Here is a 56,061-nt window from a genome sequence, read left to right as displayed (position 1 = left end):
CGTGCACCGCGGCCTCCGTCATCACTCCTGTGCGCCCCCGTAACCCTCGGTCACTGTGGGTAGTTGACGCAGCATGCAGCGTGTACGCACCGTAAGAACCCCTTCCATGCCGCGCCTCGCGGCCGCCTCGCTCGCCGGGACCGCGATCGAGTTCTACGACTTCTTCGTCTACGGCACGGCGGCCGCCCTCGTCCTGGGGCCGCTGTTCTTCCCGACGTTCTCGCCGGTCGCGGGGACACTGGCGGCGTTCGGGACGTTCGGGGTGGGGTTCGTGGCCCGGCCGCTGGGCTCGGTGCTGTTCGGGCATCTCGGCGACCGGCGCGGGCGGCGGCCGGTACTCGTCGCCTCGCTCCTGCTGACCGGTGCCTCCACGGTCGCCGTGGGGTGCGTGCCGACGTACGGCGCGATCGGCGTCGCCGCGCCCGTACTGCTGCTGGTGCTGCGCTTCCTGCAGGGGCTGGGGCTCGGCGGGGAATGGGGCGGGGCGGTGTTGCTGACCGCCGAGCACGCGCCCCCGGGGCGGCGGGCTCTGTGGTCGAGCTTCCCCCAAGTGGGGCCCGCGCTGGGCTTCCTGCTCGCCAACGGAGTGATGCTCGCGCTGTCGGCGTCCCTGTCCGACGCGCAGTTCGCACAGTGGGGCTGGCGGGTGCCCTTCTGGGCCGCCGGTGCGCTGGCGCTGGCCGGGCTGTGGCTGCGCTCGTCACTCGCCGAGAGCCCCCGGTTCCTGGAGATCGACGACCACGCGCGCGTGCCGCTCCTGGAGGTCGTACGGCACCACGGGCGGCTGGTGCTGCTGACGGCCGGAGCGCTGGCCGTCGGGTACGCGGTGTTCTACGCCGTGACGACGTGGTCGCTGGCGTATGCGACGGAGCGGCTCGGGGTGAGCCGCACCGTCATGTTGGCCTGCATCATGGCCGCTGTGGTGGTGAAGGGAGCGCTCACGCCGCTCATGGCGCTGCTCGGCGACCGGTACGGGCGCCGGCCCCTGTGTCTGGTCGGGTGCACGGCGTGCGCGCTGTGGATGCTGCCTATGGTCGCGCTGCTGGCGACCGGTGAGCCGCTGCTGATGTTCCTCGGCATCCTGGGCGCGCTGGTCGCCTTCATCACCATGTTCGCGGTGATCGCCGCATATCTGCCGGAGCTGTACGAGGCAAGGGTGCGCTGCACGGGGGCCGCCGTGGGCTACAACCTCGGCGGGGTGCTCGGCGGCGCCCTCACCCCGATCGTCGCGACGGCGCTGGCCGAGCACGGCGGGCGCGTTCCGTGGGGCGTGGGCGTATATCTGACGGGCATCGCGCTGCTGAGCCTGGCCTGCTTCGCGCTGCTGCCGGAGACCCGGCCGGTGCCCGCGCCGGCGGTGGAGCCGGTCGCGAGCTGACCGGGCGGGCCGTCCTACGGGTTGATCGCCAGCTCCAGATAGGCGGCGAACAGCACCAGGTGGACCCCGCCCTGGAGGAGTGTCGCCCGGCCCGGCACCACAGTCAGGGAGCTGACCACCACGGTGAGCGCGAGCAGCAGCATGTGCGTCGCGCCGAGGCCGAGGATGAGCGGCCCGGACAGCCAGACCGAGGCCAGGGCGACGGCCGGGATGGTCAGGCCGATGCTGGCCATCGCCGAGCCGAGCGCGAGGTTGAGGCTGGTCTGCACGCGGTCACGGCGGGCAGCCCGCACGGCGGCGATCGTCTCGGGCAGCAGCACGAGCAGCGCGATGATCACACCGACGACCGCCTGGTTCAGGCCCGCCGCGGCCACGCCGGACTCGATGGTGGGCGACACGCCCTTGGCCAGCCCGACCACGCCGATCAGCGCGAGGCCGAGCAGCCCGAGGCTGGTCCAGGCGGTACGCGCGGACGGGGGCTTGGCATGGGCCTCGGCGGTGATGACCTCGCCCTGCCGGGTGATCGGCAGGAAGTAGTCGCGGTGCCTCACCGTCTGGGTGGCCACGAACAGGCCGTACAGCAGCAGTGAGGACAGCGCCGCGAACGTCAGTTGGACGGCGGAGAACTGGGGGCCGGGCTTGCTGGTGGTGAACGTCGGCAGCACCAGGCTGAGCGTGGCCAGGGTCGCCACGGTCGCCAGCGCGGCTCCGGTGCCCTCCGGGTTGAACACCGCGATGCCGTGGCGCAGGGACGCGACAAGCAGGCAGAGCCCGACGACGCCGTTGCAGGTGATCATCACGGCGGCGAAGACGGTGTCGCGGGCCAGGGTGGCGCTCTTGTCGCCTCCGTCTGCCATGAGGGTGACGATCAGGGCCACCTCGATGACCGTGACGGCGACGGCCAGCACCAGGGAGCCGAAGGGCTCGCCGACGCGATGGGCGATCACTTCGGCGTGGTGCACCGCCGCGAGGACGGACCCCGCGAGGACCAGGGTCACGAGCGTGACGACCGCGCCGGGCAGGTCACGGCCCCAGGTGAAGGCGAGGAGGACGACCGCGAGCACTGGCACGAGGAGCGTCCACTGCCTGGTGAGCGACCTGAGCCGAGTGATCATGGGGCGATGGTTGCAGACGCGTACATGGTTCGCATTCCGTGCTTCACGGACTGTCTGGATCGCTCTCTGTTCCTTCTGCTCTTTCTGGATCCCTTCTCATCCTTTCCGGTGCGCGGTGGGGCGTGGAGGTCCGGTGCGGGGCCCTGCCGCCGGCGGCGACGGGGCCCCTGGTCCGGGACTCCGGAGCGCGGCTAGCCGATGTCGCTCACTTCGATGACGTCGCAGTCGGTGAAGACCGGCGGCCGGGTACACAGGCCCGCCATCTGCTCGGCGAACTTGGTCGTCTCGGGGTCGGCGCTGTTCTGCATGGCCTCCTCGTAGGAGTTGAACTCGATCACCGCGAGGTAGCGGCCCGGTTGGTTGCGGTCCTTGAGGATCATGCGGCGGGTGGGGCCGTTCTCGCGGCCCCCGAAGCGCTTCTCCATGTCCTCGGAGAGCGCGCGCATGTCGTCGATGCGGTCGGTCTCGAAGTCGATGATCTGGGTGAACTTCATCGTTGCCTCCACCGGGCCGGGTGGTGTCCCCGGCCGGGGACACGCACAGCACCCACCGAAGCATCGGGAGGGGTGGTGGGCAATGAGCACCGCCCCGCTCCCTGGGGTGGTTCTTTCTACGTCCGGCGCGGTCAGGCGTCGACGCTGTCCTTCGGAGCGCCTTCGCCGGGCGAGTGCGCCTCCTCTACGGCGCGCTCGCGGACCGCCTGCTTCCGGGATGCGATCAGGCTGGTGACGGTGGTGACGGCCAGGACCGCGCAGATCACTCCGAGGGAGACCGGAATGCTGATCTCGGGTACGTGGACGCCGGACTCGTGCAGCGCGTGCAGCACCAGCTTGACGCCGATGAAGCCGAGGATGACCGACAGGCCGTACGACAGGTGGACCAGCTTCTTCAGCAGGCCGCCGATGAGAAAGTACAGCTGGCGCAGCCCCATCAGCGCGAAGGCGTTGGCCGTGAAGACGATGTACGGGTCCTGGGTCAGGCCGAAGATCGCGGGGATGGAGTCCAGGGCGAAGAGTATGTCGGTCGTACCGATGGCGAGCATCACGACCAGCATCGGGGTCATGACCCGCTTGCCGTTCCGCTGGATCCACAGCTTGGTGCCGTGATACCGGTCGGCGACGCCGAACCTGCGCTCCACGGCCTTCAGCAGCTTGCTCTCCTCGTACTCCTCGTCCTGCTCTTCGGCGCGGGCCTCCTGGATGAGCTTCCAGGCGGTCCAGATCAGGAAGGCGCCGAAGAGGTAGAACACCCAGGAGAAACTGGCGAGGATCGCGGCCCCCGCGGCGATGAACACGGCCCGCAGGACCAGGGCTATGAGGACACCGACGAGCAGAACCCGCTGCTGATACTGCGTGGGCACCGCGAACTTCGCCATGATCAGCACGAAGACGAAGAGGTTGTCGACGCTCAGCGACTTCTCGGTGATGAAGCCCACGAAGAACTCTCCGGCCGGCTGACCACCGCCGAAGACGAGCAGACCGAGACCGAAGAGCCCGGCCAGGCCGATCCAGACGACGGTCCAGATGCCCGCTTCCTTGACGGACACGTCATGGGGCTTGCGACCGATGAAGAAGTCCACGGCGATCAGGGCGGCGAGACCCGCGATCGTCAGCACCCACAGGGTCGGGGAGACGTCCACTGCACCTCCGGCATGTCGAAACGGCAAACACATCAGCGTTGTCACTGCCGGAGGTCTCTTCCACCCGGTACGGGCCGGCGCCCCGGGATCCACATCGATCCGTATTGACGGGTGCGCCGCAGCGAGGAGTACTCCCCTCCGTACGGAAGACAATACCCCGATCACCAAGGAAAGGTAAAGTCAAAAGTAAAGAAGGATCCAAACTCCCAGTTCAGAGCATCTTTACCTGTACTTGGTCCGGGCTCTCGACACCTCGGTGAGCACCTGCTGGAGGATCGCGCTGCCCGTCGGCACGAGCGAGGGCTCGTATGTCCAGGCGTGGCCGACCCACGGGTCGGCGAGGTGGTCGTCGGGTACGGGGGTGAGTCGCATGAGCGAACGCCACAAGGGGTCGAGCAACGGGCCGTACGCGGCGGCGTCCTCGCGGTCGGCGACCATGAGCAGGTGGACGCCGACGGCCGGACCCTCGTCCGCGAGATAGCGCAGCTGGGTCACGGCCCGGTCGTCGAAGCCGTGCGGGAAGTCGTTGACGATCAGCAGCTGCCGGGCGGTGTCGAGATCGGCCGGCAGCGACTCGGCCGCGCCGCCGCGGACCGCCATCTGCACCAGGTCGACCCGCCGGGTGAGCCGCCCCAGCACGTCCGCCACGCCGGCCGCGCCGGTTCCGGGCGGTGCGGCCAGGACCCCCGCCAGGGTCAGCGGCTGAAGCGCCCGGGCCCCGGCACCGGCCGGGTCGATCACCTGCACCGCGAAGTCGCCCACCGGGTGGATGGCGAGCAGCCGGGCAGCGAGCGCGACCGCCGTCTCCAGCGCGAGCCTGCGCGGCTCGGCGGAGTCCGCGAGGATGCCGTCGGATCCTGCCACAGGGCCGCTGTCGATCCACAGGCCCCGTTCCAACGGCAGTCGGACCAGCATCGGAATCCGCAGCGAGGTGCTCTCCGGGAGATGCAGGTCGCCGAGCCGGACGGCCATGGGCGGCTCGGCCGGCACCTGATAGCCGTGCCAGACCGGGTTGTCCCAGCGGGCGTACGCCGGCGGGAGTGCGGGCTCGACCACCTCGGACTCGGCGGTGAGCTGGGCGAGGTCGCGGTCGAAGGCCGCCCGCGCCTGGTCGACCAGCTGGGTGTGCCGGGCGTGGGCCGCCTCGCGCCCGGCGTCGCCCGCGCCGCCGAGTCTGCTGCGGGGGTCGGCGAGGAGCTGGTCGAGTTCCTTGTCCAGGCGCGAGTCGGCGAAGTCGACGGCGCTGCGGAACGCGGCCGTGGTGCGGGCCAGGTCCTCGAACATGCCCCAGACCTGGTTGTACAGCCGCTCCTCCATGGACCAGCCCACCGCGTCGCCGGCGACGGGCGGCTCGGGCTGCCCGCCCGGGTCCGCGGAGGCCGTGGGCGCGGGCGTGGGTGGGGCGACGGGCGTACGTCGCCGTCCGGGGTGCGTGTAGTCGATCGGGCCGCCCGGTGTCCCCGTCCCGTGCGCGTCCTGGGTCGGCGGCACCGGGATCGCGCGGGCGAGGCTTCGGGCCACCGCTTCCTGGATCTCGGCCGCGAGTTCGGCGGGTCCGGGCACCCCCTGGTCGGCGAGGAGCGCGGCGAGGCCGCCCGCGTAGCCCTGGCCGATCGCGCGTACCTTCCAGGCGTCCTGCCTGCGGTACAGCTCCAGGGCGACGACGGCCGACTCGGCGTCCAGGCCGGCGAGGGTGAAGCGGACGATCTCGGTGCCGTCGAGGGCGGTGACCGCCGTCCGTGGAGCGGCGACCACGCCGAAGCGGAGCGCCGCTCCCGGCTGTGCGGGCAGGGCCAGCAGCACGGTGACGCGGTGGACGGCCTCGGGCACGGCGGCCAGATCGACGGCCAGCCGATGGTCGGCGGCCGCCTGCGCGGAGACCTCGATCCCGGGCAGTGTGGGAGCGCCGGGGTGGGCCACCCACTGGGCGCCGTGCACGCGGCCGTGCTCGTCGCCGAGGGTGACCCCCGCCAGGACCGGTACCCCGGCCGAGATCCGGATCTCCAACCGGGCCTGGGACAGCGGGTGGTTCTGCCCCCGCACCAGCTCGGCCGTCATCGCCGTCGCCCCCCTGTGTCGTGATGTCGTGCGCGCCGGGCCGCGTCCGTGGGCCGTCCTACAGGTGCGGGAGGATCGCCGGCATCAGGTCCTGGAAGGTGCGGCCGTTGGCCGGAGTGCCGAGGGCCGTCATCGTCCAACCGGAGCCCACGCGGTGCACCTTGGCCATGATCTGGGCGGTGTACTCGCCGCCGCCGGCCAGCGTGTAGCGGGCCAGCTCCTGGCCGTTGGTCTCGTCCACCAGGCGGCAGAACGCGTTCTGCACCTCCTGGAAGGTCTGTCCCGTGAAGGAGTTGACCGTGAAGACGATCTGGTCGATGTGCACCGGGATGCGCTGCAGGTCCACGAGGATGGCCTCGTCGTCACCGCCCTGGCCGACGCCACCGACCAGGTTGTCGCCGGTGTGACGCACGGAGCCGTCGTCGCTCACCAGGTGCCGGAAGAAGACGACGTCGACCGGCTGCTTGTCGGCGAACAGCACGGCCGAGGCGTCCAGGTCGATCTCGCGCGTGCGTGAGCCGAACAGGCCGCGCCGCTTGGCCGCCTGCCAGCCGAGACCCATGCGGACCGCGGTCAGGCTGGCGCCGTCCTTCTTCTCCAGGCTGATGGCCTGACCCTTGGTCAAGTTGACGGTCACGGCTGCTTCCCCTCTCGGTGTTCCCCTGTTGCCGCACAAGGTGCGGTTGTCGAGAACCCTACGCAGGGACACTGACAGTGCCGAACCCCGGCCCGCGCTTTGTGTCGGTGTTGCAACACTGCGCGCATATGCCGAGGTCCGGCACGGCGGTGCGGGCTCAGGCGAGGCCCGCCTCCCGCATCTGGCGCAGTTCCTTCTTCATCTCGGAGACCTCGTCACGCAGCCGGGCCGCGATCTCGAACTGCAGCTCGGCGGCCGCGGCACGCATGCGTTCCGTCATCTCCTCGATCTGCTCGGCGAGTTCGGCCGCCGGACGATCTGTGGGCACCGCGGCCGCCGCCTTGCCCTTGGCGGACTTGGCGGCCTTCCCTGCCTTGGCTCCCTTGGCCGCCTTGTCGCCGAGCGACGGAACGGGCGCCTTGGCACCCTTGCCGTCCTTCAGCTTGCGATAGCCGGAACCGAGGAGCTGTTCGGTGTCGACCTCCTCGCGGGCGATCTGCGCGACGATGTCGTTGATCTTCTTGCGCAGAGGCTGCGGGTCGATGCCGTTGGCCTTGTTGTAGGCGACCTGCTTCTCCCGGCGCCGGTTGGTCTCCTCGATGGCTTTCTCCATCGCCGGGGTGATCTTGTCGGCGTACATGTGGACCTGGCCGGAGACGTTGCGCGCCGCGCGGCCGATGGTCTGGATCAGCGAGGTCCCGGAGCGCAGGAAGCCCTCCTTGTCGGCGTCGAGGATCGCGACCAGGGACACCTCGGGCAGGTCGAGGCCCTCACGGAGCAGGTTGATGCCGACCAGGACATCGAACTCGCCGGAGCGCAGCTCGCGCAGCAGTTCCACGCGGCGCAGGGTGTCGACGTCGCTGTGCAGATAGCGCACCTGGATGCCGAGTTCCAGGAAGTAGTCGGTGAGGTCCTCGGCCATCTTCTTGGTCAGCGTGGTGACCAGGACGCGCTCGTCCTTCTCGGTGCGCTTGCGGATCTCGTGCACCAGGTCGTCGATCTGCCCCTCGGTGGGCTTGACCACGACCTCCGGGTCGATCAGGCCGGTCGGGCGGATGATCTGCTCGACGACGCCGTCCCCGCGCGACAGCTCGTAGGTGCCCGGGGTCGCCGACAGGTAGACCGTCTGACCGATGCGCTCCTGGAACTCCTCCCACTTCAGGGGGCGGTTGTCGAGCGCGGAGGGCAGCCGGAAGCCGTGTTCGACGAGGGTGCGCTTGCGGGAGGCGTCGCCCTCGTACATGGCGCCGATCTGCGGGACGGTGACGTGCGACTCGTCGATGACGAGCAGGAAGTCGTCCGGGAAGTAGTCCAGCAGCGTGTTGGGCGGGGAGCCGGGCGAGCGGCCGTCGAAGTGCATCGAGTAGTTCTCCACGCCGGAGCAGGTGCCGATCTGGCGGAGCATCTCGATGTCGTACGTGGTGCGCATCCGCAGGCGCTGGGCCTCCAGGAGCTTGCCCTGCTTCTCCAGCTCGGCCAGGCGCTCCCCCAGCTCCTTCTCGATGTCGTTGACCGCCCGCTCCATGCGCTCGGGGCCGGCGACGTAGTGGGAGGCGGGGAAGACGTACAGCTGCTGGTCGTCGCTGATGATCTCGCCGGTGAGCGGGTGGAGCGTGGACAGCGCCTCGATCTCGTCGCCGAACATCTCGATGCGGACGGCCAGCTCCTCGTAGACCGGGAAGATCTCGATGGTGTCGCCGCGCACGCGGAAGGTGCCGCGGCTGAAGGCCATGTCGTTGCGCGTGTACTGGATGTCGACGAAGCGGCGCAGCAGCTCGTCGCGGTCGATCTCGTCGCCCACTCTGAGGGGGACCATGCGGTCCACGTACTCCTGCGGGGTACCGAGGCCGTAGATGCAGGACACCGAGGCGACCACGACGACGTCACGGCGGGTGAGCAGTGAGTTCGTCGCCGAGTGGCGCAGGCGCTCGACCTCCTCGTTGATCGAGGAGTCCTTCTCGATGTAGGTGTCCGACTGCGGGACGTAGGCCTCGGGCTGGTAGTAGTCGTAGTAGGAGACGAAGTACTCGACCGCGTTGTTCGGCAGGAGCTCGCGGAACTCGTTGGCCAGCTGGGCGGCCAGCGTCTTGTTCGGCGCCATCACCAGGGTGGGGCGCTGGAGCTGCTCGATCATCCACGCGGTGGTGGCGGACTTGCCGGTGCCGGTCGCGCCGAGCAGGACGACGTCCTTCTCACCGGCCTGGATGCGCTTGGCCAGGTCGGCGATGGCCGTCGGCTGGTCGCCGCTGGGCTGGTAGGAGCTGACGACCTCGAAGGGCGCCACCGTGCGTTCGATGTGGGAAACGGGCCGCATGGAATCAACCGTACGACGACGCACTGACAACGGGTTCCGGTCAGCGGTTCTGCGGGGTGCGGGAGCCGTGGGACCCGACGTGGCGGAGCGGCGGGTGCCGGTCCTGGTGGGAGGCGACGGTGGCGGCCGGGACACCCGGTTTGACCTCGACCGGGGGCTGGGCCGGCCTGCCGAGGACCATCATCGGGTCGAAGATCACGACGACGCCGGCGAGGAGCAGGAAGGCGAGCGGGCCGATCAGCATCAGCGCGAGCACCGAGGTCGGCGACGGGCCGGTGGCGGCGCCGGAGGCGGCGTGGAGGTGGACGCTGAGGGCGGCCATGCCGGTGTAGTGCATCCCGCTGACGGCCAGGCCCATGACGAGGCTGGCTCCCACGCTCCACAGGAAGCCCTGGACGCGTCCGGCGGCCCACAGGGCGGCGGTGGCGGCCACGACCGCTATGACGACGGACGCGGACACGGTGAGGGTGTTGTACGTGAACCGCCCGTTGAAATGCATTCCGGCCATGCCGAGGTAGTGCATCGAGGCGACGCCCAGACCGGTGATCGTGCCGCCGGTGAACAGGGGGGTGCCGGTGGCGCCCCGGTAACCGACGATGAAGATCCCGACCCCCACCATGACGACGGCGAGGCCGAGACTCGCGTAGGTCATCGACTTGTCGTAGTGGATCGGTGTGTCCTTGATGGTGAAGCCCATCATGGCGACGAAGTGCATGGTCCATATGCCGGAGCCGATCGCGGCCGCGCCCAGGGCCAGCCAGGCGGGCCGCCAGGAGTGGCTGACCAGCAGGGACCGGGTCGTGCAGCGCAGGCCGAGGGCGCCGCCGAGGCACGCCATCAGATAGGCGACCAGCGGGGTGACGACCCCGTAACTGAATCCGTCGACCGTGCCTTGCATGCGCGGCTGCCCTTCCGCCTTCTTGCGTCCCGGAATACCTGAAATGTGCCCCCGTCCCAGGACCGCGGCGGCGGTCAGGGTGACGCAGAGAGTATGACTCCCACCGGAATGGTCGAACGATTTTCCGGCAAAGAAACACGCCCCTGCCCCAGTTGTGCGGCACTCGTGAGCGGACTCGAACGGCTGTATTCATCGTGTGGCCGTCCTGCGCGCGTGTGCCGTCGGTGCTCTGCTGGGAATCTTGTGGTGTCGGTGTTCGCTCGACGCGAGGAGTGCGTATGCACGTGCACGCGTGCGCTGTTGCCGCCACGGCGGCGTTCGTGGGAACGGCGGCCCTGCCGAGCCCCTCCTCGGACGCACGGGCGGGCGAGTCCGGCCGGGCCACGGTGGTCGCCCACCGCGGCGCCTCCGCCTACGCTCCCGAGAACACCCTCGCCTCCATCGACAAGGCGGCGAAGCTCGGCTTCACCTGGGTGGAGAACGACGTCCAGCGCACCAGGGACGGCCGGCTGGTCGTCATCCACGACGACAGCCTGGCGCGCACCACGAACGTCGAGCAGGTCTTCCCCGGCCGGGCGCCCTGGAAGGTGAAGGACTTCACCGCGGCCGAGATCGCCCGGCTGGACGCGGGCAGCTGGTACTCCCCCGCCTACGCGGGCGCGCGCGTGCCGACGCTGGAGCAGTACATGCGCCGGGTCGAGCACAACCACGAGAAGCTCCTCCTGGAGATCAAGAACCCCGAGCTGTATCCCGGCATCGAGCAGGAGACGGTGAAGCTCCTCGCGAACGAGGGCTGGCTGGACCGGCAGCACCTCGGCCGGCTGATCGTGCAGAGCTTCAGCGCGGACAGCGTGCGGACCGTGCACGCGCTGAAGCCGGCTCTCACCACCGCCTTCCTGGGCAAGCCGCCGGTGACGCGGCTGAACGAGTACGCGCGCTTCACCGATCTGATCAATCCCTCGTACGGGTCGATCTCCGCCGACTACGTCTCCGCCGTGCACACCCACACCGGACCGCACGGCGGGCGGCTCGGGGTGTTCGCCTGGACGGTGGACGACGCGGTCACCGCCTGGAAGGTCGCGGGCTACCGCGTCGACGGGATCATCACGAACAAGCCCGACGTGGTGCGGGCGGCGCTGCACGCGGACTGAGCCGTCGTCCCTGGTCGGGGGCGTTGTCAGTGGCGGGTCGTACGGTGGGCGCATGGACAGCCACGGGCAGGACGAACAGCGGGTCGTGTGGGCCGTCGTGGGCACCGGCATCGGCCCGCTGCTGCTGGCGGCGACGCACGCCGGTCTGGTCAACGTCGTCTTCCACGCCACGGACGCCGTGCGCGAGCGGGCAGTGGAGCGGCTCGCCGCACGGCTGGGGACCGAGCCCGTCGAGGATCCGGCCTCGCCGCTGCTGGCCGAGGCGATACGCCAGGTCGAGGCGTACTTCGCGGGCGAGCGCCACGACTTCGACCTGCCCCTGGACTGGTCGCTGATCTCGGGCTTCAACCGGCAGGTGCTGCGCGAGCTGGCCCGCGGCGTCCCGTACGGCACGGTGGTGGGCTACGGCGATCTGGCCGGGCGGGTCGGACAACCGGGCGGGGCGCAGGCGGTGGGGGCGGCGATGGGCGCCAATCCGCTGCCGGTCGTCGTGCCGTGCCACCGCGTGGTGGAGAGCGACGGCGGCATCGGGGGCTTCGGGGGCGGTCTGGAGACCAAGCGGAAGCTGCTCGCCCTGGAGGGTGTGCTGCCCGAGCCGCTGTTCTGACGGCGGCGCGGCCGCACGTGCCGGGTGCGGTCACGCGTAGTGCCGGGCCTCGACGATGTTGCCGTCGGGGTCGCGGAAGTAGAAGTTGCGCGTGGCCGGTCCCCGGGCGCCGTAGGAGTCGTGCCCGATGTCGCTCGTGGGGGCGCCGTGCTCGTCCAGGCGTCGGCGCAGCGCGTCGAAGCCGTCGGCCGTCAGGGACAGGCAGACGTGGTTGACGGGGTGGCCCGCGCTGTCGGCGGAGCCGGGAAGCATGTTCATGCGCTCGGCCAGCGTCCGCGGGGCGAGGTCGAGGATGGTCTCGTCGTTGACGCGGACGGAGGGGAAGGACACCTTTCCTTCGGTGAACTCGGCGACCCTCAGGGGTTCCAGGCCGACGGTGTTCTCGTAGAAGCGTGCCGCTGCGACCGGGTCGGACACCCACAGGACGACGTGGTCGAGACGCGTGGTGTGGTTCGTCATAGGGCCCAGGCTGATGTCGGCCGCCACGGCCCGCAAGTGTTTAGGCGGGCGTACGGGCCGCCAGAGATGAGGAAGGACCGACGGACAGGAGGCGGGCACGTGGTGCTGGTGATGTCGGAAGAAGTCCGGGAGGCGATCGGCGCACGGCGGCCCGTGGTGGCCCTGGAGTCCACGATCATCGCGCACGGGCTGCCGCGTCCGCGCAATCTGCAGGTGGCGCTGGAGCTGGAGGACGTGGTGCGGCGGGAGGGTGCGGTCCCCGCGACCATCGCCGTGCTGGACGGGCGCCCGCACGTCGGCCTGGACAAGGAACAGCTGGAGCGGGTCGCCAACGAGGACGGCATCCGCAAGCTGGGCCACCGCGATCTGCCGCTGGCGGTGGCCGCGGGCGCGAGCGGGGCGACCACGGTGTCGGCGACGGCCCGGCTGGCGGCGCTGGCGGGCGTCCGGGTGTTCGCCACGGGCGGGCTGGGCGGTGTGCACCGGCAGTGGACGGTGACGCAGGACGAGTCCGCCGACCTGGGGCTGCTGGCGCGGACCCGGATCACCGTGGTGTGCGCGGGCGTGAAGTCGATCCTGGACGTGCCGGCGACCCTGCAGCGCCTGGAGACGCTGGGCGTGGCCGTCGCCGGGTATCGCACCGAGCGGTTCCCCGGCTTCTACCTGTCCGACTCGGGTCATCCGGTGGACTGGACGCTGCACAGCCCGGAGCAGGTCGCGGAGGTCATGCGGGCGCAGGACGCGCTCGGCGCACACGAGTCGGCGCTGATCGTCGCCAATCCCGTCCCGCAGGAGGAGCAGCTCGATCCCGCCCTCCACGCGCGCGTGCTGGCCGACGCGCTGCGTGCCTGCGACGAGGAGGGGATCACCGGGCAGGCCGTCACACCGTTCCTGCTCGACTACCTGGTCCGGCACACGGACGGGGCCTCACTGAGCGCCAATCTGGCGGCGGTGCGCGGCAACGTACGGCTGGCGGCGCGGATCGCCACGGCGTGGGCCGGGAGGTGACCACAGGCCGGGCCGGGGCGCTGCTGGTCGTCGGGGACGTCGTCACCGACGTCGTCGCCCGGCACCGGGGTCCGCTGGCCGGGGGCACGGACACGGCGGCCGTGGTCCGGACGCTGCCGGGCGGCGCGGGCGCCAATGTGGCCTGCTGGGCCGCCGACGCGGGCTGCGCCGACGTACGGCTGCTGGGGCGGGTCGGTGCGGATGGGGCACTGTGGCACGAGCGGGAGCTGGTCGCGGCCGGGGTGCGGCCCCGGCTGGTTGTCGATCCGGAGGCGACGACCGGAACGGTGATCTGCCTCGTCGACACGGGCGCGTCGGCCGAGCGCACGTTCCTCACGGACAGTGGCGCCTCGCTGCGGCTCGAGCCCGCCGACTGGTCGGACGCGCTGCTCGACGGGGTCGCCCGGCTCCATCTGTCGGGCTACCTGCTGTTCTCGGAGCCCAGCCGGGCGCTCGCGGAGGTGGCGCTCACGGCGGCACGCGCGCGTGGGGTGCCGGTGAGTCTGGATCCGGCGTCGGCCGGCTTCCTCGTGGAGCTGGGGCTGGACCGTTTCCTGGCGTTCGCGGAGGGGCTGGACGTACTGCTGCCCAGCCGCGACGAGGCGTGTCTGCTGACGGGGCTGTCCGACTGGGCGGACGCGGCGGCCAAGCTGAGCCGTCTCGTCCCGCTGGTGGTGGCGAAGTCGGGTGCGGACGGGGCGCTGGTGGCCCGGTCCGGGAGCGTGCTCGCCCGCGTTCCGGCCGCGCCGGCTACGCCCCGGGACACGACGGGCGCCGGTGACGCCTTCACCGGCGCGTTCCTCGCCGCCCTGGTCGCGGGCGCGGATCCCGAGGAAGCGGCGGTGGACGGATGCAGGGCGGGCGCGCAGGCGGTGGAGCGAGTGGGCGGCAGACCGGCGCACCCGGGCACCGGCGGCCAGGCGTCACGCCCGTAGCGCGCCCTGCCGGCCCTGGCGGCGCCCTGCCTCGTGATCACCTAGCCCTTGCGGCCCCACGCAGAGATCATCGGAGCCGTCGCCAGGTCCATGTCTCCCGCTTCCACGTTGGCCAGGTGGCGGTCGATCTCCTCGTCGGTGGCCAGGCCCGCGGCGACGAGCCGGTCGCGGATCTGGCGGACCGTGGCGGATTCCAGGGCGGCGCAGGCGGGTGAGGTCATGGGGAAGTACGCGTCTGCCTGCACGCCGCGCAGCCCGGCCTCGCGGAGCAGGCGCGGGAGCTTGCGGCCGTACGCCAGGTCTGCGCCCCGGCCGGCGAGGAGCTTGCGGAAGCCGTGTCGCAGCCGGTTGGCGAGTTGCTGCTCGGGGCCGTACTCGTCGGGGCAGATGAAGGGCTGCAGGGCGGGGTCGGCGTCCTCGATCAGCAGGCGTCCACCCGGCCGCAGCGCCTTGATCATGGACCGCAACGCCCTTTCCCGGTCCGGGACATGAACGAGCACCAGCCGGGCGTGCACCAGGTCGAAGCCCTCGCCCGGGGGCTCCTCCGCGCCCACGTCGTGGACCCGTACCTCCACCGGGTGCCGGGCCACGGCGGCCAGCCGCGTGGTGTCGATGTCGGTGGCGACGACCTTGCCGGTGGGGCCGACCTGCTTGGCGAGCCAGGACACCACGGAAGTGCCGCCGGCCCCCACCTCCCAGCAGCGCCAGCCAGGGCCGAGTCCGAAGCCCGCGAGGTGCCGGAACGTCGTGGGATCGAAGAGGGATGCGAAGGCGTCGAAGCGCTGTCCCGCCTCCGTCTGCTGGTTGTCCAGGAGGTACCCGTTGGATCGCGTCATGCCGCGATCATCCCAGTCGCCCGCATTGTCCGCAGGAGCCGACGCTCCGTCCACAGGCGGGAACAAAGCGGAACGGCCTGTTCCCACAGGCTTACCCGCCCCTTGCTCCGGGCTGGCAGACTTGCCGGGCAAGGCGCGAAAGCGTTGAGCGAGGAGATCCAGGCGAGGAGATCCAGATGTCCATGGCAGGGAATCTGCGGAAGGTCACGGGGCTGGGCAGGGTCGGCGGCCTGCGCAAGGTGGCGCGGCTGACCCGGCGGCGGCCGCGCGTGGACCTGAGCCATCCCGCCAGGTCACCGCTGGGTTCCTCGGTGGTGAACTGCGTGACGTATCAGGACGGCGTCCGGGTGCCGGCGTGCGCGGACCTGGTGGACGCCGTGAAGATGGTGCGCAAGAGCGGTGAGGGGTTCGTCTGGCTGGGGCTGCACGAGCCGACGGACCGTGAGTTCGCGGGTATCGCCGAGCTGTTCGACCTGCACCCCCTGGCGGTGGAGGACGCCGTCGAGGCCCATCAGCGCCCGAAGCTGGAGCGGTACGGGGAGACGCTCTTCGCGGTGTTCAAGACCGTCTGCTACGTGGAGCACGAACAGCTGACGGCGACGAGCGAGGTGGTCAACACCGGCGAGATCATGGTGTTCGTCGGCGAGGACTTCGTCATCACGGTGCGGCACGGGCGGCATGGCTCACTGGGCCCGCTGCGCGAGGAGCTGGAGGCGGATCCACAACAGCTCGCGAAGGGGCCGGCGGCGGTGCTGCACGCGATCGCCGACCATGTCGTCGACGAGTATCTGAACGTCACGGACGCGGTCCAGGCCGACATCGACCAGGTCGAGGCGGACGTGTTCTCGGACACCGGCGGGCGGGCCGACCCGGGACGCATCTACCAGATGAAGCGTGAACTCCTGGAGCTGAAGCGGGCCGTGGTGCCGCTCGGGCGACCCGTGGAGGATCTGGCCACCCGGCCGATACGGGTGGTCGACCCGGAGATACAGGCCTACTTCCGGGACGTGCTGGACCATCTGATGCGGGCCAAGGAACAGATCGCCGCGTTCGACGAACTGCTCAACTCCATCCTGCAGGCGCACCTCGCGCAGGTGACGGTCGCGCAGAACGAGGACATGCGCAAGATCACCGCCTGGGCCGCGGTGATCGCCGTACCGACGATGGTGTGCGGGGTCTACGGCATGAACTTCGACCACATGCCGGAGCTGCACTGGCGGTTCGGCTACCCGCTCGTCATGGGCGTGATGGCGCTCGCCTGCGCCGCACTGTACCGGGGCTTCCGGCGCAACGGCTGGCTCTGACACCGTCACGCCGAGCCCGCCGACAGTTCGTACGGACGGGGTGCCCGGCGGGGTGGTCGGGGTACCCAGCGGGGTGCCCGGGCCGCGCGGGTCAGCCGTTCCAGGCGGGATGCCGTGGGTCGTCGGCGCGTACGAGCACGTCGGCCGTGGCGGCCGGGTCCGTCTCGGCCTCGTAGCGCTCGAAGGCGGGGAGCGTCCAGTGGTCTGCCTCGGGAGTACGGCGGCGCAGGGCGCCCGGAGAGAGGAGGAGGTGAACGGTCAGGTCGAAGGGGAACCAGTGACGCAGGAGGAGGGGACCGTGCAGCAGCAGGATTCCGCCGGGCGGGAGTTGGACGTAGGAGCTGCGGGTGGCGCGATCGGTGGCCGGGTCCCACAGATCGGGCAGGACGCGGCCGTCGCCTCCGGGGTCCAGCGGCCCGAAGACTTCACGCCAGAGGGCGTTCGTGTCGAACCAACCGCTGTAGTACGACTCCACGTCCCGCCGTCCGTGCTCCAGGCGCAGTGAGGCGGGCCGCAGGAAGCCCTCCGCGCCGACGACCAGCGACGGCCGACCGCGCACGCGCAGCGCCTCGGCGACGCGCTCGGCGAGGTCTCCCGGGCGGGCAGCGGGCGCCCCGTCGAAGCCCACGCGCGACCAGGCGCTCCCGTCCGCCGGTTCCAGGCCGACGAGCCGGTCGGCGAGCAGCTCGGCGAGCCGGTCCCAGGTGATCGCTTCGAGTCGCACGGGCCCATCATGCCGGGTGGGACCGAAGGCCGGCGCAGCGGGCGGACAGGGACCGCAGAGTGGGAGACGGGCAGAGACCGAGGGTGGGACGTGGCCAGGGGCCGGAGTGGGAGGTGGGCAGGGACCGAGAGCGGAAACGGACAGGGCCGGGGCGGAGACGGACAGAGATCGGGGGTGGAAGACGGACAAGGGCCGGGGGTGGGAGATGGGGCGGACCGGGGTGGGAGCGGTGGGTGCGGACGGGGAATGAACCGCGTATGGAACGCCCCGCAACTTCCCTCTCCCCGGGCGGACTTGTCGTCGTCCAGCCTCTGCGGCACAAGCGTTGTGCCGGGTGCCGGCGTGGGCCGCTGTCGCTGCTGATGCTGGAGGACGGGGTACCGCGCTGCCTCGACTGCACCGATCTGGGACACCTGGTGTTCCTGCCGCGCGGCGACACCGCGCTGACGCGGAGGTCGCGGGAGGAGAGCACCTTGTCGGCGGTGGTGGTGCGGTACAACCGGCGCAAGAGCCGGTACGAACGGCAGGGCGTGCTCGTGGAGGAGGACGCCCTGGCCCGGGCCGAGTCGCGGTGCCTGGCGGACGCCGAGGCACGGCGCCGGCGGCGGGCGCGGGACGCGAGGCGCCGGGACGCGGAGGACGAGCGGTTCGCCGCCGCGTTCGCGGCCGAGATCCGGCGGCTGCTTCCCGGGTGCCCGGAAGAGCGGGCCCGGGACATCGCGGCACACGCGTCCGCGCGGGGCAGCGGGCGGGTCGGGCGCAGCGCGGCGGGGCGGGCGCTGTCGGAGGGGGCGGTGATCTCGGCGGTCGTGGCCGCCGTGCGGCACGTGGACACGCCGTACGACGAGCTGCTGATGAGCGGTGTGCCGAGGTATGAGGCGCGGCGGCGGATCGCGGGGATCGTGGAGGGCGTGCTGCGGGGGTGGGAGGTGGTGGCCGACGCCGGGTGAGGAGGTGGGGTGGGGCTGTCGGCGGGGCGAGGCCGGGGCGGGAGCTGGGGCTGGCGGCACGAACGGCACCGCCGGGGCTGCGGAGGTCGCGAGGGGGCTGCGGAGATCGCGGGGGGCGGGGGTCGCCGGGGGCGCGGAAGGTCGCGGGGCCCTGGGCCGGGGGCAGGGGGTTCTTCGAGGGGTTTCCACGCGGGCGGTGCCTTGGAGGTGGCGTGCGGTGGACGACGGCGTATGTTCCGGCGGCTCTCGGGCATGGGCGGGGGCCGGAGGTGGGCGTTCACTCGGAGTGAGGGGACGTCGGGTGGTCGGTCGGGGGATGCGGAAGTGGGGTGTGGAGATGGTTGAGGGGCCGTTCTTCGTGTTGGCTGTGCTGGGGGTGCTGGGGGCCGGGGTGGTGGCGGGTGTCTTCTGTGGGTTCTCGACGTTCGTAATGCGGGGCCTTGCCTCGTTGCCGCCCGCGCAGGGTGTGGCGGCGATGCAGGCGATCAACGTGGCCGCGGTGACGCCCCCCTTCATGCTGGTGTTCGCCGGTTCGGCGGTGCTGTGCGTGATGATCGCGGTGGTGACGTTCGTGGTGTGGCCCACCGACGGGAAGGTGGAGTTGCTGCTGGGCAGCGCGCTGTATCTCCTCGGATCCTTCGGGGTGACCATGGTCGCGAACGTGCCCCGCAACGACAGACTGGCCCGGATGACGCCGGGCACCGCGGAGGCGGCCGAGTTCTGGCCGGCCTACATACGCGAGTGGACCTTCTGGAACCACGTCCGGACCGCCGCCTCCGCCGCAGCCGCCCTCACGTATGTGCTCGCCGTGGCCTGATCCCCCCTGAGCCGCACCTTTCCCTCCTGAGCGGCTTCGGGGAGCCGGTCCGCCGCGCGCCGAGGGCAGCTCCGGGAAGAGCGCTGTCCGCCGCTCTGCGCAGGTGGCGGCGGCGACGTATCGTGGCCGGAAGAGTGCCGCGAGAGTGGCGTAAAAGTGCTGGATGAGAGCGCCGCACGGCGTAAGCAGCGCAGTACCCCGGTAGGTGTACGGGAGGTAGCCGACCATGGCCGATCCCAAGGGGTTCATGAACACGCCGCGCCAGGAATGGCCACGGCGGCCCGTCGAGGAACGGGTCCAGGACTGGGACGAGGTCTACGTCCCGCGAGCGCTGCTGCCCATCATCAGCAAGCAGGCCGACCGCTGTATGGACTGCGGCATTCCGTTCTGCCACGACGCCTGCCCGCTGGGAAATCTGATCCCCGAGTGGAACGACCTGGTGTCGCGGGAGGACTGGCGGGCGGCGAGTGACCGGCTGCACGCCACGAACAACTTCCCGGAGTTCACGGGACGGCTGTGTCCGGCGCCGTGCGAGGCGGGGTGCGTGCTCGCGATCAACCAGCCTGCTGTCACCATCAAGAACGTCGAGTGCGCGATCGCCGACCGGGCCTGGGAGGAGGGCTTCGCCCCGCCACGGCCTCCGGACCGGCTGACCGGAAAGACCGTCGCCGTGATCGGCTCGGGGCCGACGGGGCTCGCCGCCGCGCAGCAGCTGACGCGGGCCGGGCACACCGTGGCCGTGTACGAGAGGGACGACCGGATCGGGGGGCTGATGCGGTACGGCATCCCCGAATTCAAGATGGAGAAGCGGCATCTGGAGCGCCGGCTGGAGCAGATGCGGGCGGAGGGGACGAGGTTCCGAACGTCGACGGTGGTCGGGCGGGATGTCCCGGCGGCGGAACTGCGGACCCGGTACGACGCCGTGGTGATCGCCACGGGTGCGACGGCGTGGCGGGAACTTCCGGTACCGGGTCGAGAGTTGAACGGGATACACCAGGCGATGGAGTATCTGCCGCTGGCCAACCGGGTGTGTGAGGGGGATCTGGAGATCTCGCCGTTGTCTGCGGCGGGCAAGCATGTGGTGATCGTGGGGGGTGGGGACACCGGGGCGGACTGCCTGGGGACCGCGGTGCGGGAGCAGGCCGCGTCCGTGACCCAGTTGGACATCTACGCGCAGCCGGGTTCCGAGCGGGACGAGGCGGCTGAGCCGTGGCCGACGTACCCGAAGATCTACCGGCTGTCGGCCGCGCACGAGGAGGCGCGGGACCTGCGCACGGCTCCGGCGGCGGACGCGGACGCACGGTTGTTCGCGGCGTCCACGCTCCGCTTCGACGGGGACGAGAGGGGGCACGTTCGGTCGCTGCATCTGGTCGAGGTCGACGAGCGGCGTCAGCCGGTGGCGGGCAGCGGCCGGGAACTGCCCGCCGACCTCGTCCTGCTCGCGCTCGGCTTCTCCGGGCCCGATCGCGAGGACGGACTCATCGACCAACTGGGGCTGGCGCTGCAGCCTCGTGGCACGATCGCGCGGGACGGTGGCTTCGCGACGAACGTGCCGGGGGTGTTCGCCGCCGGTGACGCGGCACGTGGGCAGTCGCTCATCGTGTGGGCCATCGCGGAGGGGCGGGCGGTGGCGGCGGCCGTCGACCACTATCTGACGGGCCGTTCGTGGCTGCCGGCACCGATATCACCGTACGACCGGCCGATGGCCGTGTAGCGAGGGTCGTGGGGGGCCGGAGAAGGAGCGGGGGGAGCAGGGTTGGCCCGGCCTGGCCGGACGAGGCCGGACGGTTACCCGAGGGTCAGTTCTTCCGCTCGTCGGTGCCCGCGATCTTGCCTGTGGCGAGGGCTACCCGGTTCCAGGTGTTGATCGTGAGGATCAGGGCGAGGACGTGGGCGAGTTCCTGCTCGTCGAACTGGGCGGCGGCCTGGGCGTAGACGTCGTCGGGCACGCCCGCGTCGGCGACGAGGGTGACCGCCTCGGTCAGGGCGAGGGCCGCCTGCTCCTTCAGGGTGAAGAAGTGCCGGGCCTCGCGCCAGACGGCGACCATGTGCAGCCGGTCCTCGCTCTCGCCGGCCTTGCGGGCGTCGTTGGTGTGCATGTGGAGGCAGTAGGCGCAGTGGTTGAGGTGCGAGGCGCGGATCTGGATCAGCTCGACGAGTGCGGGGTCGAGGCCCGTGCGGGCGGCGGCGTCGAAGCCGATGAGGGCGCGGAAGACCTTCGGCGCGGACTTCCCGAAGTCCAGGCGGGTGCGGGCCGACTCGGCCGCGGCGATCGCGACGGCGGTACCGGCGGCGGGCGTGATGTTCGCGGAGTCGGTCGTGGTCGTGGTGTCCGTTGTGTTCGTGGTGTCCGTCGCGTGCATCGTGTTCGTCGTCATGTGCTTCAACCTACGGGCCCGAAAGACCGGCGGTAGGGTGCATTTCCATGGTGGATTCGTGGGTCAATTCGGCCGAGCGGATCGGTGCCGATCTGCATCTGGAGCTGTCGGGGCCGGGCGGTCGTCGGGCCGCGTTGATCCGCGCGTTGCGGGAGGCCGTGCGCGGCGGCCGGTTGGCGCCCGGTACCCGGCTGCCGCCGTACCGTTCGCTCGCCGCCGATCTGGGCGTGGCCCGCAACACGGTCGCCGACGCGTACGCGGAACTGGTCGCGGAGGGTTGGCTGACCGCCCGTCAGGGCTCGGGCACCCGGGTCGCGGACCGTACTCAGCCGCTGCGGCCCGCCGAACGGGTACCCAAGAAGTCGCCTCCCCGCGCGCGTGGGCCACGGCACGACCTGAGGCAGGGCACGCCGGACACGTCGGCCTTCCCGCGCGCGGCCTGGTCGGCCGCGTACCGCCGGGCGCTGCAGGCGGCGCCGAACGAGGCGTTCGGGCCGGGGGATCCCGCTGGTCGGCGCGAGCTGCGCGAGGCGCTCACCGAGTACCTCGCACGCGCGCGTGGCGTGCGCACCACGCCCGACCGGATCGTCATCTGCTCCGGCTTCGCGCACGCGCTGCGGCTGCTGTTCACGCAGGGCAGTCCGGGTGGGCAGGGCGGCGGGGGTGTGTTGCGTGGGCCGCTGGCCGTGGAGGCGTACGGGCTGGGTTTCCACCGCGAGCTGCTCGCGGCCGCGGGCGTACGGACCGTACCGCTTCCGCTGGACGAGCACGGGGCGCGCGTGGCGGAGCTGGGGCGTGAACGGGCCGTACTGCTCACGCCGGCGCACCAGTTCCCGACCGGGGGTCCGCTGCACCCGGAGCGGCGGTCCGCGGTGATCGACTGGGCACGCGCGCGTGGGGAGGTGGTCCTGGAGGACGACTACGACGGCGAGTTCCGGTACGACCGCAAGCCCGTCGGCGCGCTGCAGGGTCTGGACCCCGAGCGGGTGATCCACATCGGCTCGGTCAGCAAGAGCCTGTCGCCCGCGCTACGGCTGGGCTGGATGGTCCTGCCGGAGCGATATGTCGCACCCGTGCTCGCGGTCAAGGGCGAGCGGGAGGGGTGGGCGAGCGCCCTGGATCAGCTGGCGCTGGCGGACTTCGTGGTCTCGGGGTCGTACGACCGTCATGTGCGGCGGATGCGGCAGCACTACCGGCGCCGCCGTGACCGGCTGGTCGCGGCGCTCGCCGCACACGCGCCGCACATCGAGGTCACCGGCATCGCGGCCGGGCTGCACGCGGTGCTGAGGCTGCCGCCCGGCACCGAGCGGTCCGCGGTGAAGGCGGCCGACTGGCAGGGCATCGCCCTGGACGGCCTCGCCGCCTTCCGGCACCCGGAGACGGACATGCGGGCGACCGACGGGCTGGTGGTGGGGTACGCCACCCCGCCGGAGCACGCCTACGGAGCCGCCTTGGAGGCGCTGTGCGGGGTGCTGCCGCCGGGGTGACGTCTCGGGTCGCTTCTCCTGAGGGCGTGGGCGGAACCCACGAAACCCACGGAACCCACGGAGCCGACGGAAGGTCAGGTCACGTCAGGCAAGGCCAGGTCGAGTCAATTGATGTCAAGTCAGCAACAAAATAAGGAAGTCGAGCAAGAAGCAAGCACAGGTCGAGCCGGTCAGGAGAGCAGGAAGTCCGCCTCCCCCGCCTTCGCGCCCTCGATGAAGGCGGTCATCTCGTCCGTGGTGTAGATCAGCGCCGGGCCGTCCGGGTCGGTGGACTGGCGCACGGCGATCCGTCCGTCGGCCAGCTTCATCGCCTCCAGGCAGTTGCCGCCGTTGCCGCCGCTCCAGGGCTTGTGCCAGCCCTCGCTGCCCAACTCCCGTGCGGGCATGCCGTTGTAGACGCGACAGCGTGGCGTGATGCGATCCATTCACAGCTCCTTGCGGAGGTCCCGCAGGATCTCCTTCGTGCGTTGTGCCGTAGCGGCCTGCGCCGCCATGCGGTCCATGACCTCCAGGTGGGTCGCCACCTCGGAGCGCGCGTCCAGATAGACGGCGCCGGTCAGGTACTCGCTGTAGACCATGTCCGGCAGTTCCGACATGGCGAATCGGAAGAGCACGAAGGGCCCGTACGTCCCCGGGTGCGGCCCGTTGGCGAACGGCGCGACCTGGAGCGTCACATGGGGCAGCTTCGTGGCCTCGAGCAGTCTGTCGATCTGCGCGCGCATCACCTCCGGGCCGCCGATCGGGCGGCGCAGCGCGGTCTCGTCCATCACCACCCAGAAACGGGGCGCGTCGGGACGGGTGAGCAGTTCCTGTCGCTGCATGCGCAGGGCGACATGACGCTCGATCTCGTCGGGGCTCGTCTGGCCGATGGCGCCGGACCTGAGCACGCCACGCGCGTAGTCCTCGGTCTGCAGCAGGCCGGGGACGAAGTGCGGCTCGTAGGAGCGGATGAGGGAGGCGGCGCCCTCCAGGCTGACGTACATCGAGAACCAGCCCGGCAGGATGTCGTGGAACCGCTGCCACCAGCCGGGCTTGTTGGCCTCCTCGGCCAGTTGTACGAAGACGTCGGCCTCGTCGTCGGGTACGCCGTAGGCCCTCAGCAGCAGTTGCAGGTACGGGATCTTGAGGGCGACCTCGGCGGTCTCCATGCGGCGGATGGTGGCCGGGGCCACACGGAGGACGTGAGCGGCTTCCTCGCGCTTCAGCCCGGCGCGTTCCCGCAGGTCCAGCAGGCGGCGGCCGAGGACCACCTGACCCACGGTCGGCGCGGACCGCGGTTCGCTCACGTCCCACCTCCCACTGAAAGTCCCGCTCCGGCAAAAGAATCCCGACAGCCCTGCGGCGCCGTTCGAAGACTCGTCCGCCGATCCGGTCCGGATCGACGACGGTCCCAATTGGCGCCGCTCGACGTGCTGTTGCGAGCAGTGTGCCACGGTCCTTGACCGAGTCACACAGCACTCTGCACTTTTCAGAGTGACACTTGCCAAGTGTTCACGGCGGGGAGATAGTGGCAAGCGTGATTCCGTCCGCGCCCTTAGGCACAGAGGCCGCCGCAGACCGTTCCGGTCTCGGTGCCGCACCGGCAGAATCCCCTGGTGGGGGCGCTGCCGAGCGCCGGTTCCGCTTCGAGCTGGCCGCACATTCGGGTTCCCCCGCACAGGCGAGACGCCTGACGCGTGCCCGGCTCGCCGGCTGGTCGGTGTGCGCCGACATCTGTGACGACGCGGCCCTGGTCATATCCGAGCTGGTCACCAACGCGATCGTGCACACCGCGAGCAGCCGCGTGGTGTGCGAGCTGCACGATCACGACGACACGGTGCGCATAGCCGTGCGCGACGAGGGCTGCGCTCCGGGTGAACCCCACCCGTCCGCTCAGCGGCCCGATGAGGAGCACGGGAGGGGATTGCTTCTCGTCGACACGCTGTGCCGGGCCTGGGGGGCCCAGGAGCACGGGCCGGGCCTGCTGGTCTGGGCCGAACTGCCCCGGCAGACCGACGCGGCCCACGACACCGCGGAGCCGCGCAACGACCTCGGCTGGGGCGCGCGCCCCAAGCCGGACTCCTCGCGCGGCCCGGGCGAGGGCGAGCCGACGAAGGCCTGGCACGGGGCGGCTCCAGCGACCCCGGTGGTTCCGGCGGTCCCGGCCGCCCCGACGGTCCCTGTCGCGCGCGACCACGGGTGGGGACGGACGTGAGCGGCGCCGACGGTTTCGGAGACTCGCTGGGCCTGAACACCCTGGTGCGCCTCGGGCGCCGACGGCACGCACCGGGCCCGACGCCTCTCCGGCTACCCGTGCCCGAGGGCATGACGGCCCCGCTCGGCTGTGACGCCGTGGCCGTGCCGGACCTGATCGGACAGCAGATCGTGCCGCGTCTGCCCCGGATGGGCTGTGTATACGCCGACGGCTCGCGCTGGTGGTGGATCGTTCCGTCGGACTCCGACTACGCCCTCTCCTGGCCGGCCCCCGCCCACTACGCCCCCGGCGCCCTGGTCCCCCGCGCCGCCCGCCTGATCCACCGCTCGGAGGGCACGGTCCCCTACACCCCGCCGATCCCGCTGTATCTGGCTCTGTGCCGGGTGACGGGTACGACCCCGGACTGGTCCCGCTCCATCTCGGCGTGATCGCTCGCGACCGCCGCGCGACCGCTGCGCTCGGCTCGGAGTGACCGGGGTTCGTTCGGCTCGACTGATCGCTGTGCTCGGCCCGGAGTGACTGGTTCGCTCGGCTCGGCTGACCGCTGCGCTCGGCTCGGCGTCATCGCTGCGCTCGCCCGACCGTGAGCGGTGGACGCCGGGTGGAGACCGGGCACCCCCCGCACGCCCCCAGTACCCCCTCGCGCGCCCTGCCCCGTTGCGGTCCCGCCCGGAATAGTGGCCGTTCGGTCAGGGCGCGGGGGAGGTTCGCTGTGCGGAAGAGGCGGGGCGCGGGTGGGCCCGAGGTCTCGGAGTCGGAGCGGCTGCTGTTCGGGGGGCCGCTGCGGTACGACATGGGGTGGAACGAGCATGCCGACGCGTTCCTGGAGCTGAGCTTCCGGGCGATGGTGGCACGGCTGCCCGGCATGCTGGCCTCCAGTCTCCGGCTGGCCCTGCAGGCCGACCCGCGGGCCGCGCGGACCGTGCTGGCCGCCGAGGTGGGCCGGGGTCTGGCCCAGGCGGTGAGCCTGCTGGCCGTGAACAGCGCGCTCGGCAGGCTGCTCGCCGGTCCGGACGTCGGACAGCGGCTCCGTGCCGCCGCCCCCGCCCTGGTCGTCATGGCCGCCGTCCTGCTGGTCGCGGCGCTCCTGCGGGCCGCCTCCACCTACGCCACCGGGCGGCTCGAACCCAAGGTGGAGCGGGTGGCGACCGAGCTGTACCTGGAGCGGGCGGCCAACGTGGAGCTGGCCGCGATCGAGGACCACGCCTTCCACAAGCTGCTGGACACCGCGCAGTACGGCGCCTCGTCCGCGCGCCGCATGATCTCGTACAGCGCCCGCGTGATCAACGCGATGATCTCGCTGATCGCGGCGGCCGGCGTGCTGACGGTGCTGCACCCCGCGCTGCTGCCGCTGCTGGTCACCATGACGCTTCCCAGTGCCTGGAGCGCCCTGACCAACGCCCGGCGCCGCTACGAGTCCTTCCACACCTGGGTGCAGCACGCCCGGGCCGGCCATCTGATCGCCGGTCTGCTCACCGAGCCGGCTGCCGCCCCGGAGATCCGGGTGCACGGGGTCGGCCCCTTCCTGCTGCGGCATTTCCGGGCCATGTCGGAGACCGCGGAGGCGGAGCAGGCCCGGCTGTCCCGGCTGGCCGCGCGGACCGGTCTGATCGCCGCCACCTGGACCGGCCTGGCGACCCTCGCCACGTACGCCACGCTGGGCGCGTTGCTGCTGGCCGGCGCGATGGCCCTGTCGGTGGCCGGTACGGCGGTCATCGCGATCCGCACCGGGTCGGCGAGCCTCGACACGCTCGTACTGGAGGTCAACGCGCTGCACGAGGAGGCTCTGTTCGTCGGGGACCTGCAACGGCTGTACGTGGAGGCGGCCGAGCGGGCGATCCCGGTGGGCGGGGAGCCGCTGCCCGAGCACCCGAAGGAGATCCGGTTCGAGCGGGTCACGTTCAGCTATCCGGGCGATGCGTGGCCCGGTGCCACGGATTTGGGTGACGCATGTTCGGATGCGGCACCTTCGGATGATTCATATTCGGGTGACTCGTACTCGGGTGACGTGACCGGTCCCGCGGCCCGTCCCGCGCTGGACGATGTGACCCTCACTCTGCCCCTCGGCCGGATCATCGCGCTCGTCGGTGAGAACGGTTCGGGCAAGACCACCCTGGTCAAGCTGCTCGCCGGCCTGTACACACCGGACCGGGGCCGGATCCTCTGGGACGGCGTCGACGCGGCGACCGCCGACCGGCGGATGCTCGCCGAGCGCGTCGCGATGGTGGCCCAGGACTTCAAGCGGTGGCCGTTCACCGCACGGGTGAACGTGGCAGTCGGCCGTTCCTCCGCGCCGCTCACCGAGGAGCGGCTGGCCACGGCGGTCGCGGAGGCGGGAGCCGAAGAGGTGGTCGCGGACCTGCCGCGTGGCCTGGACACCCTGCTGGCCCGGAACTTCAGCGGCGGGCACGAGCTGTCCGGCGGCCAGTGGCAGCGCCTCGGCATCGCCCGGGCCGCCTACCGGCGCGGGCAGATCCTGATCGTGGACGAGCCGACGGCGGCGCTGGACGCGCGGGCGGAACTGGAGGTGTTCGAGAAGATCCGGGCACTGGCCGGCAGCGGCCAGACCGTGGTGCTCATCACCCACCGGCTGGCCTCGGTCCGCCACGCCGACCTGGTCCATGTGCTGGAGCAGGGGCGGCTGGTGGAGTCCGGGACCCCGGAGGAACTCCTGGCCAAGGGTGGTGTCTACGCGGAGCTGTACGCGCTGCAGGCGGAGCAGTTCACGACGACGACACCGGCAGGCACACCGACCCGGCCCCCGACCCCGACGTCGGAACCGGAACCGGTACCGGCTTCGGAACCGGCACCGGCTTCGGAACCAGCCTGAGCCGCCCCACCCTCACAGCCGCCTCACTCGACGGCGTCACGTCCGCGCACGATCACCAGAAACGTGTCCGTGGCAAGGTCCATCACGACCTCGGCGGGCAGGCCTTCGAGCCGCCGCGCATGGGCGAACTCCTCCGCGGGCCACGATCCGCGCGGTCCACCGGCGGGAAAGCGCTCGAGCACGGTTCGCCCGTTCACCATCTCGCACCTCCACAAGGCGTCGTACTTATTGGAGTTAACGCCCTGGGGAGGGGTGACGCCTCGCTCAGTGACCCGACTGAGACGTAGTTGACACCCGTTCACAGCGGACCGTGAGGACCCGTTCACGTTGCGACACAGACCGCACGTACGGCGACCCGGTCGGCACGATTCGTGTCAGTTCTCGTACTCGTCGTGGAACCGGAGCCGGTCGCTGCCGTACGGGCGGCGGCCGAGGGCGGTCAGGTCGAGCAGCCCGCCGACGGTGCCGAGGCCGTCCAGCCCGTCGTCGTACACCGAGTAGGTGTGGAAGACCCGGTCGCGATCCCGCAGGAAGCAGCTGAGTCCGGGGCGCTCGACCAGCTCCCCGTCCCGTTCCACGGTCGCCTCGAAGTCGCGGTTGAAGTCGCTGTGGCACGAGGAGTACCACGGCACCGTCCAGCCCATCCGCGCCTTGAACGGCAGGATCCGGGTGAACGGCGCCTGGGAGACGGCCGCGAAGGCGGTGTTGCGGGCGCGCAGATGGGCGAGGTGGCCGATCTGGTCGAGGAAGGCCGAGCAGCAGGGGCAGCCGGCCTCCCACCCCGGCGCGAACATGAAGTGATGGACGATCAGCTGGGCCCGGCCCTCGAACAGGTCGAGGAGGGTGGCCTTGCCGTCGCCGCCCTCGAAGACGTACTCCGGGTCGGCCTCGACCATCGGCAGCTGCCGCCGCTCGGCGTTGAGCACCTCGCGCGCCCTGCTGACCGCCTCCTCCTTGCGCAACAACTTCTCGCGCGCCGCCCGCCACTGCTCACGCGAGACGATCTCCGGAAGCGACATGGGCCCTCCTGTCCTACGGTCCGTTCTGGGTGCTGACCGTCGGGGTGAGCGAAACTCATCGCCGCGCGCCGAGAATTTTTCACGGCTCGGAGCCTGCGTTCAGGTTCCGAGTCCGCGCCGCTCCAACTCGGCGGCGACGGCGGGGACATCGAGGGCCGGCAACGCGCGGTCGCGCAACAGGCCCTGTCCATCGGCTCGTCATTCATCGGCTCGCCGACTCATCGGTCCGGCGGCAGGCCCAGCACCTCCGCGGCCTCCTCCACGGCACGCACCAGGGCCTTCGGCTCGGGCCGCAACGCGCTCACCACCTCGTCGATCTGACGCAGCCCGGCGCGCTCCAGCAACCGCTTCTCGTTCGTCACCCACTCCCCGCGTGCCGCGAGCACGGCGTGGCCGGCCTGTACGGCGGCGGTGGCAAGGGCGCCGGCGACCTCGGTGAGGCGGGCGTGCGGGGCGTGGTTGGCCTTGGCGTAGCCGAGCGTCGCGCGGGCGGTGCCGTACCAGCGCTCCGGGGCGGTGCGGCGCAGCGCGTCGGGGTAGGAGGCGGGGCGGGGCAGCCGTCCGCGCAGGACCTGGTTGACGGCCAGCTCGGCCACGATCAGGTAGGTCGGGATTCCGGCGAGATGGAACAGCAGCGGCTCCACCCTGAACCTCCCCTGTTCCGCCTCGGCCAGCTCGTGCTCCACGACGTCCAGGTCCCGGTAGTGCACGTCGACCCGCCGCCCGTCGACGGTCAGCCAGGCCCCGCCGTTGAACACGCCGCCACCCCAGCCGCCGACCTCGATACCTCGCCCTCCCAGCCGAGGGCGCGCAGGTCGTCGGAGTCGAAGGGGCCCCGGTAGTAGACGGCCAGTCCCAGTCGCTGTCAGGGGTGTGGGTGCCCTGGGCTCGGGAACCGCCGAGGGCCACGGCCTGGACCGTGGGGAGGGTGGCGAGACGGTCGGCGATGGTGTCCAGGAACGTCTGGTCGGTGTCGGACGGCATGAGGGCTCCGGCGGGTGGGGCAGACAGGGGTGGCGAGGTGCGCGTGAGGCGCGGGGTGCGCGGGGTGTGCGTGAGGTGCGAGGTTTCGGGGTGCGAAGTCGCGGCGAGCGTACGTACGCGCCACTCGTCCCGCGAGGCCATTTCCCTCCCCAGGCGGGGCGGCGAGTCGTGACCTCGGTGATATTCGGATGCGGTCATGGCCGGACAGGGCCCATCATCAGGGGCAGTTGACGGAGATCACGGCCACTGCCGTCGTACCGAGGAGGCACGTCTGTGAGCGCAGGTACTGGGCCGGAGGTCGTGCTGCGCCGGGCGGCGGGCCCTGATGCCGCCGACGTCGCCGATGTCTGGCTGCGGTCGTACACCACCGCCCTGCCCTCCGTCGTCCGGGCGCGCTCCGACGACGAGGTACGCGACTACATCCGGGACGTCGTGGTGCCGTCGCGGGAGACCTGGGTCGCGGAGGCGGGCGGTGCCGGGATCGTGGGCATGATGGTGCTCGCCGGGGACCTGCTGTCCCAGCTGTATCTCGACCCCGACTGGCGCGGGCGCGGCATCGGCGACCGGTTCGTCGCACTGGCCAAGGAACGCAGTCCCGGCGGGCTCACCCTGTGGACCTTCCAGGTCAACAAGCCCGCCCACCGGTTCTACGAGCGCCACGGATTCATCGCCGTCGAGCACACGGACGGCAGCGGGAACGAGGAGCGGGAGCCGGATGTGCGGTACGTGTGGCGGCCCTGAGCCGAGCAGCACACCTCAGCCCTCGGCAGCCTCAGCCCTCGGCAGCCTCACCCCCTCCCGGCCTCCCCCACCTCCGCGTCTTCGTCAACGGCTTCCCGTACCCGCCCACCCGGCTCGTCGTGAGCCCCAGCGTGACCAGTGACTCCGCGAGCTTCACGGCCGCTCCGACCCCGTCGACCACCGGAAGCCCGAGCTTCTCCCCCACCACCCGCTGCAGACCGGTCATCCCGGCGCAGCCCAGCACCAGGACCTCGGCGCCGGCCTCGCGGGCCCGTTCGGCGGCGGAGAGGAAGGCGGCCTCGGTGCGTGCCGGGTCGTCGGCGAGGTCGAGGACGCCGAGGCCGGTGCCGGTGACGAGGGCGCAGTTACGGGCCACGCCCGCGGTCTCCAGACTGTCCTCGATCTGGCCGCGGGACCGGTCGAGGGTGGTGACGACGCCGTAGCGCCGCCCGAGGAGGCAGGCGAGGTGGGCGGCGGCCTCGGTGATGTCGACGACCGGTACGTCCACCAACTCCCGTACGCCTTCCCGCCCGTGCTCGCCGAAGCCGGCCATGACGACGGCGTCGTACGGCGGTCCGTCGTAGGTGCGCAGCGTGTCGAGGACGGCGGCGGCGGAGAGGTAGCTGTCGAGCCAGCCCTCGGCCGACTCGGGACCCCACGCGGGGGTCAGCCCGGCGACGGTGGTGCCCGGGGCCGCAGCGGCCCGGGCACCTCGGACGATCTCCTCGGTCATCTCCTGCGTGGTGTTGCAGTTGGTGACGATGATCCGCACGTCCGTCAGCCTTCCACCCCGGCCGTCTCAGCCGCGCCGGCCGCCCGCTCGCCCCGGCACAGCCCCAGGTACAGGCCGGCGGCCAGCGCCGTGCCGATGAACCAGGAGTACGGCGCCACGTCGCTGAAGTCCTTCACCAGCGCCAGCACCGCGGCGACCGCGGCGGAGGGCAGGAACGCCCACAGCGCCTTGGGGTTGACGCCCTTGCGGTAGTGGTAGCGGGCGCCCGGGGTGGCGTCGAAGAGTTCGTCCACGTTCACCCGGCCACGCTTGACCGCGTAGTAGTCGACCATGATCACGCCGAACAGTGGGCCCAGGAAGGCGCCGAGGCCGCCGAGGAAGTAGTTGACCACGGTCGGGTTGGAGAAGAGGTTCCAGGGGGTGACGACCAGCGCGGCGACCGTGCTGATCATGCCGCCGACCTTGAAGGTGATCTTCTGCGGCCAGACGTTGGCCAGGTCGTACGCCGGTGAGACGAAGTTGGCGACGATGTTGACGCCCATCGTGGCGACGGCGAACGTCAGCGCGGCGACCACCAGCACCCAGGTGTTGCCGACCTTGGCGACCAGCTCGGCCGGGTCGGTGATGGCCTTGCCGAAGACCTTCAGCGAGCCGGCCGTGACGATGACGGAGACGACGACGAAGGCGGTCGAGTTGATGGGCAGGCCCCAGAAGTTGCCGCGCCGGACGGTCCGGTAGTCGGGTGCGAAGCGGGAGAAGTCGCAGAAGTTGAGCATCAGGGTGCCGTAGGTGGCGAGGATCAGGCCGATCGCGCCGAAGCACTGCCGCCACTGTTCGCCGGTGGAGACCAGGTGCGGGGTGGAGGTGAGCGAGATGCTCCAGTGGGCCTTGGCCAGGACCCAGAGCGCCAGCGCGATCATCACGAGCCAGATCGCGGGGCCGCAGAAGTCCTGGAACTTGCGCACGGACTCCATGCCCCGGCTGATGATCAGCGCCTGGATCAGCCAGAGGGAGAGGAAGGAGATCCAGCCGAGGGAGTCCAGGCCGAGGAAGGAGTTGTGCGTCAGCGACTCCAGGCCCGGCCAGGCCGCCAGCAGCATCACGTTGACGGCGACGGAGGCCAGATACGTCTGGATGCCGTACCACATGATGGCGATCACGGCCCGGATCAGCGCCGGGATGTTGGCGCCCCAGACGCCGAAGCTGATGCGGCTGACGACCGGGAAGGGCACGCCGTGGCGCTGGCCGATCCGGCCCATCCAGTTCATGCCGATGAAGATCAGCACGAAGCCGGCCAGCAGGGAGGTGAAGACCTGCCAGACGTTCATGCCGAGGACCAGCAGGCCCGCGGCGAAGGTGTAGTTGCCGAGGTTGTGGACGTCGGACATCCACATGGCGAACAGGTCGAAGACCTTCCAGTTCCGCTCCCGAGCGGGAGCCAGGTCCTCGTTGGTGAGGCGCGGGTCGGGGACGAACGCGGTGGCGCCGGTGGCTTCGGCGCGGTCGGCTAGGGACACGGGGGCCTCCCTGAGCGAGGGGACGGAGGAGGAGGTCATTTGGTATACCAAACTGTCGCCATGGTCCCGCCGTCAAGGGTTCGGACCGATGTCATTGCCATGACGTCTCCGTAAAAGCACCGCAGGATCGGCGAAGATGAACCCCATGAGCCCCACGACGACCAGCTCTGCGACGGCGAAGACCGAACCCCTCGGCGCGGTGCGCGAGCGTGTCCTGGCCACGCTGCGGCAGGACATCATCGCGGGCCGGCTGGGCCCCGGGGACCGGCTCGTCGAGCGGGAGCTGGCCGAGCGATTCGGCGTCTCCCGGGTACCGGTACGGGAGGCGATCCGCGCCCTGGTCGCCGAGGGCTTCGTCCTGTTCGAGTCGGCGCGCCGTACGGTCGTACGCCGGCTGACCCCGGCCGACGTCAAGGAACTCTTCGAGCTGCGCGAGGCGTTGGAGGTGTACGCGGCCGGACTGGCCGCAGCACGGGCGACTCCCGAGGCACTGGCCGAGCTGCGGGAGCTGCTGGACGAGGCGGCGACGGCGACGAAGGCGGGTGAGGGCGAGGCGATCACGGACATCAACACGCGCTTCCACGACCGCATCCTGGCCATGGCCGGCAACAGCCTGCTCATCTCGGTCATGGAGCCGGTCGACGGCCGGCTGCGCTGGCTCACCCGGCAGAACGAGGAGTGGCCCCAGCTCCTCACCGAACACCGCGACCTGTACGAGGCCATCGCCTCCGGCGACCCGGACCGCGCCCGCGCCCACACGCTCGAACACGTCCGCGCCAACTACCGCTCGACGGTTCGGCACCTGTTCGGGGAGGACGCCGAGATCCTCTGAGGGCAACGCGCCCGCCCACGAGGGCAACGCGCCCCCCCTCAGGGCACCGCGCCCGCCCACCTTGTCCCGGGGGGCAGCTACGGCACCCCTGCCGCCCGTGCCGCCGTGCGCAGCACCTCGCGCAGCATCTCGGGGGTCAGTCGGCCGGTGAACGTGTTGCGCTGGCTGACGTGGAAGCAGCCGAACAGGTCCAGGTCGGCGAGGCCCTTCGGGCCGTCCGCGTCGGCGAGGGTGACGCGGGCGCCGTGGGCGAAGGCCGGACGGGGGCGGGGCACGACCCAGCCCGCCTCGGCGAACGCGGGCAGCGCCGCCTGCCAGCCGAAGGCGCCGAGGATCACGGCGGCCCGGAGCGTCGGGCGCAGCAGCTTCAGTTCCTGGACCAGCCAGGGCCGGCAGGTGTCGCGTTCGCCCGGGGTGGGCTTGTTGGCGGGCGGGGCGCAGTGCACGGGCGCGGTCACCCGGACGCCGTACAGTTCCAGTCCGTCGTCGGCGCTGACGGAGGTGGGCCCCGACGCCAGCCCCACGTCGTAGAGCGCCTGGTAGAGCACGTCTCCGGAGCGGTCGCCGGTGAACATGCGGCCCGTGCGGTTGCCGCCGTGCGCGGCGGGGGCCAGCCCGATGATCACCAGTCGGGCATCGGCCGGCCCGAAGCCCGGCACCGGCCGCCCCCAGTACGTCCAGTCCGCGTACGCGGCCCGCTTGGTCCGGGCCACCTCCTCCCGCCATTCGACGAGGCGGGGGCACGCCCTGCAGCCCGCGATACGCCGGTCGAGCCGGTCCAGGGGGCTGCTGTCGTCCATGGGGCCACGGTATGCCCGGCCTGGCGAGTGCATGGCCGGACTTCAGGCGGGGGCGGGCTGATGGGCGGGAGAACCCGGCGGTGAGGCCGGAGACCGGAGAAGCGAACGGTCAGGAAAAATGCGTCCAGATCCACCGCCCCGGCGCGTTAGGGTCGGCGTATGGCTTTGGCTTCCGACGATGGCGACGAGAACGTGAACCGTGACACCGGCGGCCCGGCCGGAACGGCTCCCACCCCGGATGCCCAGGGTTCCGGAGCCGCCGACGTCCGGCCCGACGCCCAGCCGACCGACCCGGCGATCGCTGCCGCGGTGGCCGCCGCCGATGCCGCCGGGCCCGCGGCGGGTGAGACGGTACGGATCGACAGCTGGATCTGGGCCGTCCGCCTGATCAAAACCCGCTCCCTGGGCGCCACCGCCTGCCGTGGCGGACACGTCCAGGTCAACGGCGAGCGCGTGAAGCCCGCCTACTCCGTGCACGTCGGCGACGAGGTGCGCCTCCGGCAGGACGGCCGGGAACGGGTCGTGATCGTCAAGCGCCTGATCCGTAAGCGGGTCGGCGCCCCGATCGCGGCCCAGTGCTACATCGACAACTCCCCTCCGCCACCGCCCCGCGAGGCCGTGGCCCCCGCCGGTCTCCGCGACCGCGGTGCTGGCCGCCCCACCAAGCGGGACCGCCGCGAGATGGAACGCCTGCGCGGTCTGGGCGGCCCGGGCGCACTGGGCGGCCGAGCCGGCCGGGGCACCCCTGGCGGCGCGGGCGGCCCGGGAGCCCCCGGCAGCCTGGGCGGACCCGGCGGTTTCGGCGGGCCGAGCAAACGCCCCAAGGGACGCTGAGCCACCCTCGTCCGCGCCCCCTCCCGGCGGCGGGCCGGTGACGCCGGCCGCTCTCAGCCCAGCCGCACACCCGCGACACCGACCGAACCCAGCCGCACACCCGCGACACCGACCCAACACAGCCGCATACCGGCGACCGAACGCAGACGCACAACGGCGACCGAACCCAGACGCACACCGGCGACGCCGACCGAGCCCCCGTGACCCGGTCGGCGTCGCCCGCGGTGTTCCGCGCGGGTCACGCCCGGCGTCCTCCGTGGCGGACCAGTCGCAGCAGGTCCGCGTTGTGGCCGCGCCGGGCCCAGGCGATCAGCGCGAGCGGCACGATGAGGATCAGTGGGGTGGCCGCGTACTGGCCGTCGAAGACGGTGAGCTGAACGATGAACGCTCCCACCATGAGCGCGCTCAGCGCCAGCGCCGCGACGGACTGCAGGACCGGCACCAACAGCGCGATCCCTCCGGCCAGTTCGAGCGCGCCGATGATGTACATGCCCGCGCTGCCCCAGCCGATCTTGTCGAAGGACTCGACGGCCGAGGGATGCGCGATGAGCTTGGGCAGCGCGCTCGCGATCGCGTAGAAGAGGGCGAGCAGCACCTGCACCGTGCGCAGGGCGATCCGGGCGACGCGGCCGCGGGTGGTCGGGGAGGACGCGGCGGACGTCACGGGGGCGGTGGTCTCGGACATGGGGTTCTCCTGGGTGAAGCGGTCCCGGTTGGTGTCACCGAGATAGACCGGCCGGGCCCCGAGAACTCATCGCGCGCACGTCACCGGAATCGCGCGCACGTCACCGGAATCGCCCTCACCCAGATCCCGTCCGGGGTCAGATACGTGTCCACCTCCAGTCCCGCCTCCGCCAGCGCTTCCTCGAACTGCTCCTTCGTCAACGGCCGGCTCCGGAACGTCTGCGTCCAGACCGCGTCCGGGAACACATACTCGGCCCGCACCGAGTTCACCCCGTCGCCGACCGGCTCCGACGACACGATCCGCACGGTGAAACCGCTCGGGTCGACCCGCTCCCTCGGCACCTTCGCGTGATAGTCCGCTCCCTCCCGCTGGATGAGCACGCAGCCGCCCTCCGCCACGTGCCGGGCGCAGGTGCGCAGCATGCCCCGGCGCACCTCGACGTCACCGGCGTGGACGAGGAACGACGCGAGCATGACCACGTCGAACCGCTCGCCCAGGTCCAGGTCCTCGATCGGACCGCATATCGTGCGCGCCCCGCGGACGCGGCCGAGCATCTCCGCGGACTCGTCGACCGCGGTGACCGTGAAGCCGCGCTCCAGCAGGGGGTGGGTCACCCGGCCCACTCCGCTGCCCAGCTCCAGGATGTGCGCCCCGGCGGGCACGGCAGCGGCGATGACGTCCGGCTCGTCTCCCACCGGAAGCCGGGCGTACAGCTCGACCGCGCAGCCGTCCGGGGTGATCGCACCGGGTCCCGTTCCCTCGTATCCCTCACGCATTTCGACCGTCATGCCCGAACAACGGACGGCCTCCGCACGCCCGTTCCCGCCCGGACCCGGTTCACCACTTCGAGCTATTCACCCCCGGAGCGGGAACCCTCTGCCCGAGCCGGAGTCATCCATCCCGAGCGGGAACCAGCCATGCCCGATGTACCAGTGGCCGCCCGCCCGCAGATGATCGCCGACGGCTCGCTCCACGGACGTGCGTCGCGGCAGCTCGGCGAGGGGCAGGTCCGGGTCCCCGAAGACGAACTGGACGGGCTCGGTGTCGGCCGGTTCGGTGTCCTCGCGGGCGACCCGGAACCGCCCCTGGAACCGGATGATGTTGGACTCCGCCGGCAGGTACCGCTTCAACTGCGGGTCGAGCAGCCAGGAATGGCACAGCGCGGCCACGAGGTGCTCTTCCGGGAAGTGCAGGGCGAAGAACTCCCGGGCCAGCTCCAGGGAGCGGTCGCAGGCGGAGGGCGTCAGCGGACCGTGGAAGTCGGGGATGTGCAGGTTCAGGCAGGGCGTGCCGGGCGCCGCGTCCAGGCCGGCGGCGCGGATCGCCGAGGCTGAGCGCTGCCCCAGCCGCGCCCGCTCGAACTGCAGCCGCCCCAGCTGGTACAGCTCGCCGCGGAAGTGCCGGACGAGCCAGCGCCGCGCCTGCACCCCGGCCGTGCCGTGCCGTCTGCGGTGCACCGCCATGTTCCGGCCCAGGTCGGCGAGCGTGCGCCGGGAGATCTCGGAGGGGATGCCGCGTTCCCGGTGCAGAGCGAGCGTGTGCGGGAGCGCGGCGAGGAAGACGAACACGGCGAAGGCGCCGCCCAGGGCGGCGGGCGGCGAGGCGAACCGTTCCTCGAGATCCGGCGTGCGGCCCGTCTCCGCCGGGTCCCGCAGCAGCTCCTCGGCGCACTCGGCGAGCAGTCCCAGCACGCCCGGATCACCCGCGACCGTGCGCCGCAGCGCGACCAGTTCGTTGATGTCCTCGTGCGGCACGGCCAGGTCGAGGAGCAGTTCGGGCAGGTCGTCGGCGTCCGGCAGCACCGCGTGTCCCCTCCGGCGCACGTCGTTGATGAACGTCCCGGACGAAGAGTACGTTGCAGTGAGGAGTGGAGATCCGATGCGTACGGGCAGTGAACCGGCGACCGCGCGCAGTGCGCTGCGGGCCCGGTTGTGGCTGAGCGTCTGGGGACTGGCCTGGGCGATCTTCGGTACGGCGGCGTTCGCGCTCGTCGGACGCCCGGGCTGGGCGGCCGCGTGCGGCGTGCTGTGGCTGGTGGCCACGATCGACATGACCATGATCCTGCGGCACATCCGGCAGGGCCCGCACTATCAGCCGGGCCGGGACGTGCCGCCGTACCCGCCGCCGGACACCGGACCCCCCTACCCCCGGACGCCCCGGCACCGCCACCCCTGAGGGGGCGCGCCGACCACCGTCCCTGACGGGGACGGCACGCCTGCCCTGAGGCTCGGCGGCGCCTCTGGCGAAACCGCCGACGCTCAGGAGTCGAAGTGGGCCGCCTTCAGGTACTCCGGGTTGGGGTCCAGCGCGGCGGCCAGCCGGAAGTGGCGCCTGGCCTGGTGGGACCTGCCCTGGCGCTCGTAGGTGCGGGCGAGCGCGAAGTGCGCGAACGCGTTGTCCGGCTCGCGCTCCAGCACGATGGTGAACTCGAGTTCGGCGGGCCGCAGTTGAGCGGCCGCGAAGAAGGCACGCGCGCGGAGCAGGCGGGCCGCGGTGCTCTCGGGGTGCGCGGCGATCACTTCGTCGAGCAGCTTCACCGCGCCCCGCGGATCCCGCGCATTGAGCAGCTGCTCGGCGGCGCGAAAGTCGATGACATGCGTCTCCGGAGTACGTCCGGTCGAACCGCTGGTCTCGGGCACGGCGAAATCCTTCCCTCGCTGCGGTATTTCAACGCCAGTACGGGGCCTGCTATTCCGCGCCCCGGCCGTCGTGGGCCTCGCCCGCCTGCCGTACGAGGTCGTCCCACACCTCCGCCACGCGCTTCTTCAGCTCGTCCAGGGGTACGTCGTTGTCGATCACGATGTCCGCGATCTGCCGGCGCTGCTCGCGGGTCGCCTGCGCGGCCATGCGCGCGCGTGCGTCCTCCTCCGTCATGCCGCGGAGCCGGACCAGCCGGTCGAGCTGGGTCTCGGGGCTCGCGTCGACGACGATCACCAGGTCGTACAGCGGTGCCAGGTTGTTCTCGGTGAGGAGCGGGACGTCGTGGACCACGACGGCGTCGGGGGCGGCGGCGCTCTCCAGTTCGCGGGAGCGGGCGCCCACCAGGGGATGCACGATCGAGTTGAGGACGGCGAGCTTCGCGGGGTCGGCGAAGACGACGGAGCCGAGCCGGGGCCGGTCCAGGCTCCCGTCCGGGGCGAGGATCTCCTCGCCGAAGGCCTCGACGACGGCGGCGAGGCCGGGGGTTCCGGGCGCCACGACCTCGCGCGCGATGCGGTCCGCGTCGATCAGCACGGCCCCGTGCTCCACGAGCAGCCGGGACACCTCGCTCTTGCCGGCGCCGATGCCACCGGTCAGGCCCACTTTCAACATGAGCGGAAGCTTAGGCCCTGCCACTGACAGGGCCACCCCTTGGTAGCCGACTGGTAGCCGGCGGACGACCGCCTAGTTCTCGCCCTCCCGCTCCGCCAGGAACCGCTCGAACTCGCGCCCGATCTCGTCGGCGGACGGGATGTCGACCGGCTCGGCGAGCATGTTGCCCCGGGTCTCGGCGCCGGCGGCGGCGTCGTACTGGTGCTCCAGGCCCTGGACGAGCGAGGTCAGCTCCTCGTCGCCCTCCTGAATCTGCCGGTCGATCTCGGTCTGCGTGCGGTGCGCTTCCGTGCGCAGGGAGTGCGCGACGCCCGGAAGGACGAGTCCGGTGGCGGCCGTCATGGCCTCCAGGACGGTCAGCGCCGCGTCGGGGTACGGGGAGCGGGCGATGTAGTGGGGAACGTGCGCGGCGACGCCCAGGACGTCGTGGCCGGCCTCCATGAGGCGGTACTCCACGAGCGACTCGGCGCTGCCGGGCACCTGTGCCTCGTCGAAGGGGCTGCGGTGGCCCGGGACGAGGTCGGTGCGGTTGCCGTGCGGGGTGAGGCCCACGGGGCGGGTGTGGGGGACGCCCATGGGGATGCCGTGGAAGTTCACGGACAGGCGGACGCCGAGCCGCTCCACGATCTGCCGTACGGCCGCCGCGAACCGCTCCCACTCCACGTCCGGTTCGGGACCGGACAGCAGCAGGAAGGGGGCGCCGGTGGCGTCCTGGACGAGGAGGACCTCGATGGAGGGCACCTCGTAGTCGGTCCAGCGGTTCCGCTTGAAGGTCAGCAGCGGGCGCCGGGCCCGGTAGTCGACGAGCCGGTCGTGGTCGAAACGGGCCACGACCTGGTGGGGCAGTGAGTCGAGGAGCCGTTCGACGATCTGGTCGCCGGTCTCCCCCGCGTCGATGTATCCGTCGAAGTGGTAGAGCATGACAAGACCGGCCGACTCCTGGGCGAGCGCCATGTCGACGACGGCCAGGCCCTTCGGCTCCCATGCGTACAAACCCTGCGGATCAAGCACTGTGACCGCTCCTCCTCGTGTTCCTAGGTCACAACGCGCTCTGGACGATGGGCATTCCCGCGCCCCGCCGCTGATCAGGCATCTCGCTCCGCGCATCTTGACGCCCCGTCAACTGGTCCGTACCTTCGCAAGGACCGATGTTCACATGCACAGCCATTGTTCACGTACACGATCGGCCCCGACGTCGGCGGCGAGAACGTCGACATCAAGGAGGGCACGACCGGCGCGCGGATCATCGGCAACACCTTCGACGGCAGCGGCCTGACCGGCGCCAACTACGACGACTCCTGGGTCGACGTGAAGGGCAACGACGTCAACGACGGCTACCAGACCCACACCCAGCAGTCCGGCTGAGGCTGCGGCACGGTCTTCCGGAACAACACGTCGACTCTGACCGGCGCCGCCGGCTCCACCCAGCTGGCGATCGACGTGACCAACTACTACGGCACGAGCCGCGGGACAACGGTCTACAGCAGCAACACCGTGACGGGCGGCAAGGGCCTGACCAACGTCCCGGTCACTTCCTGAGAAGTGCCCGGAAACTCCGAGGGGCCGCACCTCGAAAGGTGCGGCCCCTCAGTGGCTATCAGCTAAGCCCAGCGGCTGGCGCTCAGCTCTGGCCGCCCGCCAGCTTCTCGCGCAGCGCGGCGAGCGCCTCGTCCGAGGCCAGGGCACCGGAGGTGTCCGCGCCCTCGGAGGAGTACGAACCGCCGGTCGCGGCCGGAGCGGCGGCCTCGCCGCCACCCTCGGCGGCAGCGGCAGCGTCCGCCTCGCGCGACTTGATGACCTGCTGCTGGTGCTGCTCGAAGCGCTGCTGCGCCTCGGCGTACTGGCGCTCCCACTCCTCGCGCTGCTTCTCGTAGCCCGGCAGCCAGTCGTTGGTCTCCGGGTCGAAGCCCTCGGGGTAGATGTAGTTGCCCTGGTCGTCGTAGGACGCGGCCATGCCGTAGAGGGTCGGGTCGAACTCGACCTCCTCCGGGTGGGCACCGAAGGACTCGTTGGCCTGCTTCAGCGAGAGGCTGATGCGACGACGCTCGAGGTCGATGTCGATGACCTTGACGAAGATCTCGTCGTTGACCTGGACGACCTGCTCCGGGATCTCCACGTGGCGCTCGGCCAGCTCGGAGATGTGGACCAGGCCCTCGATGCCCTCGTCCACGCGGACGAACGCACCGAACGGAACCAGCTTCGTGACCTTGCCGGGCACGACCTGGCCGATCTGGTGGGTGCGGGCGAACTGCTGCCACGGGTCTTCCTGGGTCGCCTTCAGCGACAGGGAGACGCGCTCGCGGTCCATGTCGACGTCGAGAACCTCGACGGTGACCTCCTGGCCGACCTCGACGACCTCGGACGGGTGGTCGATGTGCTTCCAGGACAGCTCGGAGACGTGGACCAGACCGTCGACGCCACCCAGGTCCACGAAGGCACCGAAGTTGACGATCGAGGAGACCACGCCGGAGCGGACCTGACCCTTCTGGAGGGTCGTGAGGAACGTCTGGCGGACCTCGGACTGGGTCTGCTCCAGCCAGGCACGGCGGGACAGGACCACGTTGTTGCGGTTCTTGTCCAGCTCGATGATCTTGGCCTCGAGCTCCTTGCCCACGTAGGGCTGGAGGTCGCGGACGCGGCGCATCTCGACCAGGGAGGCCGGGAGGAAGCCGCGGAGGCCGATGTCGAGGATGAGACCACCCTTGACGACCTCGATGACGGTACCGGTGACGATGCCGTCCTCTTCCTTGATCTTCTCGATGGTGCCCCAGGCACGCTCGTACTGGGCGCGCTTCTTCGAGAGGATCAGGCGGCCTTCCTTGTCCTCCTTCTGGAGAACCAGGGCCTCGATCTCGTCGCCGACGGCCACGACCTCGTTCGGGTCGACGTCGTGCTTGATCGAGAGCTCGCGGCTCGGGATGACACCTTCGGTCTTGTAACCGATGTCGAGCAGGACCTCGTCCCGGTCGACCTTCACGATGACGCCGTCGACGATGTCGCCGTCGTTGAAGTACTTGATCGTCTCGTCGATCGCGGCGAGGAAGGCTTCCTCGTTACCGATGTCGTTGACCGCAACCTGCGGGGTGGTGGCGGTGGTCTCGGTGCTGCTCGTCATGTGGGAAAGGGCTCCGGTACGGACATTGAAGTCGTAGGCACTGCTTACGCCGGGAGCCCGTTTCGCTCTGCAGAAGCCGGACAGCCAAGGAAGCGCCTCACCAGAAACTGGTGATGGCGCCTCGACAACCGAGGGGACATACAACAGATGCGAGCGCAGCCTGCTACGTCTGAGGAGCGCAGGCCCGCAGCGCAACTTGTAGCATACGGGGGCGGCCGGGCAGGGTCAATGCGCGAAGCCGCACACCCGGGGCGGATCGCCGCATACCCGGCACAAGAATCGTCCCAGGAGGCCACGCAGGGCTGCGGGACCCCTTCCGTGACACACGTCCGGCGGGCACTCGTCCGGCGGGCACTCGCCCGGCGGGTTGGACGGAAGAGTACGACGAGGGAGCCGATCATCCAAGAGCCTGAACCGCTCGACCCTGAGGGGTTCGAGCCCGAAGCAACCCGACGTGACGCGGGCGTGGCGGAGAGCAGCCGGGCCAACCGGGGCTGGTGGGACCGCAACGCGGACGAGTACCAGATCGACCACGGCACGTTCCTCGGCGACGACCGCTTCGTGTGGGGCCCCGAGGGCCTGGACGAGGTGGAGGCCGAGCTGCTCGGCGCGCCGGAGGACCTGAAGGGCAAGGAGGTCCTGGAGATCGGCGCGGGCGCGGCGCAGTGCTCGCGCTGGCTGGCCGCCCAGGGCGCCCGTCCGGTCGCGCTGGACCTCTCGCACCGCCAGCTGCAGCACGCCCTGCGCATCGGCGGATCGTTTCCCCTCGTCTGCGCCGACGCCGGCGCGCTGCCCTTCGCGGACGGCTCCTTCGACCTGGCGTGCTCGGCGTACGGGGCGCTCCCGTTCGTGGCCGATCCACGGCTGGTGCTGCGGGAGGTGCGCCGGGTGCTGCGGCCGGGCGGCCGGTTCGTCTTCTCGGTGACGCACCCGATCCGCTGGGCGTTCCCGGACGAGCCCGGCCCCGAGGGGCTGTCGGTGGCGGCGTCCTACTTCGACCGCACGCCCTACGTCGAGCAGGACGACCAGGGCCGCGCGGTCTACGTGGAGCACCACAGGACGCTCGGCGACCGGGTCCGGGACATCGTGGCGTCCGGCTTCCGGCTGGTGGACCTGGTGGAGCCGGAGTGGCCGGTCTGGAACACCTCGGAGTGGGGCGGCTGGTCCCCGCTGCGCGGGAACCTGATCCCCGGCACGGCGATCTTCGTGTGCGAGCGGGACTGAGCGACTGCATAAGCGACTGCATATACGTACGCGTACATACGCGTACGCGCGCGTGAGGGGCGCTTTCGCTGTCGTACGACACTGGGGGAGTGATCCGTTACGACGCCCTGGACGCGCTGCCCGTGCGCTCCGCCGTGCCCGCTCTGACCGAAGCGCTGGACGGGGAGGGCACCGCCGTGCTGGTGGCGCCGCCCGGCACCGGCAAGACGACGCTGGTGCCGCTGGTGCTGGCGGGGCTGGTCGGCGGCGGGCCCGCGCGGCGGGTCGTGGTGGCCGAGCCGCGGCGGATCGCGGCGCGGGCGGCGGCCCGGCGGATGGCGTGGCTGCTGGGCGAGCGGACCGGCGAGAGCGTCGGCTACACGGTGCGCGGCGAGCGGGTCGTGGGGCGGCACGCGCGCGTGGAGGTCGTGACGACGGGTGTGCTGCTGCAGCGGCTGCAACGGGACCAGGAGCTGGCGGGCGTCGACGTCGTCGTGCTCGACGAGTGTCATGAGCGGCATCTGGACGCCGACACGGTGGCCGCGTTCCTGTGGGACGTGCGGCAGGCGCTGCGGCCGGAGCTGCGGCTGGTGGCCGCGTCGGCGACCACCGACGCGGAGGGGTGGGCGCGGCTGCTGGGCGGCGCGCCGGTGGTCGAGGCGACGGGCGTCGCGCACCCCGTCCAGGTGGTGTGGGCGCCTCCGGCACGGCCGGTACGGCCGCCGCACGGGATGCGGGTGGATCCGGCGCTGCTCGCGCACGTGACCGCGGTGGTGCGGCGGGCGCTGGCCGAGCGGGAGGGGGACGTGCTGTGCTTCCTGCCCGGCGTGGGCGAGATCGCGCGGGTGGCCGGGCAGCTCGGGGAGCTGGGTGCCGTGGACGTGCTCCAGGTGCACGGGAGGGCGCCGGCCGCCGTGCAGGACGCGGTGCTGGCGCCCGGGGAACGGCGCCGGGTGGTGCTGGCGACGTCGGTCGCCGAGTCGTCGCTGACGGTGCCCGGGGTGCGGGTGGTGGTCGACTCCGGGCTGGCGCGGGAGCCCCGGGTGGATCACGCGCGCGGGTTGAGCGGGCTGGTGACGGTACGGGCGTCGCGCGCGGCCGGGAGGCAGCGGGCGGGGCGGGCCGGGCGTGAGGCGCCGGGCGTGGTGTACCGGTGCTGGTCGGAGGCCGAGGATGCCCGTCTGCCGGCTTTTCCGGCGCCGGAGATCAAGCTGGCCGACCTGACCGCGTTCGCCTTGCAGGCGGCTTGCTGGGGCGATCCGGACGCCCGCGGACTGGCGTTGCTCGATGCTCCGCCGGGTGGGGCGATGGCGGCGGCACGGGAGGTTCTGTCGGCCGTGGGCGCGGTGGACTCCGCCGGCCGGGCGACGCCGGTCGGTGTGCGGCTGTCCCGGCTCGGAGTGCATCCCCGGCTGGGACGAGCCTTGCTGGACACGGCCGGTGAGGGCGCGGAGGTCGTCGCTCTGCTCTCCGAAGAAGTGCCGCGGGACTACGGGGATGATCTTGCCGCTGCTCTGCGGCGGGCCCGGCGTGGGGGTGACGCCTACGCCGCGCGGTGGGCCGCGGAGGTGCGGCGGCTGGGGGCCGCGGTCTCTTCGGAGTTCTCCCACCCGCCCGCTCGTGACCGGCGGGCAGAGGACTCCGAACAGGCCGGACCAGGCGCCCTCGCCGGAACACGTGGCCGTCGGGCGGACTCCGAGCAGGCCGGATCAGGCGGCCCCGCAGGAGCACGTGGCCGTCAGACGCAGGGCCCCGAGCAGGCCGGATCAGGCATGGACGACGACCGGCGCGTCGGGCTCGTCGCGTCGCTCGCCTTTCCCGAGCGGGTGGCCAAGCTCGACGGTGGGTCGTATCTCATGGCGTCCGGCACCCGCGCCGAGCTGCCGGAGGGGTCCGCGCTGCGAGGCGCTCCCTGGATCGTCGTCGCCGTCGCCGATCGGCCCTCCCGTACGGGCCACGCGCGCGTGCTGCTCGGGGCTGCCGTGACCGAGGGCGTGGCGCGGGCCGCCGCGGGGGCGCTCCTCGACGAGCGGGACGAGGTGCACTGGGCCGACGGGGATGTGGTGGCCCGGCGGGTGGAACGGCTGGGCGCGGTCGAGCTGGCCGTACGGCCGTTGACGGACGCGGCTCCCGGGCTCGTACGCGGGGCCCTGCTCGAAGGGCTCCGGCAGGAGGGGTTCGGGCTGTTGCGGTGGTCGCCGGACGCGGAGGTGCTGCGGCAGCGGCTGGCGTTTCTGCGGGCGCACCTCGGGGAGCCGTGGCCGGACGTGTCGGACGAGGCGCTGCACGCGCGCGTGGACGAGTGGCTGGAGCCGGAGCTGGGCAGGGCCCGCCGTCGGACCGATCTGGGGCGGATCGACGCCGGGCAGGCGCTGGCGCGGCTGCTGCCCTGGGCGAGCGGGGACGCCGCCCGACTGGACGAGTTGGCGCCCGAGCGGATCACCGTACCGAGTGGGTCCAGAATCCGGATCGACTACGGGGACCCGGAGCGGCCCGTGCTCGCGGTGAAGCTGCAGGAGATGTTCGGGTTGCAGGAGACGCCGGCGGTGGCGGGCGTTCCGCTGCTCGTCCATCTGCTCTCCCCCGCCGGCCGGCCCGCCGCCGTCACGGCCGACCTCGCCTCCTTCTGGCGGGACGGATACCGCGGCGTCCGCGCGGAGCTGCGCGGGCGCTATCCGAAGCATCCGTGGCCCGAGGACCCGGCCTCCGCCGAGCCCACCCGGCACACCAACGCGCGGCTCAGGCGCTGACCGGTTCGGGGTCCGCCGCCGGGCTCGGCTCCGGGTCCTGCGGGCGGCGGGAGCGGGCCTCCAGGTAGAGGGAGAGGGCGAGGAGCAGCAGGCCGAGGGTCAGGGAGCCCCAGGGGATGTACGAGGTCAGCATCAGGACCAGGGTGCGGTTGTGCTGGACGAGGGCGACCGTGTGGGCGATGTAGTCCTCGCGCATCTTCACGTGCCCGGCGAACGCGGTCACCTTGGCGCGGCCACCGAGCAGGGTGCCGCCGCGCAGCTCCTCCTTGTGGATCTCCTCGCCGTAGACGGGCGCTCCGGTGACCGGTTCGACCCAGAACTTCCGGACCGTGGTGTACCAGCGCGTGGTGCCGGTCTTGGCGACCGACTCGGGGGTGATGCCCTGGACCGGCATGGTCTTGGGCATGGGGACCTTGGTCCAGGGGATGGTCTGTTCGAAGTAGTAGACCGTCAGGCCGCGGAAGCTCCGGGTGCCCTGGTAGTGGATGGGGTTGGTGGTGCGGGTCTGCGCGTCGAAGTACTCGTAGTCGCGCTTCTGGGTCAGGAAGGGCCACTTGAACTCGATGCCGTCGCGCTTCACCGGGTCGCCGTCGACCGACTCGCCGGTGGCGTGCACGGGGTCCTGGCTGTGGGCGTCGAAGATGTAGCGCTCGGGGATGCGGGAGACCATCTTGCCGTCGGGGCCCTGGACGTAGGACAGGCTGTCCCAGACGACGACGGGCCGCCCCGCCGTCTTCTCGATCCTCTTGGCGGCCTCCACGTCGCCCTTGAGGGTCTGCACGATGGTCACCTTGGGGACCGTCTTCGCGCGCATGGTGCCGTAGTCGAGGAGCGTGGCGTCCTTGGCCTCCAGGACCATGTCCTGGTACTGGTTCGCGGGGATCCTGGCCAGGCGCGGGAAGGCGTACCAGCGCAGCAGGGGGGACAGCGCCGCGCAGAACACGGCGCAGGCGAGCAGGACCAGGCTTGCCTTGCGGCGCATGGCGGCCTCCCTCCGGGACGGGCGCGGCACGGGTGCGGGTGCGAGTACGGGTACGGCTACGGGTGCGCGGGCACCGTGGACAGCAGCGGTTTGGGGGACGTCCGGCCCGTCGGGGTGCCCAGGGCGGTCATCGCCAGGACCAGGGCGAGCGCGAGGGCGAGACCGGTCGCGGCGGCGATCAGGGCGCGCATGCGGGCCTCCCGGCGGACGGGTCACGGTTCCTGATGGATCGTCAGGTGTGGCGGCAGGCACCGTAGCAACGGGCGGCCGAGATGAGAACAGGTTGCGCACACGGACGAGGGCGCCCCCTCCATGGCGGAGGGGGCGCCCTGTGGCCCTGCGGTGTCGGCCCTGTCGTCCGTGTTTCCCTGTCGTCCGTGCCGTCAGGAGGAGGCGGAGGGGCTCGGGCTGGGGCTGGTCGAGGGGGTGGCCGAGGAGGCGGGCGCGGCGACCGTGAGTTCGACGGTGAGGGTCGCGCCGCCGGTGGTGGTGATGCGGAGCAAGAACGTGCCGGTGGTGTCGTCCGCGTACAGCTTCGGCAACGTCAGCAGTCCCTTGTCGTCGGTCTGGAGACCGGTGAGGGTGCGCAGGATCTTGCCGTCGGGACCCTTGAAGTAGGGGCCCTTGTCGTTCTCGGTGGGGGCGGCCGCGTCGCTCTGGGCGGGGTCGTCGGGCGACTTGATCAGGGTGGCGGTGGCCGCGACCCCGTCGGCGACGGCGCCCTTGTACGTGGCCTTCACCTGGACCTGGTCGGCGAACTCGCCGCCCGGGGTGCAGGTCAGCGGGGTGTCGCTGGTGCGGGCCAGGGTGTCGGCGGCACGCGCGGTGACGGTGGCCGGGTAGTCGACGGTCTTGACCTTGTGGCCGACGACGGCGGTGGTGACGGTGAAGTCGCCGGCCTTCTCGCCCGCCTTGAGCGCCGGCGCGAGCGCCACGCCCTTGTCGTCGGTGGCGACCGTGGCCACGGTCTCGCCGCCGACGAAGGTGGCGTCGGTGTCACCGGTGATGGTGAACCGGATCCTGACCTTGGCGACGGCCTTCCCCGCCTTGGTCTCGGCGCGGGTGCCGATCCGCTGGCCGAAGGTGTCGCCGACCCTCGCGGTGAGCTGCGCGGTGCCGGTGTCCTCCAGGTGGTCCACGGTGTCGGAGGGGGTCTGCGGGACCGGCGGGACCGGGGGCTTGGGCGGCTTCGGGTCGGGGGTCTGCCCGCCGCCGCCCGGCTTCTGCGAGTGGTGCGGCTTGGGCTGCTTCGGCTTCGGCGGGCTGGAGTGCTTCTTGTTGTCGTCGCTGCGGTGCTGGGGCACGGGTCCGGTGCCGTCGGGCACGGAGTGGGTGCCCTTGCGGTAGTACTCCAGCCAGTTGAGGACCAGGTTCAGGTAGTCCTGCGAGTTGTTGTAGCTGAGGATCGCGCTGTGCAGACCGGGCGTGGTGGACATGTCCCAGTCGTTGCGGCACAGGTAGTGGCCGGCGGCGAGCGCGGCGTCGTAGACGTTGTTGGGGTCCGCCTTGCCGTCACCGTTGCCGTCGCGGCCGGCCCAGGCCCAGGTGGACGGGATGAACTGCATCGGGCCGACGGCCTGGTCGTACTGGCTGTTGCCGTCGTACGCGCCGTGGTCGGTGTCCTTGATGAGCGCGAAGCCGTTGCCGTCGAGCTGCGGCCCGAGGATCCGGCCCAGGGTGGTGCCGTTGGCGTCGACGCGGCCGCCGCGGGCCTGGCCGGACTCCACCTTGCCGATGGCGGCGAGGAGTTGCCAGGGCAGGTTGCAGCCCGGCTTGGAGGCGCGCAGTTCGATCTCGGCCCGCTTGTAGGCGTCGAGGACCGTCGCGGGGATGCCGGCCTCGGCGGGCCCCTGGGCGACGGGCGTGCCGACGGTGGGCGACGGGCTGGGGTTGGGGCTCTCCAGCGGCGGCAGGTCCGTGTAGTACGGCGAGTTGCCGGTGGCGTTGTCCTCGGCGGCCGGGTCCGATGCGGGGACGCTCGCGCCGGTGGCCTGGCTGCCGTGGTCCGCGCCGGCCGCTCCCGGGCCCTGGGACGCGGACAGAGCGGCGACCGCCGCCGCTGCCACGGCGGTGGTCGCCGCCCCCTTGCGCAGCCGCCTGCCGAAATGCGCCGCCATAGAGTGAACCCTCCCGTGGACGTTCTTGACGTCCTTCTCCGTCCGTCTGCCTCTGGTGTGACGGTTGACCCAGTGTTCTGGTTGCCCCTGTTCCGCCTTTGCCTCTGTGAGACATGTGTGCGAGCGCGCGCCCGGAACGGCGACCCAGGTGACCCTACGACAAGTTGCTGGATGCAGGGACCCGTTCGCATCCGTATTCACCGGTTGGCCAACTGACGTTGCCTTGCGTCGGCTCAGGATGCTCGCACACGTACGGGACGGATGGGATCGGCGACTTCGCCGACGCGGCGGACCGGCGATTCGGGAGGGATCACGCCGATTCAGGGGGCTCACGCTGATTCAGCAGGCTTGTGCTCTCGTATTGATTCGGGAGGTTGGGTCTCTCGTACCGATTCGGGAGGTTGGTGCTCTCGTACGCCGCCGGGATCAGGGCGCGCTGTCCGGGCGAGGTTGCGGACGGCTCCAGGGATGCCGGCCGTCCGGATTGTCCCGGTCGACCTGGATGCCTGACGGATCCGGGTGGGACGGGCGCTCGGCGAGAGACGCGACGAAGACCGTGAGGGTGCGCCGGGGGCGCGCCTTCGGGATCGCCGCGAGCAGTAGCGCGAGATAGCCGCGGGCCAGGTCGGTCCACGCGCGCCAGTCCGGGGCGTGGTGGGTCCGGGCGGCGAGCCGGCGCCGGAGGTCCGCCGCGGCCTTGCGTACGGTCGCGGCCGGGTCGGCGGGGATGCGGGCGGTGCTTGCGTCGGCCGCGAGGGGCGGGACCGGCGAGGCGGGCGTGCCCTGGGCCGAGGCGGTGTCCGCCCAGGCCGTCGTGCCGTTGTGCGCCTCGGGCGTCCGGCGGTGGAGCATGCGTATACCCATGCTCGCAGTGTTGCGGGTGCGGGGGGCGGGGGGCGTTTTGGCGGGGGCCACGTGAGTGAAACGCCCTCTGGGGGTTCGGTGGGGGGTGTGCGGGTCGGGGGTGGCGGAGGGGTGTTGTCGGGTGGGGCGGAGGGGTGCTGTCGGGTCGGGCGGTGACAACGCCCCTCCGCCGGTTGCCGGAGGCTAGTGGGCGGCCGATTCCCAGTCCGGGCCCACGCCCACGGAGACGTCCAGGGGGGCACGGAGGGTGACGGCGTTGGCCATCTCCCGGCGGACGATCTCCTCCGCGGCCGCGCGCTCGCCGGGGGCGATCTCCAGGACGATTTCGTCGTGGACCTGGAGGAGCATGCGGGACCTGAGGTCCGCCGCGCGCAGGGCCTGGTCGACGTTGAGCATGGCGATCTTGACGATGTCGGCCGCCGTGCCCTGGATGGGGGCGTTGAGGGCCATGCGTTCGGCCGCCTCGCGGCGCTGGCGGTTGTCGCTGTTGAGGTCGGGGAGGTAGCGGCGGCGACCGAAGAGCGTCGCCGTGTAGCCCGTCGCCCGGGCCTCGTCGACCGCCCGGCGCAGGTAGTCCCGCACGCCGCCGAAGCGCTCGAAGTACGCGTCCATCAGGGCGCGTGCCTCGGCCGCCTCGATGTTCAGCTGCTGGGAGAGGCCGAAGGCGGAGAGGCCGTACGCCAGGCCGTACGACATCGCCTTGATCTTGCGGCGCATCTCCGCGTCCACCGCGGTGGGCTCGACGGCGAACACCTGGGAGGCCGCGGTGGTGTGCAGGTCCTCGCCGGAGGTGAACGCCTCGATCAGGCCCTCGTCCTCCGAGAGGTGGGCCATGACGCGCAGCTCGATCTGGCTGTAGTCGGCGGTCATCAGGGACTCGAAGCCCTCGCCGACCACGAAGCCGCGGCGGATCGCGCGGCCCTCGTCGGTGCGGACCGGGATGTTCTGCAGGTTCGGGTCCGTGGAGGACAGGCGGCCGGTCGCGGCGACCGTCTGGTTGAAGGTGGTGTGGATACGGCCGTCGCCGGCGATGGTCTTGATCAGGCCCTCGACGGTGACGCGCAGCTTCGCCTGCTCGCGGTGGCGGAGCATGATCACGGGCAGTTCGTTGTCGGTCTGGCCGGCGAGCCAGGCCAGGGCGTCCGCGTCGGTGGTGTAGCCGGTCTTGGTCTTCTTGGTCTTGGGCAGCGCCAGCTCGCCGAAGAGAACTTCCTGGAGCTGCTTGGGGGAGCCCAGGTTGAACTCGTGGCCGGCGGCCGCGTGCGCCTCCTTCACGGCCTGCTGTACGGCGCCCGCGAACATCTGCTCCATCGCTTCGAGGTGCGCGCGGTCGGCCGCGATGCCGTGGCGCTCCATGCGGGCGAGCAGGGCGGAGGTGGGCAGCTCGACGTCCCGGAGCAGCTCGGCGGCACCGACCTCCTGGAGGCGCCCCTCGAAGGCCTCGCCCAGGTCGAGGACGGCGCGGGCCTTGATCATCAGGGCCTCGGCCTCGGCGCCGTCGTCCGCGCCGAAGGCGAGCTGGCCGTCGGCCGCGGCGGCGGGGGCCAGCTCGCGGTGCAGGTACTCCAGGGACAGCGCGTCCAGGTCGAAGGAGCGGCGGCCCGGCTTGACCAGGTAGGCGGCGAGAGCGGTGTCCATGGTGACGCCCTCGACGCTCCAGCCGTGCTCGGCGAAGACGCGCATGGCGCCCTTGGCGTTGTGGAACACCTTGGGCCGGGCGGCGTCGGCGAGCCAGGCGGCGAACGCCTTCTCGTCGGCCTCGTCCAGCTCGGAGGGGTCGAACCAGGCGGCCGCTCCCCCGGCCGCGGCGAGCGCGACCTCGGCGACGGAGCCGGTGCCCAGCGCCCAGGTGTCGAGGGTGGCGACGCCGAGGGTGCCGGTGCCGTGCTCGGCCAGCCAGGGGGCCAGCTCGCCGGTGCCGAGGGTCTTGCCGTCCACTTCCACGCCGTCGGTGGTGATCGGGGTGGCCTCGGCCTCCTCCGCGCCGGGGTCGACGGCGAAGAGGCGCTCGCGCAGGGACGGGTTGCGGATCTCCAGGGTGTCCAGGACCATCGCGACGGCCTTGCGGTCGTACGGGGCCCGCTCCAGGTCGGTGACCGTCTTCTGCAGCTCGACCTGGCGCTCCAGCTCGGTGAGGCGGCGGTTGAGCTTGACCGACTCCAGGTGGTCGCGGAGGTTCTGCCCGGCCTTGCCCTTGACCTCGTCGACGCGCTCGACCAGCTCGGCGAAGGAACCGAACTGGTTGATCCACTTCGCGGCGGTCTTCTCGCCGACGCCGGGGATGCCGGGGAGGTTGTCGGACGGGTCGCCGCGCAGGGCGGCGAAGTCGGGGTACTGGGCGGGCGTCAATCCGTACTTCTCGAAAACCTTCTCCGGGGTGAACCGGGTCAGCTCCGAGACGCCCTTCGTCGGGTACAGCACGGTCGTGTGCTCGGTGACCAGCTGGAAGGAGTCACGGTCGCCGGTGACGATCAGCACCTCGAAGCCCGCGGCCTCGGCCTGGGTGGCGAGGGTGGCGATGACGTCGTCCGCCTCGAAGCCCTCCACCGCGAAGCGCTGGGCGTGCATCGCGTCGAGCAGCTCGCCGATCAGCTCGACCTGGCCCTTGAACTCGTCCGGGGTCTTCGAACGGTTCGCCTTGTACTCGGTGAACTGCTCGGAGCGCCAGGTCTTGCGGGAGACGTCGAACGCCACCGCGAAGTGCGTGGGCGCCTCGTCACGCAGGGTGTTGGCCAGCATCGAGGCGAAGCCGTAGATCGCGTTCGTCGGCTGGCCGGTCGCGGTGGTGAAGTTCTCCGCGGGCAGCGCGAAGAACGCGCGGTACGCCAGTGAGTGCCCGTCCATGAGCATCAGCCGGGGGCGGCTGCCGGTGTTGTTGTCGGTCTGCTTCGATGCTGTCTCTGCCACGCCCCCGATCCTGCCACGCGGCACTGACAGCGCGTGCGCCGTGCCTCCGGCGGATCGGCCGACGACTGGGTTCCGGCCGGCTGGGCACCCGCCGAGCGCGCCGTCGGCCGAGGACCGGGTACCGGCCGGCTCGGCACCGCCGGACCGCGCCATCCGCGCTGATCGCCGTTGCGGCGGACATAGAGGGCGGCTGGTCGAGGCGGGGCGGCGGGGACGCGGCGGGCGCATGGAGAGGGTGGGCGAGTGGGGTTGAGGGGTGTGGGTCGTGGGGTGATTGAGGTGGTTGGGGGTGGTGGGAGTTGTAGGTGGTTTCGGGGGTTGTCGGTTGGGCGTGGGAGGATCGGAGATGTAGCTCACACATGCAGTCGTAAGGAGAGCGGGCGATGGCAACGAAGCCGCCCAAGGGCGATCCGGTTCAGGACGCGCCGCAGGTCGGGGGGCCGAAGCACGCTGCGGCGGGACTGCCGGCCATCGGGCAGACACTGCGCGTCGCCCAGCAGCAGATGGGCGTGAAGCGCACCATGCTGACGCTGCTGAGCGTGAACCAGAAGAACGGCTTCGACTGCCCGGGCTGCGCCTGGCCGGAGCCGGACCACCGGCACAAGGCGGAGTTCTGCGAGAACGGCGCCAAGGCGGTGGCCGAGGAGGCCACCCTGCGCCGGGTCACCCCGGAGTTCTTCGCCGCGCACTCGGTCGACGAGCTCGCCGGGCGGAGCGGGTACTGGCTGGGGCAGCAGGGGCGGCTCACGCACCCCATGTACCTGCCCGAAGGCGGCGAGCACTACGAGCCCGTCAGCTGGGAGCGGGCCTTCGACATCATCGCCGAGGAGATCGCCGCGCTCGGCTCCCCCGACGAGGCCCTCTTCTACACCTCGGGCCGCACCAGCAACGAGGCCGCGTTCCTGTACCAGCTGTTCGCGCGCGAGCTGGGCACGAACAACCTGCCCGACTGCTCGAACATGTGCCACGAATCGTCCGGATCGGCGCTGAACGAGACGATCGGCGTCGGCAAGGGCAGCGTCCTGCTCGAGGACATCTACAAGGCCGACCTGATCATCATCGCGGGCCAGAACCCGGGCACGAACCACCCGCGCATGCTCACCACGCTGGAGAAGGCCAAGGCGGCCGGCGCGAAGATCATCAGCGTGAACCCGCTGCCCGAGGCGGGCCTGCAGCGGTTCAAGAACCCGCAGACCCCGCAGGGGATGCTCAGCGGTGTCGAGCTCACGGACCTGTTCCTGCAGATCCGCATCGGCGGCGACCAGGCCCTGTTCCGGCTCTTCAACAAGCTCATCCTGGAGACGGAGGGAGCCGTCGACGAGGAGTTCGTGCGCGAGCACACCCACGGTTTCGAGGAGTTCGCGGACGTCGCCCGTGCCGCCGACTGGGACGAGACGCTCACGGCGACCGGCCTCACGCGCGCGGAGATCGAGCGCGCCCTGAAGATGATCCTGGCCTCCGAGCGGACCATCGTCTGCTGGGCCATGGGGCTCACCCAGCACAAGCACGCCGTCGTGACCATCCGGGAGATCGTCAACTTCCTGCTCCTGCGTGGCGCCATCGGCCGCCCCGGCGCGGGCGTGTGCCCGGTGCGCGGTCACTCGAACGTGCAGGGCGACCGCACGATGGGCATCTATGAGAAGCCGGCCCCGGCGTTCCTGGACGCGCTGGAGAAGGAGTTCGGGTTCGCGCCGCCGCGCGAGCACGGCTTCGACACAGTCCAGGCCATCCGCGCGCTGCGCGACGGCCGGGCGAAGGTGTTCGTCGCGATGGGCGGGAACTTCGTCTCTGCCTCCCCCGACACCGAGGTGACCGAGGCGGCCATGCGGCGGGCCCGGCTGACCGTGCACGTGTCGACCAAGCTCAACCGCTCGCACGTCGTCACGGGCGCGCGTGCGCTGATCCTGCCGACGCTGGGCCGTACCGAGCGCGATCTGCAGGGATCCGGCGAGCAGTTCGTGACCGTCGAGGACTCGATGGGCATGGTGCACGCCTCGCGCGGGCGGCTGGAGCCGGCGAGCCCACAGCTGCTGTCCGAGCCGGCGATCGTGTGCCGGCTGGCCCGCCGGGTGCTCGGCGAGGACAGCGTCGTGCCGTGGGAGGAGTTCGAGAAGGACTACGGGACGATCCGTGACCGCATCGCGCGCGTGATCCCCGGTTTCGAGGACTTCAACGCGCGCGTGGCCCGCCCCGGCGGCTTCACGCTGGCGCACGCGCCGCGCGACGAGCGGCGCTTCCCGACGGCCACCGGCAAGGCGAACTTCACGGCGGCGCCGGTCGAGCACCCGAAGGTGCCCGAGGGCCGGCTGCTGCTGCAGACGCTGCGCTCCCACGACCAGTACAACACCACGATCTACGGCCTGGACGACCGCTACCGGGGCATCACGAACGGCCGCCGGGTGGTGCTCGTGCACCCCGAGGACGCGCGGACGCTCGGGGTCGCCGACGGGTCGTACGTGGATCTGGTGAGCGAGTGGAAGGACGGCGTGGAGCGGCGGGCGCCCGGCTTCCGCGTCGTGCACTACCCGACGGCCCGGGGCTGTGCGGCGGCGTACTACCCCGAGACCAACGTGCTGGTGCCGCTGGACGCCACCGCTGATACCAGCAACACCCCGACCAGCAAGTCCGTTGTCGTCCGTCTGGAACAATCGGCGACCGACTGAGCGTTTGCTCAGCGAGCCGGACCCAGCGATCGACGAGAACGGAGCCTGGCCCCATGGGCGAGCAGCAGCAAGTGAAGTTCCCTCAAGAGATCATCGACGAGTACGCCGCCCTCGGCGTCGACCTGCCCGCGCTGTTCTCGGCGGGGCACCTCGGGACGCGGATGGGCGTGCAGATACTGGAGGCCTCGGCGGACCGGGTCGTCGGGACGATGCCGGTGGAGGGCAACACCCAGCCGTACGGGCTGTTGCACGGCGGCGCCTCGGCCGTGCTCGCCGAGACCCTG

The 56,061-nt window shown here is 71.5% G+C and carries 51 protein-coding genes and 2 pseudogenes (1 of these 53 only partly in view); 22 read left to right on the top strand and 31 right to left on the bottom strand.

From position 1 onward, the window contains the following. Nucleotides 1-106: 106 nt before the first annotated feature. Nucleotides 107-1,378 (top strand): MFS transporter, encoded by a 1,272-nt coding sequence (locus ABZ865_RS04800; RefSeq protein WP_361223763.1) that lies wholly within the window; start codon nt 107-109, stop codon nt 1,376-1,378. A 14-nt stretch (nt 1,379-1,392) separates the two neighbouring features. Here ABZ865_RS04800 and ABZ865_RS04795 read toward each other — a convergent pair whose 3' ends face one another. The 7 genes from ABZ865_RS04795 to ABZ865_RS04765 form a co-directional block, all read right to left on the bottom strand. Then, nucleotides 1,393-2,493 (bottom strand): ionic transporter y4hA, encoded by a 1,101-nt coding sequence (locus ABZ865_RS04795; RefSeq protein WP_361223761.1) that lies wholly within the window; start codon nt 2,491-2,493, stop codon nt 1,393-1,395. Between the two features lie 191 nt (nt 2,494-2,684). After that, nucleotides 2,685-2,987, bottom strand: a complete 303-nt coding sequence (locus ABZ865_RS04790) for a hypothetical protein (RefSeq protein WP_361223759.1) — start codon at nt 2,985-2,987, stop codon at nt 2,685-2,687. A gap of 131 nt (nt 2,988-3,118) precedes the next feature. Beyond that, complete coding sequence (locus ABZ865_RS04785; RefSeq protein ID WP_361223756.1) at nt 3,119-4,132, bottom strand: TerC family protein; 1,014 nt, start codon at nt 4,130-4,132, stop codon at nt 3,119-3,121. A 222-nt stretch (nt 4,133-4,354) separates the two neighbouring features. Continuing rightward, nucleotides 4,355-6,190, bottom strand: coding sequence for a TerD family protein (locus tag ABZ865_RS04780; RefSeq protein ID WP_361223753.1), 1,836 nt, complete (start codon nt 6,188-6,190; stop codon nt 4,355-4,357). Nucleotides 6,191-6,248: 58 nt separating this feature from the next. Continuing rightward, nucleotides 6,249-6,827 (bottom strand): TerD family protein, encoded by a 579-nt coding sequence (locus ABZ865_RS04775; RefSeq protein ID WP_361223751.1) that lies wholly within the window; start codon nt 6,825-6,827, stop codon nt 6,249-6,251. Between the two features lie 157 nt (nt 6,828-6,984). After that, the gene (gene uvrB, locus ABZ865_RS04770) at nt 6,985-9,141 is read right to left on the bottom strand and encodes an excinuclease ABC subunit UvrB (protein ID WP_361223749.1); all 2,157 of its coding nucleotides are present in this window, start codon (nt 9,139-9,141) and stop codon (nt 6,985-6,987) included. 40 nt (nt 9,142-9,181) lie between these two features. Next, nucleotides 9,182-10,039: an MHYT domain-containing protein gene (locus tag ABZ865_RS04765; protein WP_361223747.1), complete on the bottom strand. Its 858-nt coding sequence runs from the start codon at nt 10,037-10,039 to the stop codon at nt 9,182-9,184. A gap of 278 nt (nt 10,040-10,317) precedes the next feature. On the opposite strand from ABZ865_RS04765, the gene ABZ865_RS04760 reads away from it, so the two are divergent. Continuing rightward, the gene (locus ABZ865_RS04760; RefSeq protein ID WP_361223744.1) at nt 10,318-11,190 is read left to right on the top strand and encodes a glycerophosphodiester phosphodiesterase family protein; all 873 of its coding nucleotides are present in this window, start codon (nt 10,318-10,320) and stop codon (nt 11,188-11,190) included. Between the two features lie 52 nt (nt 11,191-11,242). Next, nucleotides 11,243-11,797, top strand: a complete 555-nt coding sequence (locus ABZ865_RS04755; protein ID WP_361223741.1) for a methylated-DNA--[protein]-cysteine S-methyltransferase — start codon at nt 11,243-11,245, stop codon at nt 11,795-11,797. Nucleotides 11,798-11,827: 30 nt separating this feature from the next. On the opposite strand, the gene ABZ865_RS04750 is transcribed toward ABZ865_RS04755, so the two are convergent. Continuing rightward, nucleotides 11,828-12,256, bottom strand: coding sequence for a VOC family protein (locus ABZ865_RS04750; RefSeq protein WP_361223738.1), 429 nt, complete (start codon nt 12,254-12,256; stop codon nt 11,828-11,830). A gap of 102 nt (nt 12,257-12,358) precedes the next feature. On the opposite strand from ABZ865_RS04750, the gene ABZ865_RS04745 reads away from it, so the two are divergent. Further along, nucleotides 12,359-13,264: a pseudouridine-5'-phosphate glycosidase gene (locus ABZ865_RS04745; RefSeq protein WP_361224397.1), complete on the top strand. Its 906-nt coding sequence runs from the start codon at nt 12,359-12,361 to the stop codon at nt 13,262-13,264. After that, nucleotides 13,261-14,199, top strand: a complete 939-nt coding sequence (locus ABZ865_RS04740; RefSeq protein ID WP_361223735.1) for a sugar kinase — start codon at nt 13,261-13,263, stop codon at nt 14,197-14,199. The genes ABZ865_RS04745 and ABZ865_RS04740 overlap by 4 nt, the downstream gene beginning before the upstream one ends. Before the next feature lie 41 nt (nt 14,200-14,240). On the opposite strand, the gene ABZ865_RS04735 is transcribed toward ABZ865_RS04740, so the two are convergent. Then, a complete protein-coding gene (locus tag ABZ865_RS04735; protein WP_361223733.1) occupies nt 14,241-15,035 on the bottom strand; it encodes a methyltransferase in 795 nt (264 codons plus the stop codon). Nucleotides 15,036-15,211: 176 nt separating this feature from the next. Between ABZ865_RS04735 and ABZ865_RS04730 the strand changes: the two genes are divergently transcribed. After that, nucleotides 15,212-16,339, top strand: coding sequence for a magnesium and cobalt transport protein CorA (locus tag ABZ865_RS04730; RefSeq protein ID WP_361223730.1), 1,128 nt, complete (start codon nt 15,212-15,214; stop codon nt 16,337-16,339). Nucleotides 16,340-16,430: 91 nt separating this feature from the next. Here ABZ865_RS04730 and ABZ865_RS04725 read toward each other — a convergent pair whose 3' ends face one another. After that, nucleotides 16,431-17,063, bottom strand: coding sequence for a uridine kinase (locus ABZ865_RS04725; RefSeq protein ID WP_361223727.1), 633 nt, complete (start codon nt 17,061-17,063; stop codon nt 16,431-16,433). 257 nt (nt 17,064-17,320) lie between these two features. On the opposite strand from ABZ865_RS04725, the gene ABZ865_RS04720 reads away from it, so the two are divergent. The 3 genes from ABZ865_RS04720 to ABZ865_RS04710 all read left to right on the top strand — a co-directional run bounded on the left by ABZ865_RS04720 (nt 17,321) and on the right by ABZ865_RS04710 (nt 20,544). Next, on the top strand, nt 17,321-18,013 hold the full coding sequence (locus ABZ865_RS04720; RefSeq protein WP_361223724.1) for a DUF2293 domain-containing protein: 693 nt from the start codon (nt 17,321-17,323) through the stop codon (nt 18,011-18,013). 337 nt (nt 18,014-18,350) lie between these two features. Beyond that, on the top strand, nt 18,351-18,830 hold the full coding sequence (locus ABZ865_RS04715) for an anthrone oxygenase family protein (protein WP_361224394.1): 480 nt from the start codon (nt 18,351-18,353) through the stop codon (nt 18,828-18,830). Nucleotides 18,831-19,056: 226 nt separating this feature from the next. Continuing rightward, nucleotides 19,057-20,544 carry a glutamate synthase subunit beta gene (locus tag ABZ865_RS04710; RefSeq protein ID WP_361223721.1) on the top strand — a complete coding sequence of 496 codons (1,488 nt, stop codon included), beginning with the start codon at nt 19,057-19,059 and terminating at the stop codon, nt 20,542-20,544. 85 nt (nt 20,545-20,629) lie between these two features. Here the strand turns inward: ABZ865_RS04710 and ABZ865_RS04705 are convergent, their stop codons facing one another. Continuing rightward, nucleotides 20,630-21,208, bottom strand: a complete 579-nt coding sequence (locus ABZ865_RS04705; protein ID WP_361223718.1) for a carboxymuconolactone decarboxylase family protein — start codon at nt 21,206-21,208, stop codon at nt 20,630-20,632. 47 nt (nt 21,209-21,255) lie between these two features. On the opposite strand from ABZ865_RS04705, the gene ABZ865_RS04700 reads away from it, so the two are divergent. Next, entirely contained in the window at nt 21,256-22,695 is a 1,440-nt protein-coding gene (locus tag ABZ865_RS04700; RefSeq protein ID WP_361223715.1) for a PLP-dependent aminotransferase family protein, read from the top strand. Between the two features lie 170 nt (nt 22,696-22,865). Here the strand turns inward: ABZ865_RS04700 and ABZ865_RS04695 are convergent, their stop codons facing one another. Together ABZ865_RS04695 and ABZ865_RS04690 are read right to left on the bottom strand one after the other, a co-directional pair. After that, nucleotides 22,866-23,120, bottom strand: a complete 255-nt coding sequence (locus tag ABZ865_RS04695; RefSeq protein ID WP_361223713.1) for a DUF397 domain-containing protein — start codon at nt 23,118-23,120, stop codon at nt 22,866-22,868. Beyond that, nucleotides 23,121-23,981, bottom strand: a complete 861-nt coding sequence (locus tag ABZ865_RS04690; protein WP_361223711.1) for a helix-turn-helix transcriptional regulator — start codon at nt 23,979-23,981, stop codon at nt 23,121-23,123. 221 nt (nt 23,982-24,202) lie between these two features. On the opposite strand from ABZ865_RS04690, the gene ABZ865_RS04685 reads away from it, so the two are divergent. The 3 genes from ABZ865_RS04685 to ABZ865_RS04675 all read left to right on the top strand — a co-directional run bounded on the left by ABZ865_RS04685 (nt 24,203) and on the right by ABZ865_RS04675 (nt 27,719). Then, nucleotides 24,203-24,889: an ATP-binding protein gene (locus tag ABZ865_RS04685; RefSeq protein WP_361223708.1), complete on the top strand. Its 687-nt coding sequence runs from the start codon at nt 24,203-24,205 to the stop codon at nt 24,887-24,889. Beyond that, on the top strand, nt 24,886-25,317 hold the full coding sequence (locus ABZ865_RS04680; protein ID WP_361223705.1) for a hypothetical protein: 432 nt from the start codon (nt 24,886-24,888) through the stop codon (nt 25,315-25,317). Before ABZ865_RS04685 ends, ABZ865_RS04680 begins: the two co-directional genes overlap by 4 nt. 284 nt (nt 25,318-25,601) lie before the next feature. Then, nucleotides 25,602-27,719: an ABC transporter ATP-binding protein gene (locus ABZ865_RS04675; RefSeq protein ID WP_361223702.1), complete on the top strand. Its 2,118-nt coding sequence runs from the start codon at nt 25,602-25,604 to the stop codon at nt 27,717-27,719. Between the two features lie 23 nt (nt 27,720-27,742). Here the strand turns inward: ABZ865_RS04675 and ABZ865_RS04670 are convergent, their stop codons facing one another. From ABZ865_RS04670 to ABZ865_RS04660, 3 genes and pseudogenes are all read right to left on the bottom strand, one after another. Next, on the bottom strand, nt 27,743-27,919 hold the full coding sequence (locus ABZ865_RS04670) for a hypothetical protein (RefSeq protein WP_199842770.1): 177 nt from the start codon (nt 27,917-27,919) through the stop codon (nt 27,743-27,745). A gap of 174 nt (nt 27,920-28,093) precedes the next feature. After that, nucleotides 28,094-28,738: a DUF899 domain-containing protein gene (locus tag ABZ865_RS04665; protein WP_361223698.1), complete on the bottom strand. Its 645-nt coding sequence runs from the start codon at nt 28,736-28,738 to the stop codon at nt 28,094-28,096. A gap of 218 nt (nt 28,739-28,956) precedes the next feature. Then, nucleotides 28,957-29,722: pseudogene (locus ABZ865_RS04660) on the bottom strand (nucleotidyltransferase domain-containing protein). 273 nt (nt 29,723-29,995) lie between these two features. Here ABZ865_RS04660 and ABZ865_RS04655 point away from each other — a divergent pair. Next, nucleotides 29,996-30,463: a GNAT family N-acetyltransferase gene (locus tag ABZ865_RS04655; protein WP_361223695.1), complete on the top strand. Its 468-nt coding sequence runs from the start codon at nt 29,996-29,998 to the stop codon at nt 30,461-30,463. A 31-nt stretch (nt 30,464-30,494) separates the two neighbouring features. Here the strand turns inward: ABZ865_RS04655 and ABZ865_RS04650 are convergent, their stop codons facing one another. After that, the gene (locus ABZ865_RS04650; protein ID WP_361223691.1) at nt 30,495-31,235 is read right to left on the bottom strand and encodes an aspartate/glutamate racemase family protein; all 741 of its coding nucleotides are present in this window, start codon (nt 31,233-31,235) and stop codon (nt 30,495-30,497) included. A gap of 5 nt (nt 31,236-31,240) precedes the next feature. Beyond that, a complete protein-coding gene (locus tag ABZ865_RS04645; protein ID WP_361223688.1) occupies nt 31,241-32,713 on the bottom strand; it encodes an NCS1 family nucleobase:cation symporter-1 in 1,473 nt (490 codons plus the stop codon). A 145-nt stretch (nt 32,714-32,858) separates the two neighbouring features. Between ABZ865_RS04645 and ABZ865_RS04640 the strand changes: the two genes are divergently transcribed. Then, complete coding sequence (locus ABZ865_RS04640; RefSeq protein WP_361223685.1) at nt 32,859-33,545, top strand: GntR family transcriptional regulator; 687 nt, start codon at nt 32,859-32,861, stop codon at nt 33,543-33,545. Between the two features lie 77 nt (nt 33,546-33,622). Here ABZ865_RS04640 and ABZ865_RS04635 read toward each other — a convergent pair whose 3' ends face one another. After that, entirely contained in the window at nt 33,623-34,345 is a 723-nt protein-coding gene (locus ABZ865_RS04635; protein WP_361223682.1) for a uracil-DNA glycosylase, read from the bottom strand. A 165-nt stretch (nt 34,346-34,510) separates the two neighbouring features. Between ABZ865_RS04635 and ABZ865_RS04630 the strand changes: the two genes are divergently transcribed. Beyond that, the gene (locus ABZ865_RS04630; RefSeq protein ID WP_361224391.1) at nt 34,511-35,179 is read left to right on the top strand and encodes an RNA-binding S4 domain-containing protein; all 669 of its coding nucleotides are present in this window, start codon (nt 34,511-34,513) and stop codon (nt 35,177-35,179) included. A 238-nt stretch (nt 35,180-35,417) separates the two neighbouring features. On the opposite strand, the gene ABZ865_RS04625 is transcribed toward ABZ865_RS04630, so the two are convergent. The 3 genes from ABZ865_RS04625 to ABZ865_RS04615 all read right to left on the bottom strand — a co-directional run bounded on the left by ABZ865_RS04625 (nt 35,418) and on the right by ABZ865_RS04615 (nt 37,666). Further along, on the bottom strand, nt 35,418-35,864 hold the full coding sequence (locus ABZ865_RS04625; protein WP_361223679.1) for a DoxX family protein: 447 nt from the start codon (nt 35,862-35,864) through the stop codon (nt 35,418-35,420). 80 nt (nt 35,865-35,944) lie between these two features. Further along, nucleotides 35,945-36,640, bottom strand: coding sequence for a class I SAM-dependent methyltransferase (locus ABZ865_RS04620; RefSeq protein WP_361223676.1), 696 nt, complete (start codon nt 36,638-36,640; stop codon nt 35,945-35,947). A 78-nt stretch (nt 36,641-36,718) separates the two neighbouring features. Beyond that, the gene (locus ABZ865_RS04615; RefSeq protein ID WP_361223673.1) at nt 36,719-37,666 is read right to left on the bottom strand and encodes an acyltransferase domain-containing protein; all 948 of its coding nucleotides are present in this window, start codon (nt 37,664-37,666) and stop codon (nt 36,719-36,721) included. 76 nt (nt 37,667-37,742) lie between these two features. Here ABZ865_RS04615 and ABZ865_RS04610 point away from each other — a divergent pair, with 76 nt between their 5' ends. Then, nucleotides 37,743-38,039, top strand: coding sequence for a DUF6343 family protein (locus ABZ865_RS04610; protein ID WP_361223670.1), 297 nt, complete (start codon nt 37,743-37,745; stop codon nt 38,037-38,039). 83 nt (nt 38,040-38,122) lie between these two features. On the opposite strand, the gene ABZ865_RS04605 is transcribed toward ABZ865_RS04610, so the two are convergent. From ABZ865_RS04605 to ABZ865_RS04595, 3 genes are all read right to left on the bottom strand, one after another. Further along, nucleotides 38,123-38,503 carry a tetratricopeptide repeat protein gene (locus tag ABZ865_RS04605; RefSeq protein WP_361223667.1) on the bottom strand — a complete coding sequence of 127 codons (381 nt, stop codon included), beginning with the start codon at nt 38,501-38,503 and terminating at the stop codon, nt 38,123-38,125. Nucleotides 38,504-38,552: 49 nt separating this feature from the next. Next, complete coding sequence (coaE, locus tag ABZ865_RS04600) at nt 38,553-39,176, bottom strand: dephospho-CoA kinase (RefSeq protein ID WP_361223664.1); 624 nt, start codon at nt 39,174-39,176, stop codon at nt 38,553-38,555. Between the two features lie 72 nt (nt 39,177-39,248). Beyond that, nucleotides 39,249-40,187 carry a PAC2 family protein gene (locus ABZ865_RS04595; protein ID WP_361223661.1) on the bottom strand — a complete coding sequence of 313 codons (939 nt, stop codon included), beginning with the start codon at nt 40,185-40,187 and terminating at the stop codon, nt 39,249-39,251. A gap of 168 nt (nt 40,188-40,355) precedes the next feature. Here ABZ865_RS04595 and ABZ865_RS04590 point away from each other — a divergent pair. Continuing rightward, nucleotides 40,356-40,715, top strand: a pseudogene (locus ABZ865_RS04590) (sheath polysaccharide-degrading enzyme); the annotation flags it as partial. 82 nt (nt 40,716-40,797) lie between these two features. Here ABZ865_RS04590 and rpsA read toward each other — a convergent pair. Continuing rightward, on the bottom strand, nt 40,798-42,291 hold the full coding sequence (gene rpsA, locus ABZ865_RS04585; RefSeq protein ID WP_361223658.1) for a 30S ribosomal protein S1: 1,494 nt from the start codon (nt 42,289-42,291) through the stop codon (nt 40,798-40,800). Between the two features lie 399 nt (nt 42,292-42,690). On the opposite strand from rpsA, the gene ABZ865_RS04580 reads away from it, so the two are divergent. Both ABZ865_RS04580 and ABZ865_RS04575 read left to right on the top strand, forming a co-directional pair. Beyond that, complete coding sequence (locus ABZ865_RS04580; RefSeq protein ID WP_361224388.1) at nt 42,691-43,515, top strand: class I SAM-dependent methyltransferase; 825 nt, start codon at nt 42,691-42,693, stop codon at nt 43,513-43,515. A gap of 89 nt (nt 43,516-43,604) precedes the next feature. After that, entirely contained in the window at nt 43,605-46,244 is a 2,640-nt protein-coding gene (locus ABZ865_RS04575) for an ATP-dependent helicase C-terminal domain-containing protein (protein ID WP_361223655.1), read from the top strand. On the opposite strand, the gene ABZ865_RS04570 is transcribed toward ABZ865_RS04575, so the two are convergent. The 5 genes from ABZ865_RS04570 to polA form a co-directional block, all read right to left on the bottom strand. Further along, nucleotides 46,234-47,226 (bottom strand): DUF3068 domain-containing protein, encoded by a 993-nt coding sequence (locus ABZ865_RS04570; protein ID WP_361223653.1) that lies wholly within the window; start codon nt 47,224-47,226, stop codon nt 46,234-46,236. The two genes, ABZ865_RS04575 and ABZ865_RS04570, sit on opposite strands and share 11 nt — an antisense overlap. A 56-nt stretch (nt 47,227-47,282) precedes the next feature. Further along, entirely contained in the window at nt 47,283-47,417 is a 135-nt protein-coding gene (locus ABZ865_RS04565) for an SPW_0924 family protein (RefSeq protein ID WP_361223650.1), read from the bottom strand. A gap of 192 nt (nt 47,418-47,609) precedes the next feature. Then, entirely contained in the window at nt 47,610-49,343 is a 1,734-nt protein-coding gene (locus ABZ865_RS04560; RefSeq protein WP_361223647.1) for a lytic transglycosylase domain-containing protein, read from the bottom strand. 426 nt (nt 49,344-49,769) lie between these two features. Next, nucleotides 49,770-50,207 (bottom strand): hypothetical protein, encoded by a 438-nt coding sequence (locus ABZ865_RS04555; protein ID WP_361223644.1) that lies wholly within the window; start codon nt 50,205-50,207, stop codon nt 49,770-49,772. A gap of 183 nt (nt 50,208-50,390) precedes the next feature. Beyond that, nucleotides 50,391-53,114 carry a DNA polymerase I gene (gene polA, locus ABZ865_RS04550; protein WP_361223641.1) on the bottom strand — a complete coding sequence of 908 codons (2,724 nt, stop codon included), beginning with the start codon at nt 53,112-53,114 and terminating at the stop codon, nt 50,391-50,393. 383 nt (nt 53,115-53,497) lie between these two features. Here polA and ABZ865_RS04545 point away from each other — a divergent pair, with 383 nt between their 5' ends. Then, the gene (locus ABZ865_RS04545) at nt 53,498-55,777 is read left to right on the top strand and encodes an FdhF/YdeP family oxidoreductase (protein WP_361223638.1); all 2,280 of its coding nucleotides are present in this window, start codon (nt 53,498-53,500) and stop codon (nt 55,775-55,777) included. Between the two features lie 53 nt (nt 55,778-55,830). Beyond that, nucleotides 55,831-56,061 carry the beginning of a hotdog fold thioesterase gene (locus ABZ865_RS04540; protein WP_361223635.1) on the top strand. It continues 234 nt past the right edge of the window, so the window shows 231 of its 465 coding nt (coding positions 1-231); the start codon lies at nt 55,831-55,833; its stop codon lies beyond the right edge, outside the window.

The sequence above is a fragment of the Streptomyces sp. NPDC047085 genome (assembly GCF_040643735.1).
GTDB lineage: Bacteria > Actinomycetota > Actinomycetes > Streptomycetales > Streptomycetaceae > Streptomyces.
The sequence above is the reverse complement of the archived record's forward strand: the minus strand, read 5'-3'. Positions and strand labels throughout refer to the sequence as shown.

Excerpts from the sequence above, each read along its gene's own strand:
- ABZ865_RS04560 (WP_361223647.1), bottom strand. The coding sequence starts at position 49,343 with ATGGCGGCGCATTTCGGCAGGCGGCTGCGCAAGGGGGCGGCGACCACC.
- ABZ865_RS04635 (WP_361223682.1), bottom strand. The coding sequence starts at position 34,345 with ATGGACGACAGCAGCCCCCTGGACCGGCTCGACCGGCGTATCGCGGGC.
- ABZ865_RS04565 (WP_361223650.1), bottom strand. The coding sequence starts at position 47,417 with ATGCGCGCCCTGATCGCCGCCGCGACCGGTCTCGCCCTCGCGCTCGCC.
- ABZ865_RS04705 (WP_361223718.1), bottom strand. The coding sequence starts at position 21,208 with ATGACGACGAACACGATGCACGCGACGGACACCACGAACACAACGGAC.
- ABZ865_RS04640 (WP_361223685.1), top strand. The coding sequence starts at position 32,859 with ATGAGCCCCACGACGACCAGCTCTGCGACGGCGAAGACCGAACCCCTC.
- ABZ865_RS04545 (WP_361223638.1), top strand. The coding sequence starts at position 53,498 with ATGGCAACGAAGCCGCCCAAGGGCGATCCGGTTCAGGACGCGCCGCAG.
- ABZ865_RS04625 (WP_361223679.1), bottom strand. The coding sequence starts at position 35,864 with ATGTCCGAGACCACCGCCCCCGTGACGTCCGCCGCGTCCTCCCCGACC.
- ABZ865_RS04760 (WP_361223744.1), top strand. The coding sequence starts at position 10,318 with ATGCACGTGCACGCGTGCGCTGTTGCCGCCACGGCGGCGTTCGTGGGA.
- ABZ865_RS04670 (WP_199842770.1), bottom strand. The coding sequence starts at position 27,919 with ATGGTGAACGGGCGAACCGTGCTCGAGCGCTTTCCCGCCGGTGGACCG.
- ABZ865_RS04730 (WP_361223730.1), top strand. The coding sequence starts at position 15,212 with ATGTCCATGGCAGGGAATCTGCGGAAGGTCACGGGGCTGGGCAGGGTC.
- ABZ865_RS04790 (WP_361223759.1), bottom strand. The coding sequence starts at position 2,987 with ATGAAGTTCACCCAGATCATCGACTTCGAGACCGACCGCATCGACGAC.
- ABZ865_RS04720 (WP_361223724.1), top strand. The coding sequence starts at position 17,321 with ATGGAACGCCCCGCAACTTCCCTCTCCCCGGGCGGACTTGTCGTCGTC.
- ABZ865_RS04795 (WP_361223761.1), bottom strand. The coding sequence starts at position 2,493 with ATGATCACTCGGCTCAGGTCGCTCACCAGGCAGTGGACGCTCCTCGTG.
- ABZ865_RS04620 (WP_361223676.1), bottom strand. The coding sequence starts at position 36,640 with ATGCGTGAGGGATACGAGGGAACGGGACCCGGTGCGATCACCCCGGAC.
- ABZ865_RS04570 (WP_361223653.1), bottom strand. The coding sequence starts at position 47,226 with ATGCGCCGCAAGGCAAGCCTGGTCCTGCTCGCCTGCGCCGTGTTCTGC.
- ABZ865_RS04715 (WP_361224394.1), top strand. The coding sequence starts at position 18,351 with ATGGTTGAGGGGCCGTTCTTCGTGTTGGCTGTGCTGGGGGTGCTGGGG.
- ABZ865_RS04665 (WP_361223698.1), bottom strand. The coding sequence starts at position 28,738 with ATGTCGCTTCCGGAGATCGTCTCGCGTGAGCAGTGGCGGGCGGCGCGC.
- ABZ865_RS04765 (WP_361223747.1), bottom strand. The coding sequence starts at position 10,039 with ATGCAAGGCACGGTCGACGGATTCAGTTACGGGGTCGTCACCCCGCTG.
- ABZ865_RS04555 (WP_361223644.1), bottom strand. The coding sequence starts at position 50,207 with ATGGGTATACGCATGCTCCACCGCCGGACGCCCGAGGCGCACAACGGC.
- ABZ865_RS04780 (WP_361223753.1), bottom strand. The coding sequence starts at position 6,190 with ATGACGGCCGAGCTGGTGCGGGGGCAGAACCACCCGCTGTCCCAGGCC.
- ABZ865_RS04750 (WP_361223738.1), bottom strand. The coding sequence starts at position 12,256 with ATGACGAACCACACCACGCGTCTCGACCACGTCGTCCTGTGGGTGTCC.
- ABZ865_RS04800 (WP_361223763.1), top strand. The coding sequence starts at position 107 with ATGCCGCGCCTCGCGGCCGCCTCGCTCGCCGGGACCGCGATCGAGTTC.
- ABZ865_RS04735 (WP_361223733.1), bottom strand. The coding sequence starts at position 15,035 with ATGACGCGATCCAACGGGTACCTCCTGGACAACCAGCAGACGGAGGCG.
- uvrB (WP_361223749.1), bottom strand. The coding sequence starts at position 9,141 with ATGCGGCCCGTTTCCCACATCGAACGCACGGTGGCGCCCTTCGAGGTC.
- ABZ865_RS04755 (WP_361223741.1), top strand. The coding sequence starts at position 11,243 with ATGGACAGCCACGGGCAGGACGAACAGCGGGTCGTGTGGGCCGTCGTG.
- ABZ865_RS04695 (WP_361223713.1), bottom strand. The coding sequence starts at position 23,120 with ATGGATCGCATCACGCCACGCTGTCGCGTCTACAACGGCATGCCCGCA.
- rpsA (WP_361223658.1), bottom strand. The coding sequence starts at position 42,291 with ATGACGAGCAGCACCGAGACCACCGCCACCACCCCGCAGGTTGCGGTC.
- ABZ865_RS04700 (WP_361223715.1), top strand. The coding sequence starts at position 21,256 with ATGGTGGATTCGTGGGTCAATTCGGCCGAGCGGATCGGTGCCGATCTG.
- coaE (WP_361223664.1), bottom strand. The coding sequence starts at position 39,176 with ATGTTGAAAGTGGGCCTGACCGGTGGCATCGGCGCCGGCAAGAGCGAG.
- ABZ865_RS04710 (WP_361223721.1), top strand. The coding sequence starts at position 19,057 with ATGGCCGATCCCAAGGGGTTCATGAACACGCCGCGCCAGGAATGGCCA.
- ABZ865_RS04610 (WP_361223670.1), top strand. The coding sequence starts at position 37,743 with ATGCGTACGGGCAGTGAACCGGCGACCGCGCGCAGTGCGCTGCGGGCC.